The 57331-nt window shown below is 69.1% G+C and carries 51 protein-coding genes (1 of these 51 cut by a window edge); 39 read left to right on the plus strand and 12 right to left on the minus strand.

Going from position 1 to position 57331, the window contains the following annotated elements; all coding sequences use genetic code 11:
• The 5 genes from FL344_RS20445 to ybaK form a co-directional block, all read left to right on the plus strand.
• On the plus strand, window positions 1-1284 hold a 1284-nt coding region (locus tag FL344_RS20445), incomplete at its 5' end, for a VWA domain-containing protein (RefSeq protein WP_141619717.1).
• 160 nt (window positions 1285-1444) lie between these two features.
• Window positions 1445-3259, plus strand: a complete 1815-nt coding sequence (locus FL344_RS20450) for a long-chain fatty acid--CoA ligase (RefSeq protein ID WP_141589583.1) — start codon at window positions 1445-1447, stop codon at window positions 3257-3259.
• A 191-nt stretch (window positions 3260-3450) separates the two neighbouring features.
• Window positions 3451-3948: a 5-(carboxyamino)imidazole ribonucleotide mutase gene (gene purE, locus FL344_RS20455; protein ID WP_140853892.1), complete on the plus strand. Its 498-nt coding sequence runs from the start codon at window positions 3451-3453 to the stop codon at window positions 3946-3948.
• Complete coding sequence (purK, locus tag FL344_RS20460) at window positions 3945-5087, plus strand: 5-(carboxyamino)imidazole ribonucleotide synthase (RefSeq protein WP_141619718.1); 1143 nt, start codon at window positions 3945-3947, stop codon at window positions 5085-5087. Before purE ends, purK begins: the two co-directional genes overlap by 4 nt.
• 4 nt (window positions 5088-5091) lie before the next feature.
• Window positions 5092-5568, plus strand: coding sequence for a Cys-tRNA(Pro) deacylase (gene ybaK, locus FL344_RS20465; RefSeq protein WP_011552603.1), 477 nt, complete (start codon window positions 5092-5094; stop codon window positions 5566-5568).
• A gap of 7 nt (window positions 5569-5575) precedes the next feature.
• On the opposite strand, the gene FL344_RS20470 is transcribed toward ybaK, so the two are convergent.
• Window positions 5576-6589, minus strand: a complete 1014-nt coding sequence (locus tag FL344_RS20470) for a zinc-binding dehydrogenase (RefSeq protein ID WP_141619739.1) — start codon at window positions 6587-6589, stop codon at window positions 5576-5578.
• Between the two features lie 49 nt (window positions 6590-6638).
• Here FL344_RS20470 and FL344_RS39930 point away from each other — a divergent pair, with 49 nt between their 5' ends.
• Window positions 6639-7913 (plus strand): hypothetical protein, encoded by a 1275-nt coding sequence (locus tag FL344_RS39930; protein WP_141619719.1) that lies wholly within the window; start codon window positions 6639-6641, stop codon window positions 7911-7913.
• A 107-nt stretch (window positions 7914-8020) separates the two neighbouring features.
• The gene (locus tag FL344_RS20480) at window positions 8021-9208 is read left to right on the plus strand and encodes an EAL domain-containing protein (protein WP_228557829.1); all 1188 of its coding nucleotides are present in this window, start codon (window positions 8021-8023) and stop codon (window positions 9206-9208) included.
• A 206-nt stretch (window positions 9209-9414) separates the two neighbouring features.
• Here FL344_RS20480 and FL344_RS20485 read toward each other — a convergent pair whose 3' ends face one another.
• The 3 genes from FL344_RS20485 to plpQ all read right to left on the minus strand — a co-directional run bounded on the left by FL344_RS20485 (window position 9415) and on the right by plpQ (window position 11356).
• The gene (locus tag FL344_RS20485; protein ID WP_141619720.1) at window positions 9415-10155 is read right to left on the minus strand and encodes a hypothetical protein; all 741 of its coding nucleotides are present in this window, start codon (window positions 10153-10155) and stop codon (window positions 9415-9417) included.
• 248 nt (window positions 10156-10403) lie between these two features.
• A complete protein-coding gene (locus FL344_RS20490) occupies window positions 10404-10940 on the minus strand; it encodes a DUF192 domain-containing protein (protein WP_141619740.1) in 537 nt (178 codons plus the stop codon).
• Window positions 10941-10957: 17 nt separating this feature from the next.
• Window positions 10958-11356, minus strand: a complete 399-nt coding sequence (plpQ, locus tag FL344_RS20495) for a motility regulator PlpA (protein WP_002639025.1) — start codon at window positions 11354-11356, stop codon at window positions 10958-10960.
• Window positions 11357-11381: 25 nt separating this feature from the next.
• Between plpQ and FL344_RS20500 the strand changes: the two genes are divergently transcribed.
• The 3 genes from FL344_RS20500 (at window position 11382) to FL344_RS20510 (ending at window position 14875) form a co-directional block, all read left to right on the plus strand.
• Window positions 11382-13742, plus strand: coding sequence for a hypothetical protein (locus FL344_RS20500; RefSeq protein ID WP_194863181.1), 2361 nt, complete (start codon window positions 11382-11384; stop codon window positions 13740-13742).
• Window positions 13743-13808: 66 nt separating this feature from the next.
• Entirely contained in the window at window positions 13809-14336 is a 528-nt protein-coding gene (locus FL344_RS20505) for a hypothetical protein (protein WP_090489359.1), read from the plus strand.
• Between the two features lie 71 nt (window positions 14337-14407).
• Window positions 14408-14875, plus strand: a complete 468-nt coding sequence (locus tag FL344_RS20510; RefSeq protein ID WP_011552596.1) for a nuclear transport factor 2 family protein — start codon at window positions 14408-14410, stop codon at window positions 14873-14875.
• Between the two features lie 13 nt (window positions 14876-14888).
• Here FL344_RS20510 and FL344_RS20515 read toward each other — a convergent pair whose 3' ends face one another.
• A complete protein-coding gene (locus tag FL344_RS20515) occupies window positions 14889-15860 on the minus strand; it encodes a homoserine kinase (RefSeq protein ID WP_141619722.1) in 972 nt (323 codons plus the stop codon).
• A gap of 136 nt (window positions 15861-15996) precedes the next feature.
• On the opposite strand from FL344_RS20515, the gene FL344_RS20520 reads away from it, so the two are divergent.
• Window positions 15997-17577 (plus strand): tetratricopeptide repeat protein, encoded by a 1581-nt coding sequence (locus tag FL344_RS20520; RefSeq protein ID WP_141619723.1) that lies wholly within the window; start codon window positions 15997-15999, stop codon window positions 17575-17577.
• Here the strand turns inward: FL344_RS20520 and FL344_RS20525 are convergent.
• The 3 genes from FL344_RS20525 to FL344_RS20535 are packed head-to-tail and all read right to left on the minus strand — an operon-like array spanning window position 17569 to window position 21564.
• The gene (locus FL344_RS20525; protein WP_194858310.1) at window positions 17569-18069 is read right to left on the minus strand and encodes a hypothetical protein; all 501 of its coding nucleotides are present in this window, start codon (window positions 18067-18069) and stop codon (window positions 17569-17571) included. The genes FL344_RS20520 and FL344_RS20525 overlap by 9 nt on opposite strands.
• Before the next feature lie 8 nt (window positions 18070-18077).
• Window positions 18078-19409 carry a cyclic nucleotide-binding domain-containing protein gene (locus FL344_RS20530; RefSeq protein WP_174256950.1) on the minus strand — a complete coding sequence of 444 codons (1332 nt, stop codon included), beginning with the start codon at window positions 19407-19409 and terminating at the stop codon, window positions 18078-18080.
• Between the two features lie 40 nt (window positions 19410-19449).
• Window positions 19450-21564, minus strand: a complete 2115-nt coding sequence (locus FL344_RS20535) for an FHA domain-containing protein (RefSeq protein ID WP_141619724.1) — start codon at window positions 21562-21564, stop codon at window positions 19450-19452.
• 177 nt (window positions 21565-21741) lie between these two features.
• Between FL344_RS20535 and FL344_RS20540 the strand changes: the two genes are divergently transcribed.
• The 20 genes from FL344_RS20540 (at window position 21742) to FL344_RS20630 (ending at window position 44295) form a co-directional block, all read left to right on the plus strand.
• Window positions 21742-23223, plus strand: a complete 1482-nt coding sequence (locus tag FL344_RS20540) for a TldD/PmbA family protein (protein WP_141619725.1) — start codon at window positions 21742-21744, stop codon at window positions 23221-23223.
• 15 nt (window positions 23224-23238) lie between these two features.
• Window positions 23239-24585: a TldD/PmbA family protein gene (locus FL344_RS20545; RefSeq protein WP_141589596.1), complete on the plus strand. Its 1347-nt coding sequence runs from the start codon at window positions 23239-23241 to the stop codon at window positions 24583-24585.
• 95 nt (window positions 24586-24680) lie between these two features.
• Window positions 24681-25688 carry a ParB N-terminal domain-containing protein gene (locus FL344_RS20550; RefSeq protein WP_141619726.1) on the plus strand — a complete coding sequence of 336 codons (1008 nt, stop codon included), beginning with the start codon at window positions 24681-24683 and terminating at the stop codon, window positions 25686-25688.
• A gap of 32 nt (window positions 25689-25720) precedes the next feature.
• Window positions 25721-27127, plus strand: a complete 1407-nt coding sequence (locus FL344_RS20555) for a sigma-54 dependent transcriptional regulator (protein ID WP_090489930.1) — start codon at window positions 25721-25723, stop codon at window positions 27125-27127.
• Between the two features lie 193 nt (window positions 27128-27320).
• Complete coding sequence (gene gspC / locus FL344_RS20560) at window positions 27321-28235, plus strand: type II secretion system protein GspC (protein ID WP_026113979.1); 915 nt, start codon at window positions 27321-27323, stop codon at window positions 28233-28235.
• Window positions 28236-28260: 25 nt separating this feature from the next.
• Window positions 28261-30858, plus strand: coding sequence for a type II secretion system secretin GspD (gene gspD, locus FL344_RS20565; protein WP_141589599.1), 2598 nt, complete (start codon window positions 28261-28263; stop codon window positions 30856-30858).
• 5 nt (window positions 30859-30863) lie between these two features.
• Entirely contained in the window at window positions 30864-32681 is a 1818-nt protein-coding gene (gspE, locus tag FL344_RS20570) for a type II secretion system ATPase GspE (RefSeq protein WP_141589600.1), read from the plus strand.
• Window positions 32682-32721: 40 nt separating this feature from the next.
• Complete coding sequence (gspF, locus tag FL344_RS20575) at window positions 32722-33978, plus strand: type II secretion system inner membrane protein GspF (protein ID WP_141589601.1); 1257 nt, start codon at window positions 32722-32724, stop codon at window positions 33976-33978.
• Between the two features lie 11 nt (window positions 33979-33989).
• Window positions 33990-34145: a hypothetical protein gene (locus tag FL344_RS38570; RefSeq protein ID WP_162295072.1), complete on the plus strand. Its 156-nt coding sequence runs from the start codon at window positions 33990-33992 to the stop codon at window positions 34143-34145.
• A 61-nt stretch (window positions 34146-34206) separates the two neighbouring features.
• Window positions 34207-34632 carry a type II secretion system major pseudopilin GspG gene (gene gspG / locus FL344_RS20580; protein ID WP_090489382.1) on the plus strand — a complete coding sequence of 142 codons (426 nt, stop codon included), beginning with the start codon at window positions 34207-34209 and terminating at the stop codon, window positions 34630-34632.
• Between the two features lie 40 nt (window positions 34633-34672).
• Entirely contained in the window at window positions 34673-35122 is a 450-nt protein-coding gene (locus FL344_RS20585) for a type II secretion system protein GspG (RefSeq protein ID WP_194863182.1), read from the plus strand.
• Window positions 35119-35847, plus strand: coding sequence for a prepilin-type N-terminal cleavage/methylation domain-containing protein (locus tag FL344_RS20590; protein WP_194863183.1), 729 nt, complete (start codon window positions 35119-35121; stop codon window positions 35845-35847). The genes FL344_RS20585 and FL344_RS20590 overlap by 4 nt, the downstream gene beginning before the upstream one ends.
• Window positions 35844-36713 carry a prepilin-type N-terminal cleavage/methylation domain-containing protein gene (locus FL344_RS20595; RefSeq protein ID WP_141619729.1) on the plus strand — a complete coding sequence of 290 codons (870 nt, stop codon included), beginning with the start codon at window positions 35844-35846 and terminating at the stop codon, window positions 36711-36713. The genes FL344_RS20590 and FL344_RS20595 overlap by 4 nt, the downstream gene beginning before the upstream one ends.
• Complete coding sequence (locus FL344_RS20600) at window positions 36713-37384, plus strand: type II secretion system protein GspJ (protein WP_090489931.1); 672 nt, start codon at window positions 36713-36715, stop codon at window positions 37382-37384. Before FL344_RS20595 ends, FL344_RS20600 begins: the two co-directional genes overlap by 1 nt.
• A gap of 3 nt (window positions 37385-37387) precedes the next feature.
• The gene (locus tag FL344_RS20605) at window positions 37388-38755 is read left to right on the plus strand and encodes a general secretion pathway protein GspK (RefSeq protein WP_141589604.1); all 1368 of its coding nucleotides are present in this window, start codon (window positions 37388-37390) and stop codon (window positions 38753-38755) included.
• 1 nt (window position 38756) lies between these two features.
• Complete coding sequence (gene pilM, locus FL344_RS20610; RefSeq protein WP_140861849.1) at window positions 38757-40358, plus strand: pilus assembly protein PilM; 1602 nt, start codon at window positions 38757-38759, stop codon at window positions 40356-40358.
• A gap of 2 nt (window positions 40359-40360) precedes the next feature.
• On the plus strand, window positions 40361-40918 hold the full coding sequence (gene gspM, locus FL344_RS20615; protein WP_141619730.1) for a type II secretion system protein GspM: 558 nt from the start codon (window positions 40361-40363) through the stop codon (window positions 40916-40918).
• Window positions 40919-40921: 3 nt separating this feature from the next.
• A complete protein-coding gene (gene gspN, locus FL344_RS20620) occupies window positions 40922-41890 on the plus strand; it encodes a type II secretion system protein GspN (RefSeq protein ID WP_141589606.1) in 969 nt (322 codons plus the stop codon).
• Window positions 41891-41989: 99 nt separating this feature from the next.
• Window positions 41990-43630, plus strand: a complete 1641-nt coding sequence (locus tag FL344_RS20625) for a sigma 54-interacting transcriptional regulator (RefSeq protein ID WP_141619731.1) — start codon at window positions 41990-41992, stop codon at window positions 43628-43630.
• A gap of 161 nt (window positions 43631-43791) precedes the next feature.
• Complete coding sequence (locus tag FL344_RS20630) at window positions 43792-44295, plus strand: RNA polymerase sigma factor (RefSeq protein WP_011552571.1); 504 nt, start codon at window positions 43792-43794, stop codon at window positions 44293-44295.
• 15 nt (window positions 44296-44310) lie between these two features.
• Here FL344_RS20630 and FL344_RS20635 read toward each other — a convergent pair whose 3' ends face one another.
• Both FL344_RS20635 and FL344_RS20640 read right to left on the minus strand, forming a co-directional pair.
• A complete protein-coding gene (locus FL344_RS20635; RefSeq protein WP_090489400.1) occupies window positions 44311-44967 on the minus strand; it encodes a hypothetical protein in 657 nt (218 codons plus the stop codon).
• On the minus strand, window positions 44967-47144 hold the full coding sequence (locus tag FL344_RS20640; RefSeq protein ID WP_141619732.1) for a S46 family peptidase: 2178 nt from the start codon (window positions 47142-47144) through the stop codon (window positions 44967-44969). The genes FL344_RS20635 and FL344_RS20640 overlap by 1 nt, the downstream gene beginning before the upstream one ends.
• Before the next feature lie 136 nt (window positions 47145-47280).
• On the opposite strand from FL344_RS20640, the gene FL344_RS20645 reads away from it, so the two are divergent.
• The 5 genes from FL344_RS20645 (at window position 47281) to FL344_RS20670 (ending at window position 51216) form a co-directional block, all read left to right on the plus strand.
• Window positions 47281-48018, plus strand: a complete 738-nt coding sequence (locus tag FL344_RS20645) for a M50 family metallopeptidase (RefSeq protein ID WP_141589609.1) — start codon at window positions 47281-47283, stop codon at window positions 48016-48018.
• Window positions 48019-48054: 36 nt separating this feature from the next.
• Window positions 48055-48732, plus strand: a complete 678-nt coding sequence (locus tag FL344_RS20650) for a TIGR02269 family lipoprotein (RefSeq protein WP_141619733.1) — start codon at window positions 48055-48057, stop codon at window positions 48730-48732.
• Window positions 48733-48744: 12 nt separating this feature from the next.
• Window positions 48745-49464, plus strand: a complete 720-nt coding sequence (locus tag FL344_RS20655; protein ID WP_141619734.1) for a double-CXXCG motif protein — start codon at window positions 48745-48747, stop codon at window positions 49462-49464.
• Between the two features lie 250 nt (window positions 49465-49714).
• Window positions 49715-50647 (plus strand): VOC family protein, encoded by a 933-nt coding sequence (locus FL344_RS20660; protein ID WP_141589612.1) that lies wholly within the window; start codon window positions 49715-49717, stop codon window positions 50645-50647.
• Between the two features lie 347 nt (window positions 50648-50994).
• Entirely contained in the window at window positions 50995-51216 is a 222-nt protein-coding gene (locus FL344_RS20670; protein ID WP_194863184.1) for a hypothetical protein, read from the plus strand.
• Window positions 51217-51310: 94 nt separating this feature from the next.
• Here the strand turns inward: FL344_RS20670 and FL344_RS20675 are convergent, their stop codons facing one another.
• The gene (locus tag FL344_RS20675) at window positions 51311-52591 is read right to left on the minus strand and encodes a hypothetical protein (protein ID WP_141619737.1); all 1281 of its coding nucleotides are present in this window, start codon (window positions 52589-52591) and stop codon (window positions 51311-51313) included.
• Between the two features lie 162 nt (window positions 52592-52753).
• Entirely contained in the window at window positions 52754-53410 is a 657-nt protein-coding gene (locus tag FL344_RS20680; RefSeq protein ID WP_090489414.1) for an MBL fold metallo-hydrolase, read from the minus strand.
• A gap of 105 nt (window positions 53411-53515) precedes the next feature.
• Here FL344_RS20680 and FL344_RS20685 point away from each other — a divergent pair, with 105 nt between their 5' ends.
• The 3 genes from FL344_RS20685 to FL344_RS20695 form a co-directional block, all read left to right on the plus strand.
• Entirely contained in the window at window positions 53516-54181 is a 666-nt protein-coding gene (locus tag FL344_RS20685; protein WP_090489416.1) for a hypothetical protein, read from the plus strand.
• Between the two features lie 317 nt (window positions 54182-54498).
• Window positions 54499-56877 (plus strand): DNA topoisomerase (ATP-hydrolyzing) subunit A, encoded by a 2379-nt coding sequence (locus FL344_RS20690; protein WP_194858312.1) that lies wholly within the window; start codon window positions 54499-54501, stop codon window positions 56875-56877.
• A 12-nt stretch (window positions 56878-56889) separates the two neighbouring features.
• Window positions 56890-57331 carry the beginning of a type IIA DNA topoisomerase subunit B gene (locus tag FL344_RS20695; protein ID WP_141589617.1) on the plus strand. 1490 nt of this gene lie beyond the right edge of the window, so 442 of the gene's 1932 nt are visible here — the first part of the coding sequence; the start codon lies at window positions 56890-56892; the stop codon falls past the right edge of the window.

Raw genomic sequence — 57331 nt, forward strand, 5'->3', positions numbered from 1 at the left:
GTCGTGCCCGCCACGGTGGGCTCGCTGACGCTGACGAGCCGGCTGTCCCATCCGTACGTCCCCGCGGGCACCTCCGAGGTGTTCGCCACCTTCGACCTGTCGGGCGCGCAGGTGCCGGGGGCACAGCGAAGCCCTGTCAATCTGGCGCTCGTCATCGACCGTTCGGGCTCCATGAGCGGCTACAAGCTGGCCCAGGCCAAGCAGGCGGCGCGGCATCTCATCGGGCTGCTGAATGACCAGGACCGGCTGGCCATCATCCACTACGGCTCGGACGTGAAGAGCCTGCCGTCCCTGGAGGCCACGGCCGCCAACCGCGAGCGGATGTTCCAGTACGTGGACGGCATCTGGGACGAAGGCGGCACCAACATCGGCGCGGGCCTGTCCGCCGGGCGCTATCAACTGTCCACGGCGCAGCGGACCTACGGCGTCAACCGCCTCATCCTCATGAGCGACGGACAGCCCACCGAGGGCCTCACCGCCGACGAGGAGCTGACGCGGATGGCGCGGGAGCTGCGCGCCACCGGCATCACCCTGAGCGCCATTGGCGTGGGCACCGACTTCAACGAGGACCTGATGCAGGCCTTCGCCGAGTACGGCGCCGGTGCCTACGGATTCCTGGAGGACGCCGCCCAGCTCTCCACCCTCTTCCAGAAGGACCTGCAGCAGGCCGGGACGACGGTGGCACGCGGCGTGACGATGACCTTCACCCTGCCCCCCGGCACGTCACTGGGCGAGGTGCTGGGCTACCGCGCCAGCCAGTCCGGCAATCAGGTGCACGTGTCGCTGCCCGACTTCTCCGCGGGCCAGTTGGAGCGCGTGGTGGTGCGGCTCAACGTCACCGGGGACTCGGTGGGGCGGACGGCGCGCGTGCTGGACCTGAAGCTGGCGTACACGGACCTCATCCGCGACGCGGAGGTGGCCAACGAAGCCTCGCTGTCCGCGGTAGTGACCAACCGGCGCGAGGAGGTGCTCGCCCGCCAGGACCGCGAGGCCACGGTCTACGCCGCCCGGGCGCGCAGCGCCGTCAACATGCAGAAGGCGGCCGAGGCACTGAGTGAGGGCCGCAAGGACGAGGCGAAGCTCTACCTGCAGCGCAACCAGGCGCTCTTCGACGAAGCCAGCGCGGTGTCCGGCAGCGCCGCGGTGGCGGCGGACCAGGCCGAACAGCGGGCGGTGATGGACGAGTACGACAGCGCGGAGGGCGAAGAGGCCCGACGCTCGCTCGTGAAGAAGAGCAAGGTGAAGGCGCTCAAGAGCTTCGGCAAGCTCGGCTCCACGTACTGAGAGTCGTCCCGTACATCACCCATACGCCCCGCCGCACTGCGTCGTGTTCACGATTGTGTGCAGGTGGGGCGTGAAGTTTCAGGAATGGGCCCACACAGGAGGCGTTCAGCCTTAAGCTGCGGCACCTCAAACCAACCTGTTTCCGAGTGGAGCCCCCCTCATGCAGCTCCCGCAGTTCCAGACCCTCATCGACATCTTCAAGCGCAGCACCTCCACCTTCGGCAGCCGTGACCTCTTCGGAGAGAAGAAGAACGGCCAGTGGGTCTGGACGACCTACTCTCGCTTCGGAGAGATGGTCGACGACCTGCGTGGTGGGCTCGCTCAGCTGGGCGTGGGCGCGGGCGACCGCGTGGCCGTCATCTCCAACAACCGCCTGGAGTGGGCGGTGGGCGCGTACGCCACGTACACGCTCGGCGGCGCTTACGTCCCGATGTACGAGTCGCAGCAGGTGAAGGAACTGCAGTTCATCATCAACGACAGCGGCTCCAAGGTCGTTTTCTGTGCCACGGATGACATCGCGCAGCGCATCCAGGCCGTACGCGCGGAGCTGCCGCACCTGGAGCACATCATCCGCTTCAGCGGCACCACCAGCGACACGGACAGCTTCGCGACGCTGCTGCGGCGGGGCGCCGAGACGCCCACGCCCCTGGTGAGCCCCAAGCCGACGGACCTGGCCGGCCTCATCTACACGTCGGGTACCACGGGACAGCCCAAGGGCGTGATGCTCAGCCACTCGAACATCGCCCGCAACGTGTCGGCGATGCACGAAGTGTTTCCCATGGGGACGGAGGACCGCTCCCTGGCCTTCCTGCCCTGGGCGCACGTCTTCGGCCAGACGGTGGAGCTGCACGCGCTGCTGTCCATGGGCGCGTCCATGGCCATCGCGGAGGCGGTGGAGAAGATCATCGACAACCTCTCCGAGGTGAAGCCCACGCTGCTGTTCAGCGTGCCGCGCATCTTCAACCGCATCTACGACGGCCTGCAGAAGCGCATGGCCGGCGAGAAGGCGGTGACGCGGTTCATGTTCCACCGCGGCCTCGCGGTGGCGGCCCAGCGGCGCGCGCTCGCGGAGGCGGGCAAGTCGAGCGGCCTGCTGGACCTGCAGCACGCCTTCTTCGACAAGGTGGTCTTCTCCAAGGTCCGCGCGCGCTTCGGCGGGCGGCTGAAGTACGCCTTCTCCGGTGGGTCGGCCATCTCCAAGGAGGTGGCGGAGTTCATCGACAACCTCGGCATCACCGTCTACGAGGGCTACGGCCTCACGGAGACGTCGCCCATCGCCACGGCCAACTTCCCCAACAACCGGAAGATCGGCTCGGTGGGCAAGGCGCTGCCCGGGGTTCGCGTGGAGATCGACACGGCGGCCACCGGCGAGGCGACGCAGGGCGAAATCGTCGTCCACGGGCACAACGTGATGATGGGCTACTACAACAAGCCCGAGGAGAACGAGAAGGTGTTCACCGGGAACGGCGGCTTCCGCACCGGTGACATGGGCTACCTGGATCCGGACGGCTACCTCTACATCACCGGCCGCATCAAGGAGCAGTACAAGCTGGAGAACGGCAAGTACGTGGTGCCCAGCCCCATCGAGCAGTCGCTGACGCTCTCCACCTACATCGCCAACGCGTTGGTCCACGGCATGAACAAGCCGTACAACGTGGCCATCATCGTCGTGGACGTGGACACGCTGAAGAAGTGGGCCGCGGAGAAGGGCCTGGACACGACGTCCATGCCGGAGCTGCTCAAGCGTCCCGAGGTGCTCCAGCTCTACCGTGAGCAGTTGAACGAGTTCACCCGCGACGTGAAGGGCTACGAGCGCCCGCAGCGCTTCCTGCTCATCAGCGAGGACTTCACCGTCGCCAACGACATGCTCACCCCCAAGATGAGCGTGAAGCGCCGCAACGTCGTGGCCCGCTACAACGACGCCATCGAAGCCCTCTACCGCGAGGGCAGCGACCGCAGCGTCTCCGCGGCCTAGCCGTCCTGGGTGGCGGGCAGGGGCTCATCCCCCTGTCCCACCCTGCGTGTGGGCGCGCGCAGGGAATGCGGGAAGGCCGGCGTGTCATCCTCGTCACCCGCGCCTTTCCGTGTTGACCCGCGGAATCCCCCCGCCCTATCTCCGCGTTCCTCCTGGTTTCGGCGGGACAGCGCACGGAGGCGCGCACACCAATGGCGAGCACGGTCACCCCGTGGGTCGGGGTCATCATGGGCGGTAAGAGCGACCTGGAGCACCTGCAGCCCGCGGTCGACATCCTCAAGGAACTGGGCATCCCACACGAGGTGCGCGTGGTGTCCGCCCACCGCACCCCGGACTGGATGATGGAGTACGCGTCCACCGCGGAGTCGCGGGGGCTGTCCGTCATCATCGCCGCGGCGGGCGGCGCGGCGCACCTGCCGGGCATGGTGTCGAGCAAGACGCTGCTGCCCGTCATCGGCGTGCCCATGCCCACCACGCTGCTCAGCGGCCTGGACGCGCTGCTGTCCATCGTCCAGATGCCCAAGGGCGTGCCGGTGGGAACGCAGGCCATTGGCAAGCCGGGCGCCGCCAACGCCGCCCTGCACGCCGCGGCCATCCTCTGCCTCAAGTACCCGGAGCTGCGCGAGCGGCTCGCGGCCTGGCGCAAGGCGCGTACGGACGAAGTGCTGGCGCACCGGGAGCTGTCATGAGCCCCCGCGTGGTGCTGCCCGGCGGCACGATTGGCATGCTCGGCGGCGGCCAGCTGGGGCGGATGATGGCCCTGGCCGCACGCACGCTCGGCTTCCAGGTCCAGGCGTTGGACCCGGACGCGGACTGCCCGGCCCACTCCGTAGTGGACCGGTGTGTCACCGCGTCCTTCGGTGACACGGCGGCCGCGGAGACGCTGGCGCGCGCGTGCGACGCCGTGACGCTCGAAATCGAGAAGATTCCCCTCGCCACGCTGGAAGCGGTGGCGCGGCACACCCCCATGCGCCCGGGTGCGGACGTGCTCCGCGTGATTCAGCACCGGGGCCGGCAGAAGGGCTGGCTCGCCAAGGGTGGCTTTCCCCTGGGCCCGTGGCGCGAGGCGCACTCCGCCGCGGAGCTGGCCGAGGCCATCCAGGCGCTGGGTGGACGCTGCTTCGTGAAGTCCAGCGAGGGCGGCTACGACGGACGCGGGCAGGTGGAGGTGACCTCCGCGGACGAGGCCGCCCAGGCGTGGCGCGAGCTGGGTGAGCGCTCCGTGGTGGTGGAGGCCGCGCTGGCGCTCCAGTCCGAGCTGTCCGTGCTGGTGGCCCGCAGCCCCAATGGAGAAGTGGCGGTGTATCCGCCGGCCTTCAATCACCACGAGGAGCGCATCCTCGCGTGGTCGCTGCTGCCGGGGCCGCTGCCGCCCGCGGTGCTGAACAAGGCCACGGAGCTGGCGCGCGGCATCACCGAGTCGCTCCAGGTCGAAGGACTGCTCGTCATCGAGCTGTTCCTGCTGAAGGACGGCAGCTTGCTCGTCAACGAGCTGGCGCCGCGCCCGCACAACAGCTTCCACTCCACCGAGGTGGCGTGCCTCACCTCGCAGTTCGAGCAGGCGGTGCGCGCGGTGTGCAATCTGCCGCTGGGCTCCGTGGAGGTGGTGCGTCCAGCGGCCATCGTCAACCTGCTGGGCGACTTGTGGCTGAAGGACGGTGGCCCTCGCTTCCAGGAGGTGCTGGCCATGCCCGGCGTCCGCCTGCACCTGTACGGCAAGCGGGAGGCGCGCAAGGGCCGGAAGATGGGGCACCTATCCGCGGTGGGCAGCTCGCCCGAGGACGCGCTCGCCCGTGTGCAGGCCGCCGCCACCGCGCTGGGGATGTGAGGCCGTGAAGACAAACTCCGCCCGACTCCTGGACTCGCTCGGCGTGAAGTACGCGCTGCGCGACTACGACGTGGACCTGGAGGATTTGTCCGCGGAGTCGGTGGCGGCCAAGGTGGGCATGCCCGCCGAGCAGGTCTTCAAGACGCTGGTCGCGCGCGGCGACCGCACCGGCGTGTTGATGGCGGTGGTGCCCGGCAACGCGGAGCTGGACCTGAAGGCGCTGGCCCGGCTCAGCGGAGACCGCAAGGTGGACACCGTGCCGCTCAAGGAGCTCCAGCCGCTCACCGGATTCATCCGGGGCGGCTGCACGGCCATCGGCGGCAAGAAGGACTATCCCGTGTACGTCGACGAGACGATGGAGCTGTTCGACGCCATCGCCGTGTCCGCGGGCGTGCGTGGCACGCAGCTCGTGCTCGCCCCCGCGGACTACCTGCGCGTAACGAAGGCGAAGACGGGCCCCATCTCCCGCGACAAGGCCTGAGCCCGGCTCACGGTGATTCGCCCGGTGCCTGTCCCTGCGCGGGAACGAAGAGCACCTTGCCGGACGTCATGTCCGCGGAGGCGATTCGCACCGCCTCGCCCGCTGACTCCAGCGGGAGCCGGGCGCGCACGGGCGTCTCCAGCGTCTGCCCCACCAGCGACGGCACGCCCATCAGCGCCTTGATTTGCGCGGCGCCAAAGCCCTGGCGGTGCCACTCCGACAGCCAGAAGCCCTCCACCCGCTTGCGCCCGAAGATGAGGTCGCTGGGCGCGATGCGGCACTCCTGTTCGGAGAGCGAGCCATACACGATGACGGTGCCGCCCTCCGGCAGTGCGTGGAGCAGTTGCCCGGTGAGCCGTCCGCCCACCGGGTCGAAGGCGAGCGACACCTTCAGCTCGTGACATACGCGGAGCAGCCGCCCCTCGAATTCGGGCTCGTGGGTGCTCAGCACGTACTCCGCGCCCAGGTCCTGAAGCAGGGCCACCTGCTCCGGGTGCCGCACCACGTTCACCATGGCCACGCCGCGTCGCTTCGCGAGCGCCAGCAGCATCCGTCCCATGGTGCCCGCGGCGGCCGTCTGCGCCAGCGCGGTGTGCCCCCCCTCCTTCGCACGCTCCATCAACACCCACGCGGTGAAGGGATTGATGAAGAGGCTGGCGCCCTGCTCGTCGGAGACCTGGCTCCGCAGCGGCAGGCACTGCCCCAGGGGCACCGCCGCGTACTCCGCCCATAAGCCGTCCCCCTCGCCGGGCGCCACACATGCCACGCGGCGCCCCACCAGGAGCCGGCCCGCGACGCCGCCCGAGGCCACCACCGTCCCGCTGGCCTCCAGGCCCGGCACCACGGGCAGCGGCTTGCGGATGCCGTACTGCCCACGCATGAACATCAGGTCCGCCGGGTTGATGGGGGCCGCCGCCACGCGCACCAGGACCTGGCCCGTGGTGGGCCGAGGCACCGGCCGTGATTCCACGCGCAGGGACTCCGGCCGTCCGTCATAGGCGGTGAGGACCAGCGCGCGCATCGTCTCGGGAACGACGGGGCTCTTCATCAGCAGACCTTTTTCGCCACCCATGCGTGAAAGGAACAGTTCCTGCCCGGCCTACATCCGTGGGGAGTCGATGAACGCCACTCTATTGCAGCTCCATCATCGCGAGGCCTTCGAGCAGACCGTGACACGCGCGCTCACGGCCGGGGCAGGGGCCGGCGTGTTGCATCTGGCCATGACGCGCGTCGGGGTGCCCCTGCCGTTGGCGTGGCTCGTCCCCGCCGCCGTCGTGCTCGGGTGTGCACGAGGCGACAAGTGGGACCGCGTGCTGCTCGGGGGTCTGGGAGTACTCCTCACCGCGCTGCCCTATGCCCTGGGCATGGCCCCAGGATGGACGGTGGCGTTCAGCGCGGCGGCGGCGGGGGCGCTGCTGGTGCGCTCGCGACTCAGTGAGCGCGGAGAGAATGGCCAGGTGGCGGAAGCCCGCCCCACCCTCTTCCACTTCGGACTGGGCGCGGCGCTGTGCGCGGGATTGACGCTGGGCGGCATGGAGGTGTCCCGCGTCTTCTCCGCGCGACTGGCGGACCTGGCCACGCCGGCGCTCCTGGGCGCGGGAGTGGCGGGCGGCATCCTGGGCCTCTTCGTGGGATTGAGCGCGGTGGCCGCGCACCTGGCGCTGTCAGCGGACCCGGTGGAGGCGCGCGTGGAGGCGCTGTTGCCGCAGCTCGCCGGTGACTTCCGTGCGCTGACCGAGCGGGCGTTGAACCTGTACCGGCAATGCGGTCAGTCCCTGGCGATGCTCCCTCGCGAGCCCGCGCGCGAGGAACTGGCGCGCACCCTGGGGAAGATGACGCGCGACGCGGCGGAGCTCGCGTCTGAATGGGCGGGGGTGGAGGCCCAAATCGAGGAGCGCGCGCAAGCGGACCTCCAGGCCGAGCGCGAAGACCTGGAGCGCAGCGCCCGCGCCAGCACGGATGCCATCGCGAGACGCCAACTCGAGCTGGCCGCGGCCTCCCTGGCTGAGGAGGTGGAGCGGCTGGGCGGTCTGAAACAACGGCGCGAGCGCATCCTCGCCCGCCTGAGGGCGGAGGTGGCCCAGTTGGAACGAGCCCGTGTGGCCCTGCTGTCACTGCGCAGCGGCCAGGCCCAACTCAAGGCCGCGGAGCTCTCTGCCCTGGCGCGCCGCTTCCGGGCCCTCTCCTCCCTCCAGCGGGAGGAAGCCCAGTCCATGGAGGACGTATCTTCAATGATTCAAGGGACTTCCATGCACTCGTCCCCGCTGGAAGTCAGACAGGCCGAGGGCGAGGAAGGCCCGACGTCTGGCCCGGCAAGCGAGCAGCCGAGGGTCGGCGAGTCTTGAGCGCCGGGGTTCCGGCCCTGGTGCGTTGCCCCCCGTGACATGCGGCCTTGCAGCTTCTTTCGGGGAGGGCATGGAGCCTGCGGTGTGTTCGGCTACAATTTCCACACATGAGCCTGCCCCTCTCCTCCGCACCAGCGCCCGCCTGGCTGTGGAAAGGTGACGAGCCGAGCGTCACCTCGGTGTTTCAGCCCATCGTGGACTTGCTGCGCGGTGAGGTCATCGGGCACGAAGTGCTTTCGCGTGGACCGGGCGAGTTCCGCGAGCCGCACGTGCTCTTCACGCAGGCGCGATTGGAAGGCTACACGTGGGAGCTGGAGCGCGCGTGCTGGACGTCCGCGCTGCGCTGCATCTCCACGCTGCCGGAGGCGCAACGCAGCGCGCCCTTCTTCTTCAACGTCAGCCCGGACGTGCTGAGCGACCCGCGCTTCGGGGATGGCTCCACGGAGGAGCTGCTCGCGCGCTACGGGCTGAACCCGAAGAACCTGGTGCTCGAAATCACGGAGAAGGCGGCGTTCGAGGACAACGCGCTGCTCCAGCGGCTGACGCGGCAGTGTTCGGCGCTGGGCTTCGGCATCGCGCTGGATGACTTCGGCGCGGGGCACTCCGGACTGGTGACGCTGGTGAACAGCGCGCCGCAGTTCATCAAGCTGGACCAGGCGCTGGTACGGGACATCCACCGGCACAGCTACCAGCAGCACCTGGTGAAGTCGCTGGTGTCCTTCGCGGCCAGTGTCAACGCGACGCTGATTGCGGAAGGCGTGGAGACGTGGAACGAGCTGGCCGTGCTGCTCCGCCTGGGCATCCGGCACGCGCAGGGCTACCTGGTGGCCCGCCCCGCGCCCGTGCCCGTGCTTCCCAGCGTCGAGTTCGAGGCGCGGCGCCATGAAGCCATGCGCGCGCTCGACTTCCGCGAGGACGAGGACGGCGAAACGGTGGGCAGCATCGTCATCCGCCGCAACTGCGTGGAACGGCCCGTGACGCCCGAGGAGCTGGAGCGGCTGTTCCAGCAGAAGGCCGACGTGGACCACGTCGCCGTGCTGCACGGCGAACGGCTGGAGGCGCTGGTGTTGCGGCGCGCGACGGCCACGAAGGGCGCGGCGCAGGTGGCTCCGCTCATCGTCGAGGACCGGATGGCGCTCACCACCCTGGCGCGGCTCGCCATGGAGCGCGCGCCCGAAGCGCTCTATGACCCGGTGGTCGTCACGGATGCCCAGAAGCGATTCCTGGGTACCGTCACCATGCAGCAACTCATTCGCCGCATCACGGAGTTGCTTGAACGGCGCACGCCGGCCTGATGACGGGCACGGCATTTCGGGCAGCCGCTCGATGACGTGCATGGACCTGCGTCCCCACGCCACGGACGCCGAGCCGCATGCGCACCCGACTTGTCCGACGAGCGTCCGATACGAGCTGTCGCTGTAATAGTCAAACCAGCGCTGATGGGGACATGTGGCCAGCGCGTCCTCCTGGCTCGAACAGCTCCGAGCCATCCCAACACGAATCAGGGGCGCTTTTCCTTGGCTTGCGCCCTGATGACATCCGTCAGCCGATTGCAGTCTTCAGCGAATGGAGGCGTGAAGAAACATGGCGCCTGCGCGCCCTCCTTCCGTGACTTCGCCAATGCGAGGGTGGCAACAAAGTCGTCTTCATTCGCCTTGCAATAGAGTTCCTGGGCCAGCTTCATGTCCCCGGCCTGCTCAGCAAGAGCCGCCCGCTTGGCAAAGCACGCGGAAGCAGTTCCGCTCAGAGCCTCCGGCAGGAACTCATCGAGTCGCTGGAGGGCCTCCTGGCCTCTCCCTGTGGTGTGGAGATAGTCGTAGGAAATCAGCACGAAGCCGCAGTCTTTGTCGGCAGGCAGTCCGTCTGTTTTATCGGTCAGGAAGAGCACATGGGCGGATTCCTTCACTCCCTTCCAACTCTTGGAGGAGGCCCCCTGCGTCGTATCCAGCTTTGCCATGATGAAGTACTCCCCGGAATCAAGCTGCGCGGTTTCCTCCGCCGACAAGACGTAATAGAGAAGTGCGTGAGGTGCGGCGGCCGTCAGTTTCACCGTGCGCGGAGCGCTCCCAACCTGGCGCAGCGGCCACTGCACAGGGCTCCTCACGCGATTCTTCCTGAGAAAAACCTCGACGGTGAGAAACCGGTCCCAGCCGCCCTCGGACGCTTCAATCAGAATGTCGCCTTCGACGGGTGCCTGCGCATTCGCCGCGAACACACTCGGATGCGCCAGACCGACGGACACGACCAATGGCCATCCCCTTGGCAGGGATGAAATCTTGGAGCCGACGATGAGCTTGGGGGACGCGGCAGCGGGTGCTCCGGCAGCCGCACGTTGCTCGGCACCCGACTGAGCCCATCCCGGGACCACGGCCAGAACCACCACAAGGAACCAGCCTCGAAGAAAAGCCGTACGCATAGATGCCCCCGCCCCAAGAAGACAGGGTGCAAGCCATTGATGCAATGGGGATTACGGAATACCCACGACGGGCCTCAGGGCTCGATGGCCATACCCGCCACGCCCTCGAAGCGGACGGTACTGCCCTTGCGGATGCCCACCTTCTCCGTCCAGCCGCCGGGCACCTCCAGCACGTACTGGCTGGGTACGCCCACGGAGCGAGACTCCAGTGAGCGAGGCACCGCGCGCGACACGATGCCCGCCACGCGCAGTTCGGACGTGATGAAGATCATGTCCAGCGGGATGAGCGTGTTGCGCATCCAGAACCCCTGGACCTCTTCGTGGGGGAAGAGGAAGAGCATGCCCTTCCCCTCCGCCAGCTCCTTGCGCCACATCATGCCCCGGGCACGTGTGCCCGCCGTCGCGGCGATCTCCACCTCCACCCGGTGGACGCCACCGAAAGCGTCCTCCAGCCGCACATGCCCACGCGGAAGCGGCTGCATGACGTAGTCCTCGGCGGTGACGTCGGTGACGCGTGGCCGGGGCTCGGCCGCCTTCGGCGTGGCACGAGGCGCGCTGCCCTGCGCCTCCTGCTGGCAGGCCGATGCCAGCAACGGCACCGCCACCACCATCCACCGAAGGCCGTGCTTCATGAGTGCGAGTGCAACGGCTTGTTGAGCAGCTTCTCCGTCAGCTCGCCACCGAGACTGTCGGACATCAGCCCTTCCACCACCGTCTCGAACTCCACCCGCTGCGCTTCACTGCTGTAGATGAAACGGATGCCCATGCCGGGCTCGTCCGCGTCCGCCTTGGACCAGACGACCTCGCCCAGCAACTCGAAGGGGGCCTCCCGATGTGGCACCGTCAGCTTGAAGAGGAAGCGCGTGCCGATGGGCAGCGGCTTCTTCGTCTTGATGAACGTGCCACCCTTGCTGATGTTCTTCGTGTAGTCCGCGAAGAACGAGTTGAGCTTCTTGTAGTCGACCTTCAGCTCGATGGGCGCGCGCCCGTTCTGGCGGTGCTCTGGACCTGTCTTCTGTTCGGACATGCTGGCCGGGAGTATAGGAGAGGCCATGCGGCAAGTCCTCACCCGCGCCTCTGGCCTGTTGCGTCGCCCTGCCGTCCTGGCCACCGTCCTCCTGCTCGCGGGCGGGGGCTCGGCGCTCGTCCTGGTCCCCCTCTTTGGCGTCCCCGGCTTCGAGCTGAGCCTGGCCCTCTCCATCGCCGTCGGCCTGCTCGGTGGGGGGATGGGCATCGCCGCGGCCGCCCAGGAGCGTCGCATCCTGCTGGGCACCGCTCCGACGCCACCAGGCGCCCTCCGGCCCCAGACGCCCAGCGGCGCGGTGGGCCGGGCCCTGGGCACCGCCCTGCTCCTCAACGTCGGCGTCCTGGTGCCCCCCTTCCTGGTGGCCACCCTCTTCGCCTGGCTGCGCACCGCGTGTGACCCGTTCGCACTGGTGGGCTTCTATCCGATGCTCACCCTCCCCTCGGCCGCGCTGGCCGCCTCCGCGGGCGTGCTGTGCGGCTTCACCGCCGAGCGCCCCCGCCGGGCCGTGGGGCTGTACGCCCTCCTCATCCTCGTCTCTGCCATCCCCACCGCGTGGCCCATCATCGCCGGGCCCCAGGTGTTCGCCTTCAACCACTTCCTGGGTCACATGCCCGGGCCCCTCTACGACGAGGCCCTGGGTGTCTCCGCCGCGCTCGGCTGGTTCCGCTTGGAGACGCTGCTGTGGGTCACCGTGCTCGCGGGGCTCACCTGCGCCCTGCTGGACCTGGGCACCGGGCGCCTTCGCCGCACCGGCCTGCGCCGCGCCCCCCTGGCCGCCCTGGTGCTGCCCCTGGCCGCCATCGCCTTCATGGAGGTGCGCGGCCCCGCCCTGGGCCTGCGGATGACGGATGCGTGGCTCACGCGGGAGCTCGGCGGCCTGCGGGAGACTGAACACTTCGTCTTCCACTACTGGCAAGGCAAGCCGCGCGAGGACGTGGACCGCTTCGCGCGGGACTTGGAGTTCCGCTGGGCCCAGACGCGGCACTTCCTGGGCGTGGCCCCCACCGAGCCCATCCACGTCTGGCTCTACCGCGACGAGCATGAAAAGCAGCGCCTGGTCGGCGCCGGCCGCACCCAGTTCGCCAAGCCCTGGCGCCACGAGTTGCACATCCAGGACCGGCCCTTCCCCCACTCCGTGCTCCACCATGAGCTGGCGCACGTCATGGCGGCCCCCGCGGGCAGCGGCCCCTTCCGCGTCACCACCCGGCTGGGCGTCTGGCCGCTCATGGGCGTCATCGAGGGGTTCGCCGTCGCCGCGGACGGACCGGTGCAGGGCGACCTCACGCTGCACCAGTGGGCGGCGGGCATGCGCAGGCAGAAGCTGGCGCCGGACATGCGCAAGCTGATGGGGCCGCAGGGCTTCTACCAGTCGGCCCCCGCGCGCGCGTACACGGTGGCGGGCTCGTTCCTGCGCTACCTGGCGGACACCTATGGCGCGGACCGGCTGCGGGCCGTGTATGCCCATGCGGACTTCGACGCCGCATACGGCCGTCCCTTGGGAGAGCTCGTCACCGAGTGGGAGCAGTACGTGGACGCGCTCCCCCTGGACGAAGCCTCCGTGGCGAGAGCCTTCGCGCGCTTCCGCACCGGCAGCCTCTTCACCCGCGCCTGCGCTCGCGAGGTGGCGCGACTGTCGGACTCCGCCCGGCAGGCGCTGGCGAGTGACCCCGAGGACGCACTGGAGCGCTACCGCCGCGCTGGCGAGCTCCAGCCCGAAGAGCCTGGCTTCCGCATTGGTGAGGCCGTCGCCCTGTCCCAGTTGGAGCGCTACGCGGACGCGGACGCCGTGCTCGCCGAGGTGGGCGAACGCATGAAGGGCCAGGCGGTGTTGGAGGCGGAGGTGGCCATGGCGCGGGCGGACGTCGCGCTGCGCCGCGACCAACCCGGCGAGGCCCGCCGATTCCTCGACACCGTGCTGTCGAAGGACGCCGGGCCGGAGCTGACGCGCACCGCCCAGGTGAAGCTCGCCGCCATGGAGGACGCCGTGCGCCAGGCCCCCATCGAAGCGTACTTCCGGGCCGGCCAGGACGAGGTGCGTCTGCTGATCCTCGCGCGCGCCCTGGCCACGGTGCCCACGGACCCGTTCCTCAACTACCTCATGGGGCGCCGGTTGCAGCAGGTGGGCTCGCCCGTGCTGGCCACGGGCTACCTGCAACAAGCCCTGGCGGCGGAAGGCCTGCCGGAAGCGCTCCGCCGCGAAGCCCTGCGCATGCGGGTGGAGTCCGCCTACCTGTCAGGAGACTGCGGCGCGGTGCGGCACGAGGTCGGTGCACTACCGGACTTTGGCGCCGCCTTCCGGGCCGCCGCCGACGAGTGGCGGGAGCGCTGCGACTTCGAGGAGAAGACCTTCCGTGGACTGCTGGTGCCACGACAGGCTTTCCGCTAGCCACGCTTTTCGGCTAGGCAGGCAGCCAGACAGCGGTGACGTGCCAGCCTGGCAAGGAGGACGTGGATGCGTTTCGAGTCGCGGCATCGGATTCAGGGGACGGTGGATGAGGTGGAGCGCGCGCTCCTCGACGAGCGGTACTTCGAGTTCCTCCTCAAGCACCACGGCGTGCTGCTGGAGCTGCAGCCCCTGGAGGTGAAGCCGGACGGAGACGTCGTGCGCCGCCGCGTGCGCTACCGCCCCAAGCCCGTCATCGAGAAGATTGGCCCCAAGACGGTGCCCCCGGAGTGGTTCGCGTTCATCGAGACGTCCACCTATGACAAGCGCCGCAAGGAGCTGACGTTCGAGAACGTCCCCACCTCGAACAAGATCTCCAAGATGCTGGTGAACACCGGCACCATGCGCTTCCGCGACGTGGGCGGCGGCCAGACGGAGCGGGTGATGGACGGTGAAATCGCCCTCAAGCTGCCCTTCCTCCTCAAGCCGTTGGGGCTCATCGCGGAGAAGGTCATCCAGTCGGAGGGCCTGAAGATTCTCGACAACGAGGTGCCGGTGCTCAACCGGTTCATCGCCGAGGTCATCCGCCCCGGTTAGTCGTCTTCCCGCCTCCGGCGGGGCCTGGGAATGGGTTGACTTCCGTTGGGTTGTCCCAATAAGGCCCCGCCATGCTCAAACGCTTCCTCGCCTTCAGCGTCCTGTCCCTGCTGGCCGCCTGCGCCCCGAAGCGCATCCCCGGCACGGACATCGTCGACAACTCCGACACGCGCGCCATTCTCGCGGTCATGGAGGAGTACCGCACCGCGCTGGAGGCCCGGGACGCCCAGGCCATCCAGAAGCTCGTCTCGCCTTCGTTCCAGGACGACGGCGGCACGCCGAACGACCCCAGCGACGACCTGACGGCGCAGAACCTGGTGCCCTACCTGGAGCGGGTGTTCCCCCGCATCCAGGGCCCTCGCATCGAGCTGAACATCCGCCGCATCCAGGTCGGTGACGGCGTGGCCGCCGCCATCTACTACTGGAACGCCTCCTGGCGGATGCCGTCGCTCCACTCGCGCCCGATGAAGGAGTCCGAGCTGGAGCAGATGGTGCTGCGCAAGGAAGACGGCACCTGGAAGATTCTCACCGGCATCTGACGCCGTCGGGCCCTCACAGGCCCAACAGCGCGGCGAAGCCCTCGGGCCCCATGGCATTCAATGCCCGGGCCCGGTTGAGGTAGGTGCGGTAGTCCTTGCGCACCAGCTTGTCCGCCGGCAGCGGGGACAGGTGGTAGTCGCGGATGCGGCTCGCCGTGAAGCGCACCGCCCCGTAGAGCGCATGGCCGAAGAGGTTCGTGCGCTCCACCGCGGAGAGCGGCCGGACGTCCATGTAGCCGCGAATGAAGGCCCGGCACAGCTCCGGCAGGTAGTGCCCGCCGTCGAAGCACCAGGCATTGAGGGTGATGGCCACGTCCAGGCCGTAGTCCTCCCGGCACGCCATCTCGAAGTCGAAGAAGGCGCCCACGCGGTCCCCCAGCCACTTCACGTTGTCCATGAAGAGGTCCGCGTGGATGACGCCGCGAGGCTCCAGCCCCTGCCGCGCCGTGCGCGACGTCTCCATGTCGCGTTGCAGCTCACGCGCCACGGCCGCCAGCTCCGCGTCCGGGTGCGCCACCAGCGCCTCCAGCCAGCCGCTCACCGTCTCCGGTCCGTAGGGATTCTCCCGCGAGCCGGAGAAGGACTCCGTGTCGCGGTGCAGCTTGCCCAGCTCCGCGCCCAGCCGCTCCAGGTGGTCGGTGGTGAGGGCCGGGTGGCGCAGCTCCTCGCCCGGCAGCCAGCGGAAGACGCTGACACGGCCGCCCTCCAGCTCCAGGAAGGTCGCGCCGTCACGCGTCGTCAGCTGCACGGGCCCGGGGAAGTGGTACGCGGCCAGGTGCGCGAGCAGCGCGGATTCGAAGCGCAAATCGTCCGCGGAGCGCACCGTGGTGTGGCGCACGAAGTAGCGCCCGCTCTGCGTCTCCACGCGGTGGTTGGTGTTGATGGAGCCCTGGGGAATGGGCGTCACCTCACGCAAAGCCCCGAGCCCGAATGCCTCCGCGACCCGCTCGAATGCCTCGCGGGGTAGCGCCGTGTGTACCGCCATACCTCTGACCTCCCACGTCCGTGTTCACGCCGCCGCCCCCCGTTGACAGTCGAGGGGACCGTTCCTATCTGAGCGCGGCTTCTATACCCGGCACTACGGCCGGCGCACATCCAACTCCAGCGCGGGGGACAGGTCCATGGGCACCGAAGGGCGCAAGGACTGGCAGCGGCGCGAAAGCCTCACCAGCGCGCTGGTTCAGGTGGGCGTGGTGGCGGTGCTGCTCGCGGGCGCGGTGGTCTTCTTCGTCCACCGAGGCACCGTCCGCAAGCAGACGGAGGAACACCTGCGCGCGGCCCGCACGGCCGCCATGCGTGGCAACCCCGCTGACTTCGCCCGCGCGATGACCGAGCTGGAGGCCCTGTTCCAGCTCGACGCCGAGGCCCGTGACGCCCAGGCCCTGGCCGCCGACATCCAGACGGTGCTGTGGCTGGAGCACCGGCAGCCCGGCGCGGACGCCAAGGCCCGCGAGCACCTCGCCCGCGCCGCGCAGTTGGAGTCCCAGTCCGGCGAGCGCTACGGCGCCCACGCCCTACATCTGCTGGCCGCGGGCAAGTCCGCCGAGGCGGAGCAGTACCTGGCCGGGCTCGAGGCCCGCGGCGCCAACAACGCCCGGCTGACGCTGGCCCGGGCCCTGGCGCTCCAGGCGCGCGGCGACCTTCCCGGCGCGAGGCAGGCCTTCGCTCGCGCGGCGGAAGCGTCCTGGCGCGATCCCCGCTTCACCACCGCGTACGGCGAGGCCCTGATGGATGAAGGCCAGTACCCGCAGGCGGTGGAGGCCTTCGCCAAGGCCACCAGTGTCAACCCGGACCACCTGCTGGCCCGCGTGTCCACCGCGCTGGCCCACACCTACCAGGGGCGCAAGCTGGAGGAAGCGCAGCAGGTGCTCTCCGGCGTGGAGGCCCGGGGCGCGGAGCTGACGCCCGGACTGAAGGCCCGCGCGGGCGCGCTGAAGGCGGAGCTGGCGCTGGCCCGCGGCGCGCCCGACGAGGCCCTCTCCGCCGCGGACGAAGCGCTGAAGGCCGTTCCCGATGAGCACTACGCCCTCTTCGCCCGAGCCCGAGCCCTGGCGGTGAAGCGTGACGCCCAGGCGCGCGCGGCCTTCGAGGCGGCCGTGGCCCGGCGCCGCAATGCCCCCCTGCTCTACCTGGACGGTGCGCGGGCGCTGCAGACCGCCGGTGACACCGACGGCGCGGTGGCCCTGCTGGACGCGTACGAGGCCACCTTCGGTCCGGTGCAGACCACCACCCCGGACGGCAAGAAGGCCGGCCTCTTGGAGAAGGACAGCCGCTACTGGCTGGCGCGCGGCGGCGTGCTGGAGGCCGCCTCCCGTCAGGACGATGCCCTGGTCGCCTACGACAAGGCCCTGGCGGCGCGCGGCGTGGACCTGGCCCAGGCGCAGTACGCCAAGGGCGCGCTGCTGCTGGCGCGCAAGGACTACGAGGGAGCCCGCCCCCTGCTGGCCGCCGTGGCACCCGACAGCGGCGCGGGCACGATGGCGGAGGCCTACACCGCCATGGGGGACCTGCTCTTCGCGCAGGGCGAGCACGCCGCCGGCTGCCAGCACTACTTCTTCGGCCTCGCACGAGCCCAGGCACAGGGCGCGCCCCGCGAGGCGCTGGCCGAGCGCGTGGAGGACATCCGCAAGCGGCTGGAGTCCGCCGGCCAGGCCAGCATGGCCAAGGCCTGGAAGGCGGAGTCGAGCTCGCTCCTAGAGTAGGTCGGTGGGGCTGATGGACTCCGGGCGGGCGCGCACCACGCGCCACTCGCCGTCCTCTTCCTTCTCGAAGGCGCCTTCGATGAGGTAGGCGTTCAGCACGCTGTCGGCGGCCAGGTCCTCCACCTTCTCCGCCTGGGAGCGGCCGAAGATGAAGCGCGCCTGGAACTCCCCTTCCGAGGGCGACACCTCGCGCACCTCCAGGTTCGTCACGAAGACGCGCACCCACTGGCCCCGCAGCACCTGCGCGGTGAGGATGCCGCGCACGTCCTTCTTCGACCAGCCGCCCTGCCCGTTGGAGCGGAAGCGCTCGGAGACGTGCTCCATCACCCCGCCCACGTCCTTCGCCTCCGCGGCGCGCGTCATCACCACCACCTGGCGGCGGATGGCCTCCTCCACGGTGAGCTGCTGCCGCGGCCAGAAGTACAGCACCGCGCCGGCCGCCAGCAGCGCCAGCACACCGCCCACCACCTGAGAGCGCGTCACGTTCACCATGGCCCCTCTCACGCGGCCTCGGGCTCGAGCACCAGTTCGTCCGCGTCGATGATTTCCGCGGGCCGCAGCGCCTCGCCAATCTGCTTCAGCCGGCGGTCCGACAGCTGCTCCAGGTACGTGCGGATGTCCGGAACGGCCGTCACCAGCTCGTGGAAGGCCGCGCGCTCCAGGAAGGCCGCCGCCGTCTTGCGCGCCGCCGCCACCGTGGCCGTCGCGCGCAGGCCCGTCAGCAGGGAGATTTCGCCCGCGACCTCGCCCTCGCGCAGCATGCCCAGCGTCACCACGCCGCCCGCCGGGTCCTCCTTCTGCACCACCAGCTCACCGGCCAGCACCAGGAACAGCCCCGGCGAGTGCTCGCCCTCCACCAGCACCTTCTCCCGGGCCTGGAGCGCCCGGAAGGCGAAGCGCCGCAGCAGCGCGCCCCGCTCCGACTCCGGCATCGTCTGGAACATGGGCGAGGTGGCCATCAGGTTGCGCGCCATGCGCTGCTGCGCGAAGTCCGCCAGCACCTGCGGCACCGCGGGGTGGCTCTTGGCGACCGCGTTGAGGTGCTCGCGGCGAATCTCGAAGACTTCCGTGTCCGACACCGCGGACACCGTCGCCGTGGGCGGAGCGCCCGTCAGCAGCGCGATTTCACCGAAGATGGAGCCGCCGCCGAGGAAGCCCAGCGTGCGCGCCTCGCCCTCCATCTGTCGCGTCACCTCCGCCTTGCCGGCGACCAGGACGTAGAGGGAGTCGGCGGGCTCGCCCTCGCGGCTCACCGCCTCCTCCGGCTTCACCCGGCGCCACGCCATCAGCCGCACCAGGTCCACGAAGGCATCCCGGTCCAGCTCCGCGAACAGCGGCAACGGCGGACGGCTGTTGGGGTCCGCGGCGCCGCCCGGGTCCGTCGCGGCCAGCACTTCGATGGCGCGGCTGGACAATTCCTCGCCCTGCAGCCCCATCAGGTCCGTCTCCACCTTGCCGTCGTAGAGGGTTTCGGGCGGCAGCGGCGGAGGTACCACCGCGCGGCCCGGCGCGTTGCGCACCGCGCGCGAGTGCACGCGAAACAGCGTCTCCTTCAGGCGCCGCTCGTTGGGCGCCAGGTCCAGCGCCAGCTTGCACGCGGCCATGGCGGACAACAGGTAGTCCCGGCGCAGCAAGCCCTCCGCGCAGGCGTGGTAGGCGGTGACGGCGCGCTCACGCTCGCCCAGCTCCGCCAGGCAGCGCGCGGCCAGCATCCGCGAGCGGTGGTCCGCGGGGACGCGGCGAACCGCCTCGGCGAACACGGCCAGGGCTCGCTCGAACTGGCGCTCCTCGATGAGGTCCATCCCGAGCTCACGCAGCGACGACTCGTTCATCCCTTTTCTCCCCGGCAAATCATGTTCGGCCCGCCGCCACTCACGGCTGGAGCTCGCTCAGATACATCTCCGCCTTGCGCTTGACGTCGGAGCCTTCCGAGGCCGTCTCGATGACGACCTTGAACATCTCCGCCGCAGCCTTCGGATCCCTGTCCCGCTGGATGTAGGCCCGGAGGAAGAGTTCCTCCGCCTTCTTCTGCAGGTTCTCCAGTCCTTCACGCGCCCGCCCGTCACCCGGGTTGAGGCGCAGCGCCTCGCGGAAGTGCGAGCCGGCCGCGCCCAGGTCGCCCTTCTTCAGCGCGCTCTGCCCCGCCGCCAGCGATGACGACGCGAGCTGTTCATCGATGGTGTTCCCCAACGAGCCCCGGAAGCCAATCTGGCGGTACAGCTCCGCCGCGCGCCGCAGGGGCTTCGCCGCCGCCTCCAGCGAGTTGGCGTCCAGCTTCTTCTGCCCGTCCTCCAGCGCGCGCCGGAACTGGGGAATCAGACGCTTGAGGGCCAGGGCCCGGTCCTTCACGTCCTTGTCCGCCCGGTACTTGTCCGTCACCCGGTCGCACTCCAGGACGGCGCGCTGGTAGTCACCGCCGTTGAAGCGGCGCTCCACGTCGGAGAAGGCCTCGGCGATGAACTCCTTGCGCTTCTCCTTGGCCACCTCCGCCGCGCGGGCGTTGGCGTTGCGGGTGCGGCGCGACGCATCCTGGGCCTCCTTCGCCAGCTCGGCCTCCAGGTCCGTCAGCTTCACCTCGTAGGCCGGCCGGTTCAGCGGGGGCAGCTGTGCGATGAGCGGGCGAATCGTCTCCGGGTCGCGCGAGGCGAAGGACTCCTCCACCTGCTGGAGCCGCCAGGCGATGTCCTTCTCCTCCAGCTCCGTCGCCAGCTTGCGGCGGATGTCATCCGTCTTCGCCGTGCCCTGCGGCGTCGCCTCCAGCTTCGCGCGCGCCTCGTCGAACTGCTTCTCCTCGATGAGGGTGCGGACGGCATCGAGCGAGGTCATCACCTCCAACTGCGTGCGCGCGCCCCGGGCCAGGTTGTCCGCGTCGATGCCCGGCACCAGCTTCTCCGCCTCGCCGACGAGGCGGACGGCGTTGGCGAAGTCATCCGCGCGCACGGACTCGCGCGCCTGCTGCATCAACACCTTCGCCTTCTCCACCTTCGGGTCCGGCGGAGGCGGAGGCGGAGGTCCGGACGGAATCAGCATCAGCCCGACGACCAGCACCACCACCAACGCGCCACCACCGCCGATGAGCGCCTTCTGCTTGCCCGTCAGTCCACCGCTGTTCGACCGCGTCGGCGTGCTGCGGATGGGTGGACGGGGCCGGGGCACGGCCACCCCGCCCTTGGCGCCGGAGTTCTCCTTGAGCGAGTCAGGCAGCTTGTAGTTGGCGTTGGTGGCCTCGTTGAAGCGTGGGTCGTTCGGATCCACCTCGCTGCCACGCGCGGCGGCCTGGTTCTTCCGCTTCTCCTCCGCCTCGCGGGCGGCCGCCTCGCGCTCGCGCTTCTCCTCCGCCTCGCGGGCCTCCGCCTGGGCGCGCAGCTCCTTGATCTGCTCCGATTCGTCCACGAAGCGCAGGCGCGTCTTGCCCATGGAGATTTCGTCTCCATGCTTCAGCAGACACTCGTCCACGCGCTGGTCATTGACCTGGGTGCCACTGACGCTGCCCAGATCCCGCATCACCACGCCGGCCTGGCCGTACACCAGCTCCAGGTGCCGGCGGGACACAGACTGGTCCTCCAGCACGAAGTCGCAGTCCTTGTTGCGGCCCACCACCATGCGCACGCTCTGGAAGCGCTTCTTGCGGCCCTTGTCCGGGCCGTCCAGCACCATCATCTGCACCGGCGGGCCGGCGCGCGTGGCGTCCGCGTTGTCGTCTTCGTCCTCGTCGCGGGAGCGCCGCTCCTCCTCCACGGACTCGATGGAGGCCACGCGCGTCTCACCCGTGCGGGAGCGGCCCGGTGACTCCTCACCATAGAGGTCCGGGTTGGGCGGCCCATCGTCTGGGTAGCCGTCCTCCCCGAATGCGGGGGCGGCGAAGTCCTCGTCCTCGGACGCGGGACTGCGCCGGGAGGGGGACTTCAGGGAGTCTGGGTCCTCACCCGCAGCACCACCGGAACGGCCGGCACCAGAACGGGAAGAGGGAGGAGGACGAGGAGGCATGGGGTGGGTTCCAGTCTCGAAGCGCCCGGCATCTTAGAGCGCCGTCTCCATGGTGGGAATGCGGACAGGCCGCGGATCAGGGAAAGAACAGGGGCCCTTGAGCGTTGCTCCTGGCGGCGCCCCCTCCTATGTAGGCTGTCACATACCCCATCGTCTTCACTGCGGGAGTCCCGAAATATGCCCCGAGCGTCTGCGCCCTCGAAGCGCGCCCCCTCCTTGAAGCTGGCCCCACCAGTGGCCTGGCGGCCCACGCCCGCCGCCCTGCTGCCCCAGCCGCTGGTCGAGCGCCTGCTCGCCGTGGCCATGGAGCGTGGGGGCGACTTCGCGGAGGTGTACGTCGAGCGCACGCTCACCACGGCGGTGCGGCTGGAAGAATCCCGCATCAAGAGCGCGCAGACGGGCCTGGTCCAGGGCGTGGGCGTGCGCGTCATCTCCGGCGGCAAGGTGGGCTACGCCTTCTCCGACGACTGGGATGAGTCCGCGCTGCTGCGCGCGGCCTCCACGGCGGCCATGATTGCCCAGGGCGGCGGCGCCGAGCGCAGCTTCCCCGTGCGCCGCGCCGCGGTCCCCAGCCACTACCACGTCAGCACCCCGCTGATGGACGTGGAGGTGTCGCTGAAGACGGGCCTGCTCATGCGCGCCGACAAGGCCGCCCGCGCCTTCGACGCGCGGGTGAAGCAGGTCAACGGCGGCTACGTGGACCAGACCCGGCGCATCGCCGTGGCCAACACCCACGGGCGCTACACCGAGGACACCCAGGACCTGTGCCGGATTTCGGTGATGGTGGTGGCCCAGGGCAAGGGCGGCGAACAGCGCACCGGCATGTACGGCGGCGGCGGACGCGTGCCCTTCAGCCACTGGGACACCTTCTCCCCGGAGGACGTGGCCCGGGAAGCGGCGCGTCAGGCGGTCGCCACGCTGGGCGCGGTGGACTGCGTGGCCGGCCCGCAGACGGTGGTGCTGGCGCCGGGCTGGAGCGGCATCCTCCTGCACGAGGCGGTGGGCCACGGCCTGGAGGCGGACTTCATCCGCAAGGGTACCTCGCTGTTCGCTGGGAAACTGGGTGAGAAGGTGGCGTCCGACCTGGTCACCATCATCGACGACGGCACCGTGTCCAGCGGGCGCGGCTCCATCAACATCGACGACGAGGGCAACCCCGGAGAGCGCAAGGTCCTCATCGAGAACGGCGTCCTCAAGGGCTACCTCTACGACAGCCTCAACGCGCAGCTCATGGGCCAGCGCAGCACCGGCAGCGGGCGCCGCGAGTCCTTCAAGCACCTGCCCATGCCCCGCATGACGAACACCTTCCTGGCCCCGGGTGACCACGCCCCCGAGGACATCCTCAAGGAGGTGAAGCGCGGCCTGTACTGCGCCACCTTCGGCGGTGGGCAGGTGGACATCACCAACGGCAACTTCGTCTTCGAGGTCAGCGAGGCCTATCAAATCGAGGACGGCAAGCTGGGCCGTCCCGTGAAGAACGCGACGCTCATCGGCGTGGGGCCGGAGGCGCTGAAGAACGTGTCACGCGTGGGCTGCGACCCCATGCCGGACCCGGGCATGGGCGTATGCGGGAAGAATGGCCAGTCCATGCCCGTGGGCGTGGGGCTGCCCACCGTGCGCATCGACAACATCACCGTTGGCGGAACCAAGGTCGCCTGAGAGAGAGCACCAACCATGGACTACCAGCAGCTCGCGAAGAGAATCGTCCAGCGCGCCAAGCGCAAGGGTGCTCGTCAGGCGGAGGCCTTCCTGGAGGTAGGCCGCCAGAGCAAAGTGCGCGTGCACCAGGGGCAGATTGAAGACCTCACCCAGTCCACCAGCAAGGGCGTGGGCGTGCGCGTGGTGCTCAAGGACCGCCTGGGCTTCGCCTATACGTCCGACTTCGAGCCCTCCGCCGTGGACCACATCGTGGACCAGGCACTGAAGCTGGCCGAGTTCTCCGCCCCCAGCAAGCTCAACGGCTTGCCCTCCGGCAAGGACTTGGGCCGCTTCGGGGACACCGGCCTGCTTTTCGACACGAAGGTGGCCGAGCTTCCCGGGGACTGGAAGATCAAGACGGCGCTGGAGGTGGAGAAGGCGGCCCGGGCGGAGGACTCGCGCATCATCGCCTTCAACGGCGTGGGCGCCGGGGACTACGTGTCCGAGGTGTACATGGCCTCCACCGAGGGCGTGACGGGCGCGTACTCCGGCACCTACGTGTACCTGTACGCCGCGCCGGTGGCCTCCGACGGCAACGGGCTCCAGACAGGTTATTGGATGGACTACCGCCGCTTCCTGGATGACCTGGACGGGCCGGAGTCCATCGGCCGGGAAGCCACGCGCCGCGCGGTGCGGATGCTGGGCGCGAAGCGGGTGAAGACGCAGCAGGTGCCCGTGTTGTTCGACCCGCAGGTGGCCGCGTCCTTCGTGTCGGACGTGGCGGGCGCGGCGGACGGCAACGCCGTGTACCAGAAGGCCAGCCTCCTGGCCCCGCTGCTGGGTAAGCGGCTGGCGGGCGCGCACGTCACGCTGGTGGATGACGGCCTCATGCCGCGCGGACTGGCCACCGCGCCCTTCGACGGCGAGGGCGTGCCCACGCGGCGTACCCCCATCATCGAGCAGGGCGTGCTCAAGTCCTTCCTCTACGACGCGTTCACCGCTCGCAAGGCGAAGGCGCGCACCACCGGCAACGCGTCACGCAGCTACAACGGGCTGCCCGCCATCGGCACCAGCAACCTGTACCTGGAGGCGGGCACGAAGTCGCCGGAGGAGCTGCTGCGCGAGGTGGACAGCGGCTTCTATGTCACCGCCCTGCTCGGCCACGGCACCGACCCGGTGACGGGCGAGCTGTCCGCGGGCGCCAACGGCCTGTGGATTGAGAAGGGCGAGCTGACGCACCCCGTGCAGGAGGTGACGGTGGCGGGCAACCTGCTGCAGATGCTCAAGGACCTGGACGGCGTCGGCAGCGACCTCCAGTTCCGCAGCGGCACGGTGGGCGCGCCCACTGTCCGCTTCCGGCAGCTCACCGTTTCAGGCGAGTAGCCCACCCTTCCACGTCCCCCTACCGTGCGCCGGCGGGGGGACGTGTCAGGGCCTCCTCGTAGAACGCTTCAAGCAGCACGAGGAGGGTGCAGCCCATGGCAGCGAAGTCCGCACGCAAGTCCCCCGCCGTGAAGAAGGCGGCCACGCCACGCAATCCCCGCCGCAAGAAGGCGGCGCCGAAGTCCCGGGGCCTGTCCCCCGCGGAGGTGGCCAGCGACTCGGTGGAGTACCCCACGGAGCTGCTGGAGGCGGTGCGCGAGGACGGCGGCGAGGTGCTCGGCGTGTACCGCGACCCGCTGGGCGGCCACCCGGTGGTGTTCTCCGTGCTGCCCATCGACAAGGTGGAGCCCACGCCCTACCAGCGCGACGTGTCCGAGCCCCACGTGAAGCGGCTGGCCAGCGCCATGGAGCGGTTGGACCGCTTCCTGGACCCCGTCATCGCCGTGCGCAAGGACGGCCGGTACTGGACGCCCAACGGAAACCACCGCCTCAACGCCAGCCGCCTTCTGGGCGCCAAGGCCATTGTCGCCCTGGTGCTGCCCGAGGAGGACGTGGCCTACCAGATTCTGGCCCTCAACACGGAGAAGGCCCACAACCTCAAGGAGCGCTCGCTGGAGGTCATCCGCATGTACCGCGGACTGGTGGGCGCGGAGCGCAAAGGGCCGGAGACGGCCTTCGCCCACCTCTTCGAGGAGCCTTCCTTCATCACCCTGGGCGCCGCCTACGAGCAGCGCCCCCGCTTCTCCGCGGGCGCCTACCACCCCTTCGTGAAGGTGGTGGAGGACTTCCTCGACACGCCCCTGGAGGACGCCCTGCCCCTGCGCGAGGCCCGGGCCCGGCGGCTGCTGGAGCTGGACGACGCCGTGGTGTCCGTGGTGGACGCCCTCAAGGCGCGGGGCCTCCAGAGCCCGTACCTCAAGAACTTCGTCGTCGCCCGCATCAACTTCCTGCGCTTCCGCAAGGATGGCGGGAAGCCGGACTTCGACGCCACCGTGGACCGGATGCAGGCCAGCGCCCGGAAGTTCAACGTCGACAAGGTGCGGCGCGAGGACATTGGCCGGATGGGCGGCGGGCCGCTGGAGCCGGACGAGGAATCCGCTTAAGGGAACACGATTTGCAGGAGGTTGCGCCCAACATGACATCCCCCACGGTCCTGGTCGTCGACGACGACCGCGCGAACCTCGACTCGGTCATCCGCATCTTCCAGCGTGAGGGCATGGCCACGCTGGCCGCCGCCAACGGCACGGAGGCGCTGGAGCTGCTGCGCCGGCCGGAGGTCGCCGCCATGGTGACCGACCTGATGATGCCCAACATGGACGGCCAGGAGCTGCTGCGCGCCGCGCGTGCCATCCGCCCGGACGTGGAAGTGGTGCTGATGACGGCCTACGGCACGGTGGAGACGGCCGTGGCGGCCATGAAGGACGGCGCCTACGACTTCATCACCAAGCCCCTCAAGCGCCACGCACTGGTGAAGGCCATCCAGAAGGCGCTGGAGAAGCGAGCGCTGGTGGCGGAGAACCAGTCGCTCAAGGCGAAGCTGGCGGAGATGAACGCAGCGGGTGGGCGCTCCATGGTGGGCCAGTCCCCCGCCTTCCGCGCCATGCTGGACACCATCCGCCAGGCGGCTCCCTCCACCGCCACGGTGCTGCTGCTGGGTGAGTCCGGCACGGGAAAGGAGCTGGCCGCGCGCTCCGTGCACGAGTTCTCCCAACGGGTCCGCGGGCCCTTCGTCGCCGTCAACTGCGGCGCGCTGCCGGAGAACATCCTGGAGGCGGAGCTCTTCGGCGTGGAGCGCGGCGCCTTCACCGGCGCGGTGGCCCGGCGAGAGGGCCGCTTCGAGCGTGCCCACGGTGGCACCCTCTTCCTGGACGAAGTCGGTGAGATGCCACTGCCCGCCCAGGTGAAGCTGCTCCGCGCGCTGGCCGAGGGCGAAATCGAGCGGCTGGGTGGCACGCAGACGGTGAAGGTGGACGTGCGCCTCGTCGCCGCCACCAACAAGGACCTGCAGAAGGAAGTGGCCGAAGGCCGCTTCCGCGAGGACCTCTACTACCGGCTCAACGTGGTGGAGATTCGCGTGCCCGCGCTCGCCTCGCGCCGCGAGGACATTCCCCTGCTGGCGGACGCCTTCCTGCGTCGCTTCGCCGCCAAGAACGGCAAGGTGCTGCGCGGCTTCTCCCAGGAGGCGATGGGCGTGCTGGAGAACTACGCCTGGCCCGGCAACGTGCGCGAACTGGAGCACGCGGTGGAGCGCGCGGTGGTGCTGGCGCGCGGCGAGGTGCTGGAGGCCAGTGACCTGCCTGAATCCGTGCGCAAGGGCCCGCTGGGCTCAGCCGGACAGCTCGTCATTCCCATCGGGACGCCCATGGAGGAAATCGAGCGCCGGGTGATCCACGAGACGCTCCGTCACACCCGCGGAGACAAGACGCTGGCCGCACGGCTGCTGGGCATCGCCGCGCGGACCATCTACCGCAAGCTGGAGCGCGAGCAGTCCACCGGGGACGGCCCCACCGCCGCGCCTCCCGGCCCCGACACCGACGACTGACAGGGCGTCACACGGCCCCCCGCCTGCTTTTGACAATTTGTCTGGCGGGGTTTCGGAAGGCCCGTCACGCGTCAGGGGCGCCTGCTATTCCGGAATAATTCCAAGTGGTTGGCCGTAGGTCCTGTCTTGCCCGCCTGGCCCGCGATGGCACCTGGCTTGCTCAATGAGGGCCCGGCTTTCTCCCGGAAGCGTGATGGAACTCTTCTTTCGAAAATACTTTTGGACGGTGAACCTGGTGTTCATCCTGCTCGTCGGATTGCTGGCGGCGAGCACGGTGAACCTGTTCGTCGAGTCCGCCATCTCCCCGGTTCCCACCGGGGGGTCGTCCGCCCGCGCGCCTTCACAGCCGCGCCGCATCGAGACGGCGATGGCGATGCTCGACCTGGACCGTCTGTCACGGCTGACGGGCATCAAGCTCCCCGAACCCGAGCCCGAGGTTCAGGAGCCCGGCGGCGCTTCAGCGGAGGTGGACCCCAACGCCGCGCCCGTGAAGAGCGGTCTGCGGGTCAAGCTGCTCGGCACGCTGGTGGCGAGCAACCCCGACTGGTCCTTCGCCTCCATCCAGGACATGACGACGCAGCGTTCGCAGACCTACATGGTGGGCAACTCCCTGCAGGGAGCCACCGTGGAGAACATCGAGCGCGAGCGCGTCATCATCATCAACGGTGGCCGCCGCGAGTACATCGACGGCAATCCGGGTGACGGCGCCTTCGTGCCGCCCTCGCCCCCGGTGGCCCAGGCCAACACCGCGCCGCCCAGCGACGGCAGCGGCATCCGCGCCACCAGCGAGAACGAGTACGAAGTCCCTCGCGCGGAAATCGACAAGACGCTCAACAACCTCAACAACGTCGCCATGCAGGCGCGCATCGTGCCCGCGTTCAAGGACGGTCAGGCGGTGGGCTTCAAGCTCTTCTCCATCCGTCCGGACTCCATCTACTCCAAGATTGGCGTCCAGAATGGCGACGTCATCCGTCGCATCAACGGATTCGACCTCAACAGCCCGGAAAAAGCGCTGGAGGTCTATTCGAAGATGAAGGACGCAGCCCGCATCGAGATCGAGATCGAGCGCAACGGTGCGCCGATCCGCAAGTCGTACAACGTCCGTTAATCACCTCCGCAGCGCCCGCTCCTCCATGAAGACGCTCCCGTCCTGGATGCTCTGCCTGTGCCTCGCGCTCGCCGTTCCCGCGCAGGCCCAGCGCCGCTCACCGCCCACTGGTTCCGCCGGAGAGCGGACGATTTCCCCGCAAGGCACTGGCGCTACCGGCGCTGGTGACGCCAACGCGGGTCCCCGCCGCACGCCGACGTGCGAGGAGGCCCGCCGCAATGCCCGTTACGGCATCTACTTCGACAAGGTGGAGATCGAGAAGCTGGTCCAGACGGTCGCGGACGCCACCTGCCGCACCTTCATCCTGCCGGAGAACGTGCGCGGGAAGATCTCCATCATCGGCCCGGAGAATGGCCGGGTGGAGGTCAACGCGGACGCCTTCTACTCCGCCTTCCTCGCCTCGCTCGACGCCAACGGGCTCGCCGTCTATCAGTACGGCCGGTTCATGAAGATCGTCGACAAGCGCTCGGCGAAGCAGAACCCCATCCCGACCATCGTCGAGGACGGTGAGCCGTACACCACCAACGAGCAGATGGTGACCAAGCTGTTCCGCGTGCAGAACGTGGAAGTGGAGCCGCTGCGCGGCGTGCTCCAGCAGCTGGTGTCCAAGGACGGCGACACGATTCCGTACCCGCCCGACACCATCATCATCAACGACGTGGGCTCCAACATCCACCGCCTGGAGCGCATCATCCACCAGTTGGACACGCGCGCCGCCAGCGATGAGATGCGCATCATCCAGGTGCAGTACGCCTCCGCGCAGGACGTGGCCAACACGGTGCAGCGCCTCTTCGAGGCCAAGGGCGCCCGCCCCGGCCAGCCCGCCGCCACCGGGCGCAATGTGCCCCCCGCCGCGACGCAGGCCACGCCCCAGGCCGGCCAGGGCCAGGAGGGTGCCACCGGCGGTCCGGTGACGCTGTCGCAGATCATCCCGGACGAGCGCACCAACAAGCTCATCATCGTCGCCAGCCCCGCGGCCTTCGAGCGCATCCAGGACATCGTCGGGCAGATTGACATCCCCACCAGCGGCGGCGGACGCATCAACGTCTACTACCTGGAGAACGCCAACGCGGAGGAGCTGGCCAGCACGCTCCAGTCGCTGGCCCAGGGCACCGGCAACGCGCCCCGCGGCCGCACCCCGGTGCCGGCCCGTCCGCCGGGCGCCCCTGGCGGCCCCACCACGACGCAGGCGGCGGAGCTGTTCAGCGGCGAGGTGAAGATTTCGGCTGACAAGGGCAGCAACTCGCTGGTCATCGTCGCCAGCTCGGCGGACTACAAGAACATCGTCCAGGTCATCCAGCAGCTCGACAAGCCGCGCCGCCAGGTGTTCGTGGAGGCCGTCATCATGGAGGTCAACCTGGACCGCAACGCGCGGCTCGGCATGAACCTCCACAGCGGCTTCAGCCTGAGCACGTCGAGCGGCGATCAGGTGCCCGGCCTCATCGGCACCAACACCTCCGGCCAGGGCCTGCCGCCGTCCCTGTCGCTCACCAGCCTGGCGTCCTACGGCGGCTTCCTCGCCGGCATCCAGGGCCCCGTCATCCCCGCGCTGGAGAAGCTGGGCATCCCGGCCTTTGGCGTGGTGCTGCACGCCATGCAGCAGAGCTCGGACGTGAACGTGCTCTCCACGCCGCACATCCTCACCAGCGACAACGAGGAGGCGGAAATCACGGTGGGCCAGAACGTGCCCTTCCAGTCCGGCTTCAACCCGACCTCGCTGGGCTCGCTCGGGGCCGGCGTGGGCGCCGGCGGCGTCGCGGGAGGACTGGGCGGCGGCCTGCTGGGCGGCCTGGGTGGCCTGGGTTCGCTCTACGCCCCCATCACCCGTCAGAACGTGGAGTTGAAGCTGACGGTGAAGCCGCAGATCAACGAGAGCGACTACATCCGCCTGGTCATCAACCAGCAGACGGAGGAGATCGCCTCCACCGACCCGGTGCTCGGCCCCACCACGTCCCGCCGCAGCGCGAAGACGACGGTCATCGCGCGGGACCAGGAGACGCTGGTGATTGGCGGCATCATGCAGGACCGCACGCTGGAGAGCGTGTCCAAGGTGCCGCTGCTGGGTGACATCCCGCTGCTGGGCCACCTGTTCCGCGACACCACGCGCCGCAAGACGAAGACGAACCTGCTCCTCTTCCTGACGCCCTACATCATCCGGGGGCCAGAGGACTTCCGCGTCATCTTCGAGCGCAAGATGAAGGAGCGGCAGCAGTTCGTGGAGCAGTTCTACGGCCAGGTGCCCGGCTACGACGTGGCGGTGGACTTCAGCCGCAAGCCCGGTCCGCTGTCGCGCATGGGCCAGAAGGTGACGCAGGAGGAGCAGCGCGCGGAGAACGGCGGTCCGGGCCTGTCCGGCGAGCGCGTCATCACCCCGGCCCCTCCCCCGGCCAGCAGCCCGGGAGCCGTGCCCTCCACGCAGCGGCAGGCGCCCGCCTCCCCGGAGGATGAAGGTGGACCGGCGGTGCGGGAAGGCATGCCGCCTCCGGATGGTTCGGAAGAACCAGTGCCCGCGCCCGCCCCGCAGAACTTCGAACAGCCCCCGCCCGAGGCCATCCAGGTCCCCGAGGCAGGAGACGCCGAACGCCTGCGCATCCAGCACATCGAGCCGGGGCCGAGGGAGTAGACGCCATGAACCTGACCGCCGACCCCGCCCTCACCAGCGCCGCCACCGGCGGCACGGTTTCCCCGCGCAACGACGCCACGCAGCTCGTGGCACACGGGCAGGCCTACCTGTGTGGCCGCCCGCTGGGGGAAATCCTGCGCGCCATCGTCCCCTCGCTCACCGAGGAGAAGCTCCAGGAGGCGCTCGCCATCCAGGACGAGAAGGGTCAGCGCATTGGCGAGGCCCTCGTGGGGATGAAGGCGGTCTCCGAGGAGGACGTGGCCAAGGCCCTGGGGCACCAGTTGGACCTGCCCTACCTGGCGCGCATCTTCGCCGAAGAGGTGGACGCGGAGCTCGTCAAGCGCATCCCCATCAACTTCGCCAAGCAGTCGCGCATCCTCCCGCTGTCCCTGGAGGGTGACACGGTGGCGGTGGCGGTGGCGGACCCGCTGGACACCGCCGCGCTGGACCACGTGCGCGTGCTGCTGGGCCAGAGCGTCAGCCAGCGCATCGCGCTGGGCTCCACCATCACCGACGCCATCAACAGCGTCTACGACCGCTCCGTCAACGAGACGGAACAGCTCGTGGACGAGATGGAAACGCAGGACCTGGACGCCATCGCCCACGAGCTGGACGAGCCCAAGGACCTGCTCGACGAGGACGACGAGGCGCCCGTCATCCGGCTGGTGAACTCCGTGCTGTTCCGCGCCGCCAAGGAGCGCGCAAGCGATATCCACATCGAGCCGATGGAGCGCGAGCTGCTGGTGCGCTTCCGCGTGGACGGTGTGCTGCAGGAGGTCATCAAGCCGCCCAAGCGCTACCAGAACGCCATCGTCAGCCGCGTGAAGGTCATGGGGCAGCTCAACATCGCGGAGAAGCGCCTGCCGCAGGACGGCCGCATCCGCATCAAGCTGGCCGGCCGCGACATCGACATCCGTCTGTCCACCATTCCCACGTCCTTCGGCGAGCGCATCGTCATGCGTCTGCTGGACAAGACGGCGACGCTGCTGGACCTGGCGGAAATCGGCATGAGCCAGAAGACGCTCGAGTCGATGGAAGCCGTCATCAAGCGCTCGCACGGCATCATCCTGGTGACGGGCCCCACGGGCTCCGGCAAGACGACGACGCTCTACGGCGCCCTGTCGAAAATCAATACGCCCGACCTCAACATCCTCACCGTCGAGGACCCGGTCGAATACCAGCTCAAGGGCATTGGCCAGATGGCCATCAGCCCGAAGATTGGGCTGACCTTCGCCCAGGGGCTGCGCTCCTTCCTCCGCCAGGACCCGGACGTCATCATGGTCGGCGAGATTCGCGACAAGGAGACGGCGGAGATCGCCATCCAGGCCTCGCTGACGGGCCACCTGGTGCTGTCCACCGTCCACACCAACGACGCCGCCGGCGCCGTGACACGTCTGGTGGACATGGGCGTGGAGCCCTTCCTCGTGGCGTCCTCGCTCACCGGCATCCTGGCCCAGCGATTGGTGCGCCGCGTGTGCCCGGACTGCCGCGTGCCCTACGAGCCCACCGACGCGGAGCTCAAGGAGCTGGGCCACTCGGTGGCCTCCTTCAAGCAGCGCTACGGCGTGGACCGCATCTACAAGGCCGCCGGTTGCCCCTCCTGCAACCGCAACGGCTACCGCGGGCGAACCGGCATCTACGAGTTCCTCCCCGTGGATGACGACGTGCGCCAGCTCGTGCTGAAGAACGTGGACGCCTCCACCATCAAGCGGTCCGCCACGTCCAAGGGCATGACGACGCTGCTGGATGACGGCGCGCGGAAGATTGCCCTGGGCGAGACGACCATCGCCGAGGTGCTCAGCATCACCCAGGAGGACATGTAGCCGACAGCTCCTCCCTGGGAGGGGCCGGGGTTCCTGAACCATGCCGGTCTTCGAGTACAGAGGTCTCAATTCCGCGGGCAAGCAGATCAAGGGCCTGCTCGAGGCGGACTCCCCCAAGACGCTGCGGTCCAAGCTGCGCGCCGACGGCATCTTCCTCACGGATGTGCTGGCCCAGGCCGAAGGCAGCCGCGCCGCCGTGGCCAAGGGCACCAACGCGGCGCTGGTGGCGCGCGACATCGACCTGCGCAAGCTGGGCCGGGGCCGCGTCAACACCGACGACGTGGCCATCTTCACCCGGCAGCTCTCCACGCTGCTGGGTGCGGGCGTCACGCTGGTGGAGTCGCTCAGCGCGCTGGTGGACCAGGTGGAGAAGGAGCGCTTCAAGCGCGCCCTCTCCGACATCAAGCAGCGCGTCAACGAAGGCTCGTCCCTGGCGGAAGCCATGGGGCAGCACCCGAAAATCTTCCCCAGCATCTACGTGAACATGGTGCGCGCGGGTGAGGCCTCCGGCGCGCTGGATGCGGTGCTCACGCGCCTGGCGGACTTCACGGAGAACCAGGCCCGGCTGCAGCAGAAGATTCTCAGCACCATGCTCTACCCCGCCATCATGATGGTGGTGGGCGGCGGCATCCTCGTGGCCCTCATGGTCTTCGTGGTGCCGAAGGTGACGAAAATTTTCGAGACGATGAAGGCCACGCTGCCCCTGAGCACGCGCTTCCTCATCGCCTCCAGCAACTTCTTCCAGAGCTGGTGGTTCATCCTGCTGCCAGCCATGGCGCTGTGCGTGGTCCTCTTCATGCGCTGGACGAAGAGCCCCTCGGGAAAGCCCAAGTGGGACCGCTTCACGCTCAAGGCCCCCGTGGTGGGCAACCTGGTGCGCCTGCTGTCCATCTCCCGCTTCGCCCGCACGTTGTCCACGCTGCTCAAGAGCGGCGTCCCGCTGCTGGCGGCCATGGACATCGTCAAGGCCATCATGACCAACACCGTCCTGGCGGAGGTCGTCGAGAAGGCCCGCGACTCCATCCGCGAGGGCGAAAGCATCGCCAACCCGCTGAAGCGCTCCGGGGAATTCCCTCCGCTGGTGTACCACATGGTCGCCATCGGGGAGCGCTCCGGCCAGTTGGAGGAGATGCTCACCAGCGTGGCGGACAACTACGAGACGCAGGTGAACGTGCGCATCAGCGCCCTCACCTCGCTGCTGGAGCCCCTCCTCATCGTCGTGATGGGCGCGGTGATTGCATTCGTCGCGCTTTCCATCCTGATGCCGATTCTGCAGGTGAACTCGGCCATCCGGTGAGGTGTGGCGGAATGATGAACGACATGGCGGACCGTTGGATTCAACGCGTCACCCTGGCGGCAATGGTCGCCATGGCGGCGGCGCTGCTGACCGTGGGGGCCCGGTTGTACGGTCCCCAGCAACCGCGCCCGCCCGCCGGGGCGGCGGACAGCGTCCGGACGCCCTGACAAGAAGACACGACGACACAAGGGTGGCCTGCCAGAAAGTCACCCGGGATGGAGAGCACACATGCGCCAGAGCCAGAAGCAGCAGAGGAAGCAGCGCCGCAACCGCGGCATGACGCTCATCGAAATCATGGTGGTCATCACCATCCTCGGTCTCATCGCCGCGGCGGTGGGCGTGGCCGTCATCCCGCAGTTGGAGGCCGCGCGCAGAGATCGCGCCGCGCTGGACATCAAGAACATCCAGGGCGCGATGAAGCTCTACTACACGAAGAAGGGGAAGTACCCGGACACGGCCTCCGGCCTGCAAGCGCTGGTGGAGGCGCAGGCGCTCGAGCAGATGCCCAAGGACCCCTGGAACAACGACTACGTCTACATCAACGAGGGCGGAAAGCCGGTCATCATCTCCTATGGCGCGGACGGCGCCTCGGGCGGTGAGGGCAACGACGCGGACATCTCCTCTGCGGACGCGGCGGCCTCCGCCAAGAAGTGACGAACAAGTCGCGCGCGACACACGTTGACAGGGCTTGGGCATGAAAGAGCACGACGCCATTCCATCCCCGACGCCCTCGCACGAGGGGCCGGACCGCCGCCGGAGGCTGGGGCGGTTCCTCCTCGCGTTCGTCTTCGTGGCGGCCACGGGGCTTGCCTTCACGCTGGTCTACGTGACGGAGGACCGGACGCTGGACGCCAACCAGCGCCGGGCGCGCACGGACATCCGCCAGCTGGAGGGCATGTTCAAGTCCCACCACCGGCTGATGGGCCGCTTCCCCTCCCAGGCAGAGGGCTTCACGCCGCTCATCCAGGCCCGGCTCCTGGACCGCGTGCCGGAGGACCCCTGGGGCCATCCGTACGTGTACTGGATGGACGGCTCCACGGGCGCCGTCGTCTCCTATGGCGCGGACGGCAAGCCGGGCGGCACGGGGCCTGACGCGGACCTGAGCAGTGGCGGTGTGCTGGCCGCCGGTTGGGCGGAGCCATGACGAAGCGGAGCCACCGCGCCCAGCGCGGCCTGACGCTCATCGAAATCTCCATCGCCATCATCATCGTCGCGATGCTGTTCTCCGCGGCGGTGATGGGCATCGGCTCCATCACCGGCGCCAAGGCCAAGGGCAGCGCGGGCGAGCTGGCGGGCCTCATCCGCTCGCTCTACGACTCGGCGGCGCTGCGCGGGCAGACGTGCCGGCTGGTCTTCGAGATTCCCGACCCCAAGAGCGAGCAGGCCACGCGCTATCACGCCGAATGCGCGGAGGGCGCCGTCACCACCGCGAGAGACCGCGACGAGACGCTGCGCGCGGAGAACAGCGAGCGCGAGCGCGCCGCGCGCAACCGGGGCAGCGGCAGCGGCAGCGGCCGTGACGAGCGGCGCAACTACCTGTCGGGCGGTAGCGGGACGAACGCCCCCAGCGCGCAGGAGCTGCTGGAGGGAGAGAAGCTGCGCGTGGAGAACGCGGCCCGCTTCTCCTCCTACACATCCGAGGAGGTCCCCGCGCGTGAGCTGCCGGCGGACGTCAAGGTCTCCGTGTGGACGCGCAACCAGCGTCAGCCGGTGGAGAACGGCGTGGCGTACCTCTACTTCTTCCCGCAGGGCTACACGGAGAAGGCCTACGTCTACGTGCAGCAGGGAGACAACGTCTGGACGCTGGACGTGTCGCCGCTCACCGGCAAGGTGCAGATTGTCGCCGAGGCGCTGGAGGTGCCGCGATGAAGCGCGCCCAGGGTTTCACGCTGCTGGAAGTGGTGGTGGCGCTCGCCATCCTCGGACTGGCGCTGATGGCCATCTTCGACCTCAACGCGGGCGCGGTGTCCAACCACGTCTACACCAAGCGCCTCACCGTGGCGTCGCTGCTGGCCCGGTCGAAGATGACGGACCTGGAGCAGGACCTCTACGACGACGGCTTCAGCCTGGACGACCAGGAGGAGTCCGGGGACTTCTCCGATGAAGGCTGGAACCAGTTCAAGTGGCGCGCGCGCATCATCGCGCCCAAGACGGACGGCGTGACGCCGGACCAGCTCATTGGCGCCATCTTCAACCTGCCCATTGGCGACAATGCCAGCGGTGATGACCCGCTGTCCGGGCTGGCGGGCCTCTTCGGAGGCGGCGCGGGCGGCAAGGACGGCGCGTCCTCCGGCGGCCCCCAGGCCGCGGGCCTGAGCGGCATGGGCGGCGCGGCCATGGGCATGGCCCAGCCCATGTTCACGCAGATGGTGGAGCAAATCACCCAGACGGTCCGCGAGGTGCACCTCACCGTCTACTGGCAGGAAGGCACGCAGGTGGAGAGCATCGACCTGGTGACGCACATCGTGTCGCTCGGGCCGGGCTCGGACCGCAACGGCGGCGCCGCCGCGGCCCAGGGCGGAGGCTCCGACAACCAGTGGGTGACGCAGGACGGGCGGCCCGTGGCCAACCCCATCCCCGGCCCCAACGGCGTCATGCTGGATCCGGCGACACGCCAGCCCCTGCGCCGCATGTCCGACGCGCAGCAGGACCTGGGCGGCCGCCGGGGGAACATGGGCGGCGGCAGCCTGCTGGGCAACCCGAGGCTTCCGGGCGGCTTCCGAGGGGCACAATGATGCGGCGTCACACGCGAGGCTTCACGCTGATGGAGGTCATGGTGGCCGTCGCCATCACCGCCCTCATGGGCACGGTGGTGGCCATGGCCTTCCAGACGGGCCTGACAGCCAAGGAGACGGTGGAGGTGGACGCGGACCGCTACCGGCAGGTCCGCGTGGCCATGAACCGCATGGCGCGTGAGATTGGCTCCGCCTACGTCAGCGACCGCTACGACTCCACCCGCTTCCGGGACCAGAACGACCGGCCCAGCAACTTCGTGGGGGAGCGCGGCAAGCTGCTGTTCACCACCTTCTCGCACCAGCGCCTCTATACGGACGTGAAGGAGTCCGACCAGGCCATCGTCGAGTACTTCGTGGAGGCGTCGGAGGACCGGGAGGCCCGCGGCCGGCAGGACCTCAAGCGGCGCGTCAACGCGAACATCGACGAGCGCATGGAGCAGGGCGGCCACGTGGACGTGCTCTTCGAAGGCGTGAAGGAGCTGGAGTTCGCCTACTGGGATTCGGAGAAGAAGGAGTGGGATGACGAGTGGGACACGCGGCGGACCGAGCGCAAGTCCATCCTGCCCACCCGGGTGCGCGTGACGCTGACGGCGGTGGACGAAACGGGCAAGGAAGCCCGTTACGTCACCCAGGCCCGAATCATGCTGAACACGGAGCTGCCGAGGTACTGAGCCATGCCCCTGCCCTTCTTCCAGCAGACGCCCCGGCGGCGACGCAAGCCCCTGCCCCGCCCGGCGCGGCGGGAGCGGCGCTCGCGCGGCGTGGCGCTCATCATCGCCATTGTCTCCATCGCCCTCCTGACGGTGATTGCCACCGACTTCGCCTACAACAGCCGGGTGGACCTGCAGCTGGCGGCCAACCAGCGGGACGAAGTGCGCGCCTACTACATGGCGCGCTCGGGCATCGCGCTGTCGCGGCTGCTGCTGCGCTTCCAGAAGCAGGTGGACCAGACGCCCATCCCCAACCCGGCGGCCATCCTGGGGCAGTTGGGCATCGGCGGCACGCCGCAGGCCGGGCAGGTGCAGCCCTCCTCGCTCAACATCCAGCTCTTCAAGATGGCGCGCGTGGACTGTCACATGCTCCGCGGGCTGGTGAAGAGCGACGGCGCGGGTGGAGAGGTCTCCGCGCTGGAGCCCAAGCAGGACGACAACTTCAAGCTGGATGAAGAGGACGCGGACCCGGCGGCGCGCGAGGTCGCCTCGCAGATGACCATGCGCTCCTTCGGCGGCTTCGAAGGCTGCTTCCTGGCCACCATCACCGACGAGGAAGAGAAGCTCAACGTGCACCGCCTCATCGCGGGCGCGGGTGACGCACGGCCCACCGCGCTGCGGCTCATGGACATGATGGCGGACCCGCGCTTCGAGTTCCTCTGGGAGCGGGACGACGCCAACAAGGTGCGCAGCACGCCCCAGGACGTCCTCCTGGCGCTCAAGGACTGGGCGGACGACGACCGGACAGGCTCGGCGTTCAACCCGGTGGACCCGGTGAATCCGCTGCCGGGTGGGTTCTCGGATGAAGGCGCGGCCTACAGCCGTTATGAACCCGGCTATCAGCCCAAGAACGCGCGCTTCGACAGCGTGGACGAGCTGTACCGGGTCCACGGCGTCAACGATCAGTTCATGGCGGCGTTCCGCGACCGCCTCACCGTCTATCCGGACATCAACCGCCGGCCCAACATCAACACCGACGACCCGGTGATGATGGGGCTGGCCATCATGTCGGTGGCGGACCAGACGCGGCCGGACCCGCGCCTGAGGGACCCGGTGTTCCTCAACGAGCTCATCGAACGCGTGCGCGCCGCGCGCATGTTCAGCTTCTTCGGGATGTCCGTGCAGGACTTCGTCGCGGTGGTGGAAGCCGCGGGCATCCTGGTCGACCCGGCCGTGAAGTCCAACGTCGCGGGCAACCGGCTCGTGGGCGACAAGAGTCAGACCTTCACCATCAAATCTGTGGGAGAAGCGGGCAGCGTGCAGAAGACGCTGACCGCCGTCATCCGGCTCGACGACACTCTGGGCCGGCTCCTGTACTGGAGAGAGGAATAGCATGGCCCGTATCCTTGGCCTGGACCTCGGCAGTCACGCCGTGAAGGGCGTGGTGCTGGAGGCGAAGACGAAGACGCACACCACCCATGGGTTCGCCGAGGTCCGGCGTGCCCAGGAGGGCGAGCGTGCCGACACGCTGCGAGCCGCGGTGCAGGAGCTGCTGGGCCAGCTCCCGCCGGGCAACGTGGACCAGATTGTCATCGCCCTGCCCGGCCCGGCGCTCACCACGCACGCGCTGAGCCTGCCCTTCTCCGACGCCAAGCGCATCGAGGCGACGCTGCCCTTCGAGGTCGGCAGCCAGCTGCCCTTCGACATCTCCGACGTCGTCTACGACTACCAGGTCGTGGGCCTGAAGGACGGCGAAGGCAAGGAGAAGGCCAGCGACCTGCTGGTGGGTGTGGTGCGCAAGGAAGAGCTGGCGGAGCTGCTGGCGCTGCTGTCCGAGCTGAAGGTGGACCCGCGCATCGTCACGCACCCGGGCCTGACCTACCAGAACCTGTTCCAGCAGCACCCGGGCCTCTTCCAGGGCACGGGTGAAGGGGGCGCGGTGGCGGTGGTGGACATCGGCCATGAGCGCACCTCCGTGTCGGTGGGCAAGCCCGGTGAGGGCGTCCAGTTCGCGCGCACCTTCTCCGGCGGCGGCAAGGACTTGAGCAAGGCGCTGGCGACAGAGTTCCAGACGTCGCTGGCGGAGGCGCACCACTGGAAGGAGCAGCACGGCGCGGTGGCCAGCGCGGCCCAGGGCCCGGACGCGGAGCGCGCGGCGGCGGCCTTCGTGCGCGGCCTGCAGCCGATGCTGCGCGAGCTGCGCCCCACCCTCAAGGCCTTCACGGCCCGCACCCGTCAGCAGGTGGGCGCGGTGGTGCTGTGCGGCGGCACCGCGAAGCTGCCGGGCATCGCCGAGCAGCTCTCCCGGGACTTGAATCTGCCGGTGCGGGTGCTGGCGCTGCCCGCGGACGCGAAGGCGATTCCCGCGGCGGAGCAGCCCGTGGCGGCCCAGGCGTATTCGCTGTCCCTGCGCGGCAACGCGGCGGGCGTGCGCGCGCCGCGCTTCAACCTGCGCCGGGGCGAGTTCGCCTTCAAGGGCGACTTCGACTACATGAAGGACAAGCTGGGGCTCCTGGCGTCCTTCGCGGCCACGCTCATCCTGCTGCTCATCGCGTTCGGCGTGGTGCGCAACTCCGTGCTGGCGCGGCGCGAGGCGCAGGTGGACGCCGTGCTGTGTGACACCACCCAGCGAATCCTGGGCCGGTGCGAGAAGGACTACAACCGCGCGCTCAACATGCTCGCGGGCGTGGAGAGCCCGGCGGCGGCGCTGCCCCGGCTGACGGCGGTCAACCTCCTGGCGGAGGTGACGGGGCGCGTTCCGGACGACATGCCGGTGAAGTTCACCCGCATCCAGATCGACCTGAGCCGCGTCATCCTCGAGGGTGAGACGGACTCCTCGAAGCAGATCGACACGCTGTCCAACGCCATCAAGAACCACGACTGCTTCAAGGACGTCCGGCAGGGCAAGGTGGAGAAGACGCGGGACGGCAGCAAGATGTCCTTCCGCCTGGACGTGCAGGTGCAATGCCCTGGTGAGCAGGGAGGAGAGAGCTGACCATGGCCAAGCTTCAGGAAGTCTTCGCCCCCATCCAGACGTGGTTCGAGCGGCTCAGCGACCGCGAGCGCCGCATGGTGTCCGTCGCCGGCGCGGCGGTGCTGGTGTTCATCCTGTTCGCCGTGGTGATGACGTTCACCAACAGCGCGTCCGGGTACCGCAAGCGCACCGAGGAGAAGCTGACCAAGCTGCAGGAAGTGAACACGCTGGCCGCCAGCTTCCGCGAGGCGCAGGCCAACCGTCAGTCGGTGGAGCAGCAGCTCACGTCCAGCAACGTGCAGCTCATCAGCTACATCGAGGACAAGGCGACGCTGGCCGGCCTCCAGGTGCCCAACATGACGCCCAAGGGCGAGGTGGGCATCGGCGACGGGAAAATCGTGGAGAGCGCCGTGGAGCTGACCTTCACGGACGTGGACCTGCGCAAGCTGACCGACTTCCTGCAGACGGTGGAGAGCGGCCCGGGCGTGGTGAAGGTGAAGCTGTTGCGCATCGAGCCGCGTCCCGCGTCGGACACGCTGACGGCGTGGACCACTGTCGCCACCTACCGGATGAAGCCCTGAGCCATGTCCTCTGACTCCAAAGCCGCCCGCTGGAAGATTCTCCTCGGCTACGCCGCGTTCGCGGTGGTGGCCTTCGTCGTGGGCCTGCTCGTCACCTTCCCGTACGACGCCATCCGCAAGCGGCTGGTCAGCGAAGCGGCCCAGGCGGGGCTCGCGGTGCGCATCGGTTCGCTGCGGCCTGGCCTGGCGGGCATCACCGCCACCAACGTGCGCGTGAGCAAGCCGCCCCAGCCGCTGAGCGCGGACACGGTGGCGGCCCTCGCGCGGGGCGAAGGCATGCTGGGCGCCGCGGAGCTGGGCGAGCCGCTGGTGCTGGACAGCGTGGCGCTGCGCCCCGCCCTCTTCCCGCCGGGCATCGCGATGCGCGCCAGCATCATGGGCGGCACGCTGAGCGCCTCCGTGGGCCTGCTGGGCGACACGCGCGTCAAGGTGACGGCGGACGGGCTCCAGGCCTCCGGCGGCAACCTGCCGGCCTTCACCGGCATGGACCTGGACGGCGAGCTGAACGCGGCCCTGTCGCTGACGCTGCCCAAGAGCGGCGCGCAACCGGACCTGTCCCAGGCCAACGGCGAGCTGACGCTGGACACCCGGAACATGGTCATCAAGAGCGGCAAGGTGGCCATCCCCATGGGAGGCGGCACGGCGGTGCCGATGGACCTGCCGCAAATCGACCTGGGCGCGCTCACCGGGCGCATCCAGTTCGTCAAGGGACTGGGCACGGTGGAATCGCTGCGCCTGAAGAGCAACGAGCTGGAGGCGGTGGCCACCGGCACGCTGAAGCTGGGCAAGCGCCTGGAGTACAGCGAGCCCGGCATGGATGTGAACATCAAGCTGGACCCGGAGTTCCAGAAGCGGCTGGGTCTGGTGGGCGCAGGCGTCACCATCCTCCCGCCGGACAAGACGGACCCCAGCTTCCGCGCCGCCCGGCTCGGCGGCTTCCTCAACCGGCCGACGTTCCTCCCGCGGCGCTGAGCGCCTGCTCCCCCGCGCCCGCCGCAGGGCGCGGGGTTGAAAGCCGAACACCAGGGCGTGTAAAGCGCTCTCAGGCGCTGGACTGCTGAGAGGGCTGGGATGCCGGAGCTGGTGTTCTTTCGTCGTGGCGAGGAGGTGTTGCGGGTGGGGGTGGACCGGGCACGGCTGGTGCTCGGGCGCGGCGAGCAGAGCGACGTCGCCATCCCGGACCCCGAGGTGAGCCGCCTCCAGGTCGCCCTGCTGTGGGACGGCGAGCGCTGCCGGGTGGAGGATTTGTCCGGCAAGGGCACCACCGTCGCCGGCCAGTCCATCACCCACGGCGAGCTGCCAGACGGCGCGGACCTGGCGCTGGGCCAATGGCGCGCGGTGTTCCGCATCAGCGGCGGCAGCGAAGGCGCCGACGTCACCACCGAGGTGGGCCACACGACGTCCGTCCAGTCCCGCGACACGCAGGCCCCGCGCTGGCAGCCCGCGCAGGTGCGGGTGAAGCAGGGCCTCAACGAGTCCGTGCACCGCTTCACGGGTGAAGGCTTCACCGCGGGCAAGGACGCTGGCTGCGACCTGGTGCTCCAGGACCGCTTTGCCTCCAGCCGGCACCTGAAGGTGACCCGGCGCGACAACACCTTCCACGTCGTGGACCTGCGCTCCACCAACGGGACGTGGATGGGTCCGGTGCGCGTCTTCGAGGCGGAAGTCCCGCTGCCCACCGTGCTGCGCGTGGGTGAGACGGAGCTGGTGCTGGAGCCCGCCGCGCCCACCACGCGCAAGGAGCCCACGTCCTTCCACGGCATCATCGGCAGCGACCCGTCGGTACGGCAGCTCTCGGAGTTGATTGAGCGGGTGGCCCCGTCCTCCGCGGCGGTGACGATTCTGGGTGAGTCCGGCACCGGCAAGGAGCTGGTGGCCCGCGCCATCCACGCCTGCTCGCAGCGGGCGAACCGGCCGCTGGTGCCCGTCAACTGCGCGGCCATCTCCAAGGAGCTCATCGAGAGCGAGCTCTTCGGCCATGAGAAGGGTTCCTTCACCGGCGCCATGGGCGCGCGCAAGGGCGCCTTCGAGGAGGCCGACGGAGGCACCCTCTTCCTGGACGAGATTGGCGAGCTGCCGCTCGACTTGCAGGCCAAGCTGCTGCGCGCGCTGGAAGGCGGCGAAATCAAGCGCGTGGGCGCCAGCCGCCCGCAGACGGTGGACGTGCGCGTGGTGGCGGCCACCAACAGGGACTTGCTGGCGGCGGCGCGCGAGGGCCGCTTCCGCGAGGACCTGTACTACCGGCTCTGTGTCATCCCCCTGCACCTGCCGCCGCTGCGCAGCCGCAAGGCGGACCTGGGCTCGCTGGCCGAGCACTTCGTACGCACCTACGCCCCGCGTGGTCAGTCCGTGCGCTTCACGCCCTCGGCCCTGGAGCGGCTCCAGCACCACGCGTGGCCCGGCAACATCCGCGAGCTGCGCAACGTGGTGCACCGCGCGCTGCTGCTGCGCAAGGGGCCCCTCATCGACGCGGGGGACATCTCCTTCGACCAGGAGCTGAACCGCGAGACGGGCATCGCCGTGCCGGAGCTGCCGCCGGGGATGACGCTGGAGCAGATGCTGGAGAAGCTGGAGCGTCAAATCGTCGAGGCGGCGCTGCGGCGGTACAACAACAACCGCGAGCGCGTGGCCCGCGAGCTGGGCGTGGCCCGCTCCACCCTCTTCAAGCGGCTGAAGGACTGGGGCCTCACGAAGCAGGACGAGCAGGAGTAGAGGACGCCTTCCAGGGAGGTGGGGGTGTCAGCGGATGGACGCCCCCGCCCCGGGAAAATGTGGCCCACGGTGCATGGCCCTGAAGGGCGATAGACCCTTCTGGCGGCTCATTCGTTCCATGTCCTGTACGTCCACCCCGGCGTGTCAGGAGAGCACCCGTCATGCACGCATGCGCGCTTCCGCCGCTGTCCGAGTTGTATACCGAGCACCGCCCTCGCGCGTTGGCCATTGCCCGACGCATCGTCGGTGATACCGCCGACGCTGAAGACGTGGTGCAGGACGTCTTCGCCCGGCTCGCCCGCCGCGCCCCCGGCTACGGTGGCCGCGCGGCGTGGAGCACCTGGCTGCACCGAGTCATGGTGAACAGCAGCATCAACTGGCTGCGGGCGCGCAAGCGCCGAGACAGGCTGAGCCACGACGTCCAGGAGCCCCTGTCCCCCGAAGCCCTCGCCGTGGGCGCGGAGATGGAGCGCCACTTCGGCGAGGCGATGGAGGACATCAACGAGCAGCAGCGCCAGGTGCTCTACCTGCGCGAGGTGCGCGGCCTGAGCTACCCGGAAATCGCCCGGCTGCTGCGCATCCCCGAAGGCACGGTGAAGAGCACGCTCCACCGCGCCCGCCAGCGCACGCTCTCCCTGATGGAAGAGCGCGGCCAGCAGCCCTGAGGGCCCGGGACGGCCTCAGTCCTCGCTCTTCGAGCCGACGAACTGGTCCGCCTTCTCCTTGAAGAGGACGTTGAAGCTGGTGAGCGAGCCGTAGACGCGAGTGATGTAGCTCTGCATCTCCACCTTCTCCGCGTCCGACAGCTTCGGGTGCGCGTTGAGCTTCTGCTCCAGCACCCGGAGCCTGTCGCGCACCATGACGACCTTGTGGAACAGGCTGTCGATGGGCAGGTCCTTGGGCTGCAGCTCGGTGTTGGCGGGCACCAGCCGCATCGTGCCGCCCTCCCACTTGTTGGCCAGGGGCGGCGCGTCCAGCAAGCCGGACGCCTCCCGGAAGATGTCCATCAGCTCTTCACGCGTCATGCTCAACCCTTCCAGGTCCACCACGGCGTTGGGGTCCGCGCGACGCCGCACCACCACCGGCGCCACGCTGCGCGCGGTCCGCTCGCGCGCGGGTGCAACCGCCGAGGGGGCCGCACTTCCCCGAGGCGTGTACTTGTCGCAAATGGGCGCGGACGGGGGAAAGTTGCCCCGCCACGAGTGCAGCCGGCACGCGCCCACCCAGCCCCGGCGCTCATCCACCGACTGCGGGCTGAACAGCTTGCAATTGCCACACACGCGCTCTTCCGGCTTGAAGACCGGAAAAGGAAGCGAGCCGTCCCCCGCGTCCGACATCAGCGCGTCTCCCCCGCCACCGGCGGGCCCTTGCGCACGCCCAGCTCGCGCAGCAGCGCGTCCGCGTCCTCCACCTGGTCCAGCATCCAGAGGATGTAGCGCACGTCCACGTTGACGTTGCGAGCCACGTCCGGGTTGTAGCCGAAGTCGTTGGCCACGTTCTCCCAGACGCGGTCGAAGTTGACGCCCACGAGCTGGCCCTTGCCGTTGACGGTGGGGCTGCCGGAGTTTCCGCCGGTGGTGTCCGCGTCCGACAGGAAGTTCACCGGGATGTCCTTCAGCTTCTTGTCCTGCCACGCGCCAAAGCGCTTCGCCTCGGCGACCTTGGCGACCTTCTCCGGGACGTCGAAGGGCTCCTCGCCGGTGTGCTTGGCCAGCATGCCCGACAGCGTCGTCTGCGGCGTGTAGATGGCGCCGTCCCGCGGCGCGTAGCCCTGCACCTTGGCGAAGCTGACGCGCAGCGTGCTGTTGGCGTCGGGGGCCACCGGCTTGCCCGCGTGGGCCAGCACCGCCTTGCGCCACTCCGGCCGCAGCCGCAGCGCGGCGCCCTGGCGCTTGTCCTTCACCTCGTCGAGCGCGGCCTGCTCCTTCGCCAGGTCCAGGCCGAACGCGAGCAACGGGTCCTTGCGCGCCTCGAGCTGGCCCACCGACTCGGTGGCCATCTTCATGCGCTCGTCCAGCGTCAGCACCTTGGTGCCCGCGTACATGGCGTCAATCTTCGCCAGGACGTCCTTCTCCGAGAACGTCTTGCCGAAGTGCTTGTCCACCGCGGCGATGCGCTCACCGGCGCCCAGCGCCTGCGCGCGGCGCACGAAGGCCAGCAGCAGCTGACGCTCGGCGGGGAGGAACAGGTTCTTCTGCTCGCGCTCCAGCCGGTCCTTGATGCGGACGTGCTCGCGCTCCATGTACTCCGGGCGGCGCTCCAGGTCCGGCTTCGCGCGCTCCGCGGCCAGCCGCGACACCACCACCGCCAAGGCCGGGCCCCGCGCCAGACGCGACGACGCGGCCAGGAGGAACTCACGCTCAAAGGACTTCGCGATGGCGGACTGCTCGACGAGCAGCGCGGCCCGCGCGTCCAGCGCCGGCTGCCACTTCGAGCCGGCCTTCTTGGCCCACACCGCGACGGCGGCTTCCGCCTCGCGCTGCTTCTCCACGATGTGGCCGCGCTTCAGGCCGGCGAGCTGACCGCCCGAGTTCTTGTAGACGTTGTGCAGGCCCTTGAGTTGCGAGGCGGTGGCAATCTTGCCCGCGGGGTCCTTCTCCCCTTCCGCTTCGAGAATGCGGATGGCCTCGCCGAACACGTCGCGCATGCGCGGGTAGAGGCGGGACTGGCGCTCGGCCATCTCCTCCGCGAGCAGCGCGCGGTACGTCATGCCCGGGTAGCCCAGCACCATGACGAAGTCATTGGGCTTCACGCCCTGGGTGGCCAGCGGGAAGAAGAACTCCGCCTTGTAGGGGACGTTCTTGTCGCTGTACGGCGCGGAGGTGCCGTCCGGCGCGGTGTACGCGCGGAGGATGGCGAAGTCACCGGTGTGGCGCGGCCACATCCAGTTGTCCTCCTCGCCGCCGTACTCACCCACCGCGCGCGGCGGCGCGTAGACGAGCCGCACGTCGGTGAGCTCCACCGCGTCCACCAGCGTGTAGTTGACGCCGCCATCGAAGGTGGCGACCTGGCAGCGGGTGGCGGGGCGCTTCTCGCACTCGGCGACCAGCTCCTTCTGCTTCCGCTCGATGGCCTTGTAGCGCGTGATGTCGTCCGCGTCCGCGGGCACCGCGGCGAGCACCGTCTTCGTCACGTCGGTGAAGCTGCGCGGGACCTGGACGCGCGAGCCCTTGCCGGGCAGTTCGTCCTCGCGCTTGGAGGCGAGGAAGCCCTGCGTGATGAGGTCACGCTGCGGCGTGCTGTGCTCCTGGATGACGCCGAAGGCACAGTGGTGGTTGGTGATGACCAGACCCGAGGCGGCGATGAACGCGCCCGAGCACCCGCCGACGTTGACCGCGCCCGCGAGCAGGCCGGTGCCACGCTTCGGGTCCCAGAGCTTCTTGGGGGAGACCTGGAGGCCCTGGGCGCGTAGCCACGCCGGGTCCAGCTCCAGGACCTGCTGAGGAGTCCACTTGCCTTCCCCGGCCAGAGCGGGGGCAGCCACGAGCGACAGAAGGAGGAGCGTCTTCTTCATGGTGTCCCCTCCCTACTCCGTCCGGCGCCCGCAAGCGAATCCCTTCGCCGTGACGCTTCGCGGCCAGGAGGCCGGGCTTTTTCGTGGAAGACGAACCCGGATTAAGTGTTGGGGTGTCCCAGGAGGGGAGCGACCGATGCGGACCGCCAGCGGTGCACAGCTCGATTTCGGCCGGTTGGCCCTGCTCGCCCTCATGCTGGGGGTGGGCTGGTATTTCTGGGATTCACCCGCCCTGTGGCCCATGAAGGTGCTGGTGGTGATGATGCACGAGAGCGGGCACGCCCTGGCGACGCTGCTGGTGGGCGGCTCCGTGGACCGCATCCACTTGGCGGCCAACGAGTCGGGCTCCTGCCTGTCCCGCCTGCCCCCCGGGCTGTTCGCCAAGGTGGCCGTCTACTCCGGGGGGTACCTGGGCAGCGCGGTAGCGGGCGCGGGGCTGATGCTGGCCACCTTCCGCTTCCGGCTCCGCCGCTGGGTGCTGGGCACCGCCAGCGTGTGGCTCACCGTCATGGGCCTGGTGTACGCGGGGGACGGCTTCACCTTGCTCTTCTGCCTGGGCACGGCCGTGGTGCTGGCCCTGGGCGCGAAGTTCCTGCCGGATGGGGTGGTGGACGCGCTGAACCTGTTCATCGCGGCCTTCACGGCGCTGTATGCGCTGTTCGACTTGCGCTCGGACTTGTGGAACAGCGCGGTGCGCTCGCAGAGTGACGCGGCGCTCCTGGCGGACCTCACCTACGTGCCCGCGGTGGTGTGGGCGGCGCTGTGGTCGCTGCTCGCCATCGGACTGCTGGCGGTGGCGGCGTACACGTCCCTGCACGCCAGGCCCAAGGGGCTCCAGATGCCTTCCATCACGGCGCGGGCGCGGCGGGTGTAGCGCAGCCGGCTATCCATCACGCGATAGACTTCTCCGATGATGCGGACATTTCTGGTCTCTGCATTCTCGGTGCTCGCGCTGTCTTTTCTGGGGTGCTCCTCCAACGCCGCGAGGATGCCCGCGCCCGAGGCCTGGGAGTCCGCGGAGGAGATGTGCACCACCGCTGATGATGCCCATTGCGGCTCACTGCTGTGTCATGGCGACGCGTGCGGACTCTATCGCTGCGAAGACGTGCCTGGAGCTGTGGAACTGGCGCGATTCCCGCCTGCGCGTCCTCCCGCGGCGGCTGCGGCGCCTGGGCGCGGTCCCCGAAGGAATTGGGGAGGAGGCCAGAACCTTCCACTGGGCGCCGTCATGGTGTTCCCCAACTGGAACGGCGCTGCCGGCTGGGTGGTGCCACCTTCACATTGGCTCACAGCCGGGCGGTGGGAGAAGCACCACATCTTCCCCCAGGCCAGAGACCTGGCGGAGTGGTTCAGGGATAGAGGGCTCAGAATTCACGACTACACACTTCCGATTCCTCGGGACCTTCATCAGCGGATTCACAAAGGGGGAGAGAGTGGCGGGGCATGGAACCGAGCCTGGCGCGAGTTCAGACTCCGCAACGAGAACGCAAGCCCCGAGGAGATCTTCAAGCACGCGGGCGAACTCATCTACCGCTTCCAGCTCATGGGCGGGCCCATTCGCGCCTACCATTCCAAGCCAGGTACTTGAGAGATTGAGTGCATGATGCGGTTCTTCTGGATACGCGAGGAGCGGACTCCGTCCTTCAACGGCAGCTTCGACGCCACACACAAATGGCGCCTGCCCGGCGTGAAGTGCGATGCCTGTGGAGTCACGTGGGGTGGGGCCGGGCACCAGTACCCAGGGGTGGACCTGTCTCACGTGCCCGAGCAGTCACGCTTCGTGCGCCCCTGGCCTGTTCCCGTTTCGGAACTCGCGCAACTGCGAGAGCTGGTTCGCCCCTGGGTGCCTCCTGGCGTGCCACTTCCGCCAGGCACGCATCTGGGGCCTCTTGAAGGCACGGCCTCTGGGCGATTCGGCCCGCTGACGTCACAGGGGGACATTCTGTGGGTCGTGCGGCGGGATGCCCTCGAGCGGCTTCAAGCCGAAGGCGTCAGGGGGCTGCTCGGCTGCAAGACGGAATTGAGGTTTCGCCAGAAGGAGCCGCCGGAGTTGCTGGAACTCCAAATCGAACCGCGCGGCCGACTCCATGCGGACTGCCTTCCCTCCGACCTCGCTCCGCCATGCGACGCCTGCGGCCGGGTCGCGCTTCGGTTACCGGACGCGCCCCTTCTCGACGCAGCATCCCTGCCCATCGACCGCGATGTCTTCCGCGTAGGGGACTACGCCACCGTCATCGTTTGCACCGAACGGTTCATGGAGACAGTGCGCCAGCTCGGTCTGGAAGGAATGGCCTTTCGCGAGATTCCCACACGCGGATGACGCTGGAGTCCGCCGCCGTTCAGCGCCCCTCCATCACGGCGCAGGCGCTGCGGGTGTAGCGCGCGGGGGCCGGACGGCGTCGCGCCGGGCACAGCGGCCCCTCCCACGGTCGCGCGGGCGCCCCCCGTGGGTTGTCGCGTGAAGGCTGCCGCCTCATATCGAGGACTCCGGCCCGTCCTGTCCCGTCGACCTCCGAGCCCGCCGGCCATCCAGCCCGCGAGCGGCTCCGGACGCGGCACGTGGAGAGACGATGAAACTTCCTGGCACGTGGCGCGCGTGGCTTCGCGGCGGGCTCCTGCTGACCAGCGTGTGCGCCGTGGGCGGAACGGTCGCCACCCAGGCCGGGTGCGCGTCCACGCCTGACAGCGCGGCCCGCGAGGGCATCACCCTGTCGCCCACACCGCTCTACGGCAAGTTCGTCTGGCACGACCTAGTCACCGACAATCCCGCCGCCGCGAAACGCTTTTATCGCGACCTGTTCGGATGGGAGTTCGTGGACATCCGAGGCGGCCTCCGCCCCTACTCCCTCATCCGCGCCCAGGGGCGCTGGATTGGGGGCATCGTCCATCCGGCGAACGCCGCAGAGAAACGCGAAGGCGCGCTGTGGCTCGGCTACCTCTCCGTGCCCGACGTGGACCGCGCCGTCACCGAAGTAAGCGCGCGCGGCGGCAAGGCGCTCGACGGCCCCATCGACGTGCGGAACATCGGCCGGGCCGCGGTGGTCGCCGACCCGCAGGGCGCGGCGGTGGGATTCGTGCGCTCCCGGCCCGGAGACCCGGCCGACACGGGCGTGCCGGATGAGGGCCAGTTCTTGTGGATGGAGTACCTGGCCCAGGACCCCGTCGCCGCGGCGGACTTCTACAAGGAACTCCTGGGCTACGAGGTCCGCGAACGCCCACTCGGCGGCGGGCCGCACTACGTCCTCGCCCAGGGGCAGCATCCCCGAGGCGGCGTGCTAGCCAACCCGGTGAAAGGCGCGCGCCCCAACTGGCTCACCTATGTCCGCGTAAAGGACCCCGCGGCGCTCGCGTCACGGGCCCAGGCCCTGGGCGGCCGCGTGTTGATGGCCCCGCGCCCGGACGCACGGGGTGGCTCGCTCGCGCTCATCGCCGACCCGAGCGGCGCGGTGCTCGCGCTCCAGCGCTACCCCTTCGAAACGTCCAAGTCCGCAACGGCGCCGTGATGCGCCACCCTCGAGGAGAACCCCACATGCAGCTGCGTCGACACGCATCCCCCCGCTCGCTGTCCTGGACCGTCCTGATGGCCGGAGCCCTCCTGACGTCCGGATGCACGGACCAGCCCGCGGGCGTCGGACTCGGCTTCACCACGCCGTCACCCTGGAACGCGACGCCTCAAATGGAAGTCACGACCACCTGGAACGGAGGGCCGATGTATTGGTCGCCCTGAGTGCGCCCATCCTCTCGCCGCGCGCATAGACTGCGGGGCGTGACGCGCGACGAGAAAATCATCGAGGAGTGTCTTCGTGCCGCAGTCGAGGGGCCGTTCTTCTCCGAAAGGGCGTTCCCCTCCGTGTTCGGACTCGACCGAGCGGAGGTCGCCGCCATCCTGGCGTCCTGGCCCGCGTGCGACGACCTGGCGAAACAGAAGTACGCCATCAACAGCACGCTGAACAACCTGCTCGGCTACCCGCACAGGAAATGGGCACTGTGGCCTCAGTACATCTCGGCCTCGCCCGAGGAGGTCAAGGCCGTCTACAAGCGATGGCGCAAGGCCCACCCCAGGGAGGGCTGAGCTCACAGCTGAGCGTCATCGCCCAACGAGGGGAGAATGCCTCCCCGGAGGCGGGCGGCGGACCTCACCACCGCGCCTCCGAGGAAGCGGCGCATCACGCCTGCGGAGCGTGCACGCCGTTGGACAGCTCGTTGCGAACGACCTCGGACACGCGCTCGCGGACCATCTCGCCCACGCGCTCGCGGACGTCGGCGCTCACGCTCTCACGCACCGCGCTCGCGATGCGCTCGGGGTCGACGGAACCACCGCCCTGCTGCATCGGCATCATGGACGGACCGGCGCGCATCGCCTCACCGAGCGCGGACCGGACGGCCTCGGGGAGCTGCGAGCGGAGCGCCGATTCCAACTCCGAGCGCATGCTGCTCACGAGCCGCTCACGCAGGGAGTCCGCCAGCCGCGTGCGGATGGCGTCCGCCAGGCGCTCCACGTCCTGCATCCCCTGCCCCATCATCATGCCCTGCGGCATCATCCCGCCCTGCCCCATCATGCCCCGGTGACGGGCCATGGCGCCGCGCAGCATCTCGCCCATGCGCTCCCGCAGCACCTCGCGGACGCGCTCACGGACCGCCGAGTTGATGCGCTCACGGAGGCCCTCGGACAGCCGGTCCTGCAGGGTCATCGCGATGCGCTCGGGGTCGAACATGCCGGCAGCCATGCCGCCCCACTGGCGCGTCATGACGCCGCGGAGCCCGTCGGACAGCCGCTCGCGCAGGGCCTCGCGCACGCGCTCACGCAGGCTGTACACCAGCCCCTCGTGGAGGGCCTCGGCCAGGCGCCCGCGGATGGCGTCCGCCAGCCGCTCCGCCTCGTGGGGGCTGAAGCCGGGCATGCGCTCCGACATCACCGAGCGCAGCGTGTCCGCCAGCCGCTCGCGCAGGGCCTCACGCACGCCGTCATGCGCGGCGGTGTTGATGCGCTCGCGCAGGGACTCCAGCAGCCGGGTGCGCACCGCCTCCGCCATCCGCTCGGCATCCGGGGCGCCGAAGCCGTGGGAGGACATCTGCCACTGCTCAATCAGCGCCGCGCGCACGCACTCGGCCAGCCGCTCGCGGATGCCGTCCCGGATGCGCTCGTGCACCACGGAGGCGATGCGCTCGCGCAGCGTCTCCGACAGGCGGGAACAAAGCGCGTCCGCGATGCGCTCCGGTTCCGGCATGCCGAAGCCCTGGGGCATCATCCCATACCCCTGCGGCATCCCGCCGCCGCGCTCGAACATCGCGTGGCGGATGGCTTCCCCCACTCGCTCACGCACCTCGCGGCCGAGCCGGTCCTCAATCGCGGAGACAATCTGCTCGCGAACGGCTTCGACGACCCGCTCCTTCAGCGACTCACCGAACATCTGCTGCGACTGGGGAGAAAGCTGCTCCTGAAACATGAGAACGCTCCTGACTCGACGCCTGGACTGCGAGGAAACACGGCAGGAGAAACCCCCTCTCCTGCCGGGCGCGATTCAATAGACAGGCACGCACTCAGGGTAAACGTGTCCTCGGTGTGAGAACCCGTTGGCAGCCAGACACCGGCAGCGCGGCGCAGGCCGCTACTTGCGCGGCCGCATGCGGAACGCGACGAAGGCGTCCACGTTGTCGAAGGCGAAGTACGGATTCTTCCGCCGCACCGTCTCCATGGAGGTCACCGGTACGTCCGCGTAGTCGTGGCCCGGAAACAGCTTCGCGCTATCGGGCACCTTCGCCAGCACCTGCGACAGGGAGCGGTACATCGCCTCCGGGTTGCCCCCGCTCATGTCACACCGGCCGCAGCCGTTGATGAACACGGTGTCCCCGGACACCAGCGCATCACCGGCCAGCAGACAATGCGAGCCCGGCGTGTGCCCGGGCGTGTGCAGTGCCTGGAACGTCTCAGGCCCGACGCGCACGTCATCCCCCGGCCCCAGGGGCCGCAGCGCGTCACCCAGCTCGCGCAGCTCCGGGGAGAACTGGACCTCTTCCCGCTGCGCGAACACCGGCACGTCCCACTTCGACAGCAGGTCCGGCAGCCCGTTGATGTGGTCGAAGTGGCAGTGCGAGACGAACGCGCCCACCACGCGCTTGCCGTCCTGCTTCACCGCCTGCTCGATGGCCTCCACGTCCCACGCGGGGTCCACCACCACCACTTCATCCGAGTGCTGGGGGCCCACCAGGTAGACGAAGTTGTCCATGGGCCCGAGCTTGAGCTGCCGCACGTACGGTTCACGCATCGCGAAATCCTCCTCGTGGGAAGCCTGACTCTAACGCCCGGGGCTTGATGCGGTGGGCCCCTTCCCTCTTGAATAGGCCCTTTTTGCCCCTGGGGAGGTCTCCACGTGAAGCGCCCACTGCTCCTTTGCACCCTGCTCGCCGGCACCGCCTTCGCCGCCAAGGAGCGCGCCACCTTCCGCTATACCGCGCCTCCGGATGGGGAGCGTCCCGTCATCGTCAACGCCGTCATTGGCCCCCAAGGCAGTGACTTCGCCATGCGCCTGCGCTTCGACAAGGTGCCATGGGGCGACGAGTGCAAGAGCCGCTGCGCCAACGCCACGCTGCTGCTCGACACCGACAACAGCAAGCAGACGGGCCTGCGCCTGGCGACGAAGAACGCGCCCGGCAACGGCGCCGACGTCGCCGTCGTCATCCAGGGCGTGCGCGACTACGCGAAGCAGGAAGGCGCCCCGCCCGTGAGCTGGCTGCGGGTGAAGGTCCGCCTGCTCGGCAGCGAGGCCTCCTCCGTGGATGACGGCGAGCTGCTGGCCGAGTTCAACCACCGCCAGGACCCCGAGCGCCTCCACGTGGACGGAGAAACCATCTACCTGCTGGTGGACGCCACCAGCGCCGCCCTTCCCTCCGCGCGCAAGGCCCGCGTCGTCTACCAGCCGCCCGGCGCCAAGCCGCTCCAGGCCACCATTCCTGGGATGATTGGCAGCGGGAGCGGCAAGGGCGTGCGCATCTTCAAGGATGGTTCGTGGGGGAAGGCCCGCGACGCGACGCCCTAGGGCGTCCGCCCGCCGCCAGGGGGACGAGCCGTCCTGTCCTACCCGCACCCACCGTCCCGCCCCATGCCCCAGCCAGGAGGCCCCCGACCTCGGAATTCCGCGGGGTTGGAGTGGGGTTCTGCTGGCAAATAGGACTGGACAGACGTATAGGTGGGCACTGTTGGAGAGTGCGCAACCCCCCGAATTCGTTCCCAATGTCAGGGTGGCATGGTAGTCCCGGCGCCCTGTTACATACCTCTGTTCCCCCAACGTGAGGAGTGCGCGGGTCGCGCGCCGCGTTCGGGGTGCGGGGCGTTCTCACCTGTGGATTGACGACCATGCTCGCAGAAGCCGAATCGAAATCGCGAAAGAAGCAGGGGGCCGGGGGAGGCGGTGGTAGCGGGAGTGGCGGCGGCGCGGGTGGCAACGGCGACGGGTCCGTGCCGGCTTCGCTCGCGGACGAGGCGCGCCGCCGGTACATCAACTACGCCCTGTCGGTCATCACCTCGCGCGCCCTGCCGGACGTGCGTGACGGCCTCAAGCCGGTGCAGCGCCGCATCCTGTTCGGCATGTTCCACGACCACCGGCTGACGCACGAAGCCAAGTACCAGAAGTCCGCCAAGGTGGTTGGCAGTGTCATGGGTCAGTACCACCCGCACGGTGACGCCTCCATCTACGAGGCGCTGGTGCGCATGGCGCAGGACTTCTCGTTGCGCTACCCGCTGGTGGACGGCCACGGCAACTTCGGCTCGCTCGACGGCGACGGCGCGGCGGCCATGCGCTACACCGAGTGCCGTCTGGCGATGCTGTCCAGCGAGCTCCTGACGGAGCTGGGCAAGAAGACGGTGGCCTTCCGGCCGACCTACGACGGCACGCTGCAGGAGCCGGTGGTCATCCCCGCACGGGTGCCGCAGCTGCTGATGAACGGCACCACGGGCATCGCCGTGGGCATGGCCACCAACATCCCGCCGCACCACCTGGGCGAGCTGGTGGACGCGCTGGTGGCGCTCATCGAGAACCCGCAGCTCCTGACGAAGGACCTGCTCAAGTGGGTGAAGGGCCCGGACTTCCCCACCGGCGGGCAGATCCTCAACGACAAGAAGGAACTGCGCGACATCTACGAGTCGGGCCAGGGGAGCATCCGCATCCGCGGTGAGTACAAGCTGGAGGACCTCAAGCGAGGCGGCCAGCAGATCGTCATCACCTCCATCCCCTACACGGTGAACAAGTCCACGCTGGTGGCCAAGTTCGGCGACCTGGTGCGCGAGCGGAAGCTGCCGCTCATCACCGACGTGCGCGACGAATCCACCAAGGACGTGCGCATCGTCCTGGAGCTGAAGAAGGACGCCAACCCCGAGCTGGTGATGGCGTACCTGTACAAGCAGACGCCGCTGCAGACGAACTTCGGCGTCAACCTCACCTGCCTGGTGCCCATCAAGGACAAGCCCGAGCTGAGCGCGCCCGAGCGGCTCAACCTCAGGGACATCCTCTGGTACTTCCTCACCTTCCGCTTCGACGTGGTGACGAAGCGCTTCGAGCACGAGCTGGGCGAGCTGCTGCGGCGCGTCCACATCCTGGAGGGTTTCGAGAAGGTCTACGACGCGCTCGACGAGATGATCAAAATCATCCGCGCGTCGGAAGGAAAGCAGGACGCAGCCCGGAAGCTCATCGCCCGCTTCAAGCTGGATGAAGCCCAGGTGGACGCCATCCTGGAGATGAAGCTCTACAAGCTGGCCCGCCTGGAGATTCTCGTCGTGGAGAAGGAGCTCAAGGAGAAGCGCGCCGAAATCAAGCGCATCCAGGGCATCCTCAAGGACAAGAAGAAGGTGTGGGGCACCGTCCGGGACGAGCTGGGCGAGATGAAGGCCCGCTACAACGACAAGCGTCGCACGCGCATTGGCGGCGCGGGCTCCGAGGAGATGGAGTTCAGCGCCGAGGCGTTCATCGCGGACGAGGACGCGCACGTGGTCATCACCCGCGACGGCTGGGTCAAGCGCGTGCGCGAGGTGAAGGACCCGTCCACCACGCGCCTGCGTGAAGGCGACGCGGTGATGGCGGTGCTCGCTGGCAGCCTGAAGGCGAACCTGGTGCTGTTCAGCAACTTCGGCACCGCGTACGTCACCCGCTTCAACGACGTGCCCGCCTCCACGGGCTACGGCGAGCCGGTGCAGAAGTTCTTCAAGTTCGACGACGGCGAGCGCGTGGTGTCCGCCCTGTCGCTGGACGCGCGGCTGCCGCGCCCGCAGAAGCTGGTGGGCGTGACGAAGCAGGGCATGGGCATGCGCTTCCTGCTGGAGCCGCACCTGGAGGTCTCCACGCGCGCGGGCCGCCGCTACGCGAAGACGGGCGAAGGCGACGAAATCATCGGCGTGCAGCCGGTGACGGACCGCGACCTGCTGGCGGTGCTGACGGAGAAGACCAGCGCCCTGGTGTGCAAGGTGGCGGAGGTCAACGAGCTGGCCGGCCCGGGCAAGGGCGTCACCGTCATCAAGGTGGACGGCGGCGACCGCGTGGTGGACTTCCTCGCCGTGTCGCCCGCGCAGAAGGACGCGAAGCTGGAGTTCGAAACGCAGAAGGGCCGCAAGCTGCACCTGTCCCCGGCGAAGTACGAGGTGACGGGCCGCGGCGGCAAGGGCCATGAGATGTCGAAGCGCGACGCCGTGAAGGAGGTGGCACGCCCCGTCACCTTCATCCCGTTGCCCGAGAAGAAGGACTAGGCAGAGGACGCCATGGCGACGAAGAAGGAAACCTACACAGGCGCGGACATCCAGGTCCTGGAAGGCCTGGAGCCGGTGCGCAAGCGCCCGGCCATGTACATCGGCGGCACCGACAGCACGGGGTATCACCACCTGCTGTGGGAGATCCTCGACAACTCGGTGGACGAGGTCATCAACGGCTTCGCCACCACCGTGGAAGTGACGCTCCACAAGGACGGCCGCAGCGTCACCATCGTGGACAACGGGCGTGGCATCCCCGTTGACATCATGCCCAAATACAAGAAGCCGGCCGTGGAGGTCATCCTCACGACCCTTCACGCGGGCGGCAAGTTCGAGCAGGGCAACTACATCCACTCCGGCGGTCTGCACGGCGTGGGCAGCTCGGTGGTGAACGCGCTGGCGCGCAAGCTCGTCGTGGAGATCAAGCTCCACGGCAAGAAGCATGTGCAGACGT

The sequence above is a fragment of the Myxococcus sp. AB036A genome, assembly GCF_006547355.1.
Lineage (GTDB): Bacteria > Myxococcota > Myxococcia > Myxococcales > Myxococcaceae > Myxococcus > Myxococcus virescens.

Coding starts and splice junctions, on each gene's coding strand:
- FL344_RS20590 (WP_194863183.1), top strand. CDS start 35,119: ATGACGAAGCGGAGCCACCGCGCCCAGCGCGGCCTGACGCTCATCGAA.
- FL344_RS20520 (WP_141619723.1), top strand. CDS start 15,997: ATGGGCACCGAAGGGCGCAAGGACTGGCAGCGGCGCGAAAGCCTCACC.
- FL344_RS20645 (WP_141589609.1), top strand. CDS start 47,281: ATGCGGACCGCCAGCGGTGCACAGCTCGATTTCGGCCGGTTGGCCCTG.
- FL344_RS20630 (WP_011552571.1), top strand. CDS start 43,792: ATGCACGCATGCGCGCTTCCGCCGCTGTCCGAGTTGTATACCGAGCAC.
- FL344_RS20640 (WP_141619732.1), bottom strand. CDS start 47,144: ATGAAGAAGACGCTCCTCCTTCTGTCGCTCGTGGCTGCCCCCGCTCTG.
- gspE (WP_141589600.1), top strand. CDS start 30,864: ATGAACCTGACCGCCGACCCCGCCCTCACCAGCGCCGCCACCGGCGGC.
- FL344_RS20515 (WP_141619722.1), bottom strand. CDS start 15,860: ATGGCGGTACACACGGCGCTACCCCGCGAGGCATTCGAGCGGGTCGCG.
- FL344_RS20655 (WP_141619734.1), top strand. CDS start 48,745: ATGATGCGGTTCTTCTGGATACGCGAGGAGCGGACTCCGTCCTTCAAC.
- FL344_RS20680 (WP_090489414.1), bottom strand. CDS start 53,410: ATGCGTGAACCGTACGTGCGGCAGCTCAAGCTCGGGCCCATGGACAAC.
- FL344_RS20625 (WP_141619731.1), top strand. CDS start 41,990: ATGCCGGAGCTGGTGTTCTTTCGTCGTGGCGAGGAGGTGTTGCGGGTG.
- gspF (WP_141589601.1), top strand. CDS start 32,722: ATGCCGGTCTTCGAGTACAGAGGTCTCAATTCCGCGGGCAAGCAGATC.
- FL344_RS20690 (WP_194858312.1), top strand. CDS start 54,499: ATGCTCGCAGAAGCCGAATCGAAATCGCGAAAGAAGCAGGGGGCCGGG.
- FL344_RS20635 (WP_090489400.1), bottom strand. CDS start 44,967: ATGTCGGACGCGGGGGACGGCTCGCTTCCTTTTCCGGTCTTCAAGCCG.
- FL344_RS38570 (WP_162295072.1), top strand. CDS start 33,990: ATGATGAACGACATGGCGGACCGTTGGATTCAACGCGTCACCCTGGCG.
- FL344_RS20490 (WP_141619740.1), bottom strand. CDS start 10,940: ATGGTGGTGGCGGTGCCGTTGCTGGCATCGGCCTGCCAGCAGGAGGCG.
- FL344_RS20600 (WP_090489931.1), top strand. CDS start 36,713: ATGCGGCGTCACACGCGAGGCTTCACGCTGATGGAGGTCATGGTGGCC.
- FL344_RS20535 (WP_141619724.1), bottom strand. CDS start 21,564: ATGCCTCCTCGTCCTCCTCCCTCTTCCCGTTCTGGTGCCGGCCGTTCC.
- pilM (WP_140861849.1), top strand. CDS start 38,757: ATGGCCCGTATCCTTGGCCTGGACCTCGGCAGTCACGCCGTGAAGGGC.
- FL344_RS20525 (WP_194858310.1), bottom strand. CDS start 18,069: ATGGTGAACGTGACGCGCTCTCAGGTGGTGGGCGGTGTGCTGGCGCTG.
- FL344_RS39930 (WP_141619719.1), top strand. CDS start 6,639: ATGCGTGAAAGGAACAGTTCCTGCCCGGCCTACATCCGTGGGGAGTCG.
- FL344_RS20500 (WP_194863181.1), top strand. CDS start 11,382: ATGCGGCAAGTCCTCACCCGCGCCTCTGGCCTGTTGCGTCGCCCTGCC.
- FL344_RS20510 (WP_011552596.1), top strand. CDS start 14,408: ATGCTCAAACGCTTCCTCGCCTTCAGCGTCCTGTCCCTGCTGGCCGCC.
- FL344_RS20595 (WP_141619729.1), top strand. CDS start 35,844: ATGAAGCGCGCCCAGGGTTTCACGCTGCTGGAAGTGGTGGTGGCGCTC.
- FL344_RS20505 (WP_090489359.1), top strand. CDS start 13,809: ATGCGTTTCGAGTCGCGGCATCGGATTCAGGGGACGGTGGATGAGGTG.
- FL344_RS20605 (WP_141589604.1), top strand. CDS start 37,388: ATGCCCCTGCCCTTCTTCCAGCAGACGCCCCGGCGGCGACGCAAGCCC.
- FL344_RS20660 (WP_141589612.1), top strand. CDS start 49,715: ATGAAACTTCCTGGCACGTGGCGCGCGTGGCTTCGCGGCGGGCTCCTG.
- FL344_RS20470 (WP_141619739.1), bottom strand. CDS start 6,589: ATGCGCGCGCTGGTCCTCACCGCCTATGACGGACGGCCGGAGTCCCTG.
- FL344_RS20480 (WP_228557829.1), top strand. CDS start 8,021: ATGAGCCTGCCCCTCTCCTCCGCACCAGCGCCCGCCTGGCTGTGGAAA.
- FL344_RS20555 (WP_090489930.1), top strand. CDS start 25,721: ATGACATCCCCCACGGTCCTGGTCGTCGACGACGACCGCGCGAACCTC.
- FL344_RS20545 (WP_141589596.1), top strand. CDS start 23,239: ATGGACTACCAGCAGCTCGCGAAGAGAATCGTCCAGCGCGCCAAGCGC.
- FL344_RS20650 (WP_141619733.1), top strand. CDS start 48,055: ATGATGCGGACATTTCTGGTCTCTGCATTCTCGGTGCTCGCGCTGTCT.
- FL344_RS20585 (WP_194863182.1), top strand. CDS start 34,673: ATGAAAGAGCACGACGCCATTCCATCCCCGACGCCCTCGCACGAGGGG.
- FL344_RS20540 (WP_141619725.1), top strand. CDS start 21,742: ATGCCCCGAGCGTCTGCGCCCTCGAAGCGCGCCCCCTCCTTGAAGCTG.
- gspD (WP_141589599.1), top strand. CDS start 28,261: ATGAAGACGCTCCCGTCCTGGATGCTCTGCCTGTGCCTCGCGCTCGCC.
- FL344_RS20450 (WP_141589583.1), top strand. CDS start 1,445: ATGCAGCTCCCGCAGTTCCAGACCCTCATCGACATCTTCAAGCGCAGC.
- gspN (WP_141589606.1), top strand. CDS start 40,922: ATGTCCTCTGACTCCAAAGCCGCCCGCTGGAAGATTCTCCTCGGCTAC.
- FL344_RS20550 (WP_141619726.1), top strand. CDS start 24,681: ATGGCAGCGAAGTCCGCACGCAAGTCCCCCGCCGTGAAGAAGGCGGCC.
- gspG (WP_090489382.1), top strand. CDS start 34,207: ATGCGCCAGAGCCAGAAGCAGCAGAGGAAGCAGCGCCGCAACCGCGGC.
- purK (WP_141619718.1), top strand. CDS start 3,945: ATGAGCCCCCGCGTGGTGCTGCCCGGCGGCACGATTGGCATGCTCGGC.
- gspM (WP_141619730.1), top strand. CDS start 40,361: ATGGCCAAGCTTCAGGAAGTCTTCGCCCCCATCCAGACGTGGTTCGAG.
- plpQ (WP_002639025.1), bottom strand. CDS start 11,356: ATGTCCGAACAGAAGACAGGTCCAGAGCACCGCCAGAACGGGCGCGCG.
- FL344_RS20530 (WP_174256950.1), bottom strand. CDS start 19,409: ATGAACGAGTCGTCGCTGCGTGAGCTCGGGATGGACCTCATCGAGGAG.
- gspC (WP_026113979.1), top strand. CDS start 27,321: ATGGAACTCTTCTTTCGAAAATACTTTTGGACGGTGAACCTGGTGTTC.
- purE (WP_140853892.1), top strand. CDS start 3,451: ATGGCGAGCACGGTCACCCCGTGGGTCGGGGTCATCATGGGCGGTAAG.
- FL344_RS20675 (WP_141619737.1), bottom strand. CDS start 52,591: ATGTTTCAGGAGCAGCTTTCTCCCCAGTCGCAGCAGATGTTCGGTGAG.